A 56,273-nucleotide genomic window follows, 5' to 3' on the forward strand; every position below is an offset into this window, starting at 1 on the left:
GTGAGTTGGGCGAGGAGCAGCACCGCGACGGCCGCGGTCGGCCCGATGAGCCATGCCGGGGCGCCGCCCGCGGCGATCGCGGCGATCACCACGACCGCGAGGACGGCCTCCACGGCGTTCAGCGCCCGGAAGACCAGCCGGCCTATGCCCAGGCCGACGGGAATGGTCACGCCCGGCGCGCGGAACTTCAGCGGGGCCTCCAGGAAGGAGATCGCCAGCACCATCCCGAGCCAGACGAAGGTGACGGCACCGGCGAGGGCGGCGGACGTGGCGTTCATCGGCGTGGGCCTTTCTCCGCCGGAGCCGGCGGGGGGGAGTCGGTTCGGTGGAAGCCGAGGCGGCCGGGCTCGCTCCGGGGTGCGTCAGGCCGCGTCGGCCTCGGCCAAGTGGGCCACGCAGGAGTCCGGTTCGGCGAAGGGTTCCAGTGCGGTGGCCGTCAGCGGGGAGCCCAGCCGGGCCAACGCGCCCTGCATCAGACCGAGATGGAGCGGACAGACCAACCGGCCGTACTCCTCGGCGAGTTCGAGGAAGGGACAGTGCCGCAGGCGGATCCGGCCGGGCGGCCCGCCAGGGCTCTCCTGTCCATCCGGCTCCTCTCCTCCATCCGGCTCCTCTCCTCCATCCGGCTCCTCTTCTTCCGGCCCTTCCTGTCCTTCCGGCCGGGGGGCGAAGCCCAGGTCGTCCAGCAGGGCGACGAGCACGGCCACCGAGCGTTCGGCCGACGGCCGTTCGGACGGGCGCGGCGGGTCCACCAGGTGACCGCCCCAGGCGCGGCCCGTCTCCATCGCCTCCGCGCGCGCCTCGGCGGGGTCGGCGGACGCCCACCGGCTGAGCAGGACGCGGGCGAGCAGCCGGTAGTCACGGGTGCCGCCGCGGTCCATGCCGGGGCGCGCGGTGTAGACCGTACGAGGCCGGCCGGGTCCCGAGGACGGTGCGGTCCGGCATTCGACCAGGCCCTCGGCGGCCAGGGCGTCCAGATGGAACCGGACCGTGTTGGCGTGGACGCCCATCCGCTGCGCCGTCTCCGCGACACCGAGGGGCGAGGGTGCGGCGCGCAGCACGTCCAGCACTTCCCGGCGCCGCGGGCTCTCGCGTGTGCTCACGTGCGGACACCCCTCTCCACCCGTCTCCGACCCCTCTCCACCTGCGCTTATTTTTCACGAATCCTACCTGTGTAAATTGTAGGGTGAGTGGTGGAGCGAAGCTTCGAGGGGTGCAGCAGATGACATCGCCGTCCGCGAGCGGCACCGGGCCGGCCGGTGGTGCGGCGGCCCGTGCGCGCGTGCTGTGCGACGCCCGGGACCTGGCCGGGTCCCCGCCGGTGCCGGACGGGGTGGTGTGGAAGCTGGCCGAGAGCGGCCGGCAGCTCGACGCCAACGTGGTCCGGCTGGCTCCGGGCCGGCGGATCGAGACCCACACGGAGACACAGCTGGACGTGCTGGTCCTGGTCGTCGCCGGTGACGGCGTGCTCGGCCCGGGTCCTTCCGGCACGCCGCAGCCGCTGGCCGAGGGCGCCCTCGTCTGGCTGCCGCACGGCGCCGCGCGCGGCCTCACCGCCGGTCCGGCCGGGCTGACGTACGTGACCGTGCACCGCCGCCGCCCCGGCATGCGGATCGGCACCCGCCCCGATTCCTGACCGGCCCCGCCCGGCGGGCCCGCCCCCTTCCGCGCACCCTCACCGCACCTGTGCAACACCCGCACGACGGGCGCCCGTTGCCCGGCGCCGGACGACCGCTAAGGTGCCCCCGTGAGCACGTTTACCGAAGAGAACGTCCCCGGCCGGTACGGCCCCCACGCCACCACCGAGGCGGACCCGCGCGAGGTCGGCCGGGTGCGCACCGAGTACTCCCCGGCCCACGACGGCGACCCCGACCCGGGCGAGATCGTGTGGACCTGGGTGCCGTTCGAGGAGCACGACGGCCGGGGCAAGGACCGCCCGGTGCTGGTCGTCGCCCGGGAGGCGGCGGGCACCTTCCTCGCCGTGCAGCTGACCAGCAAGCGGCACGACGGCGACCGGGACTACGTGGCGATCGGCAGCGGGCCGTGGGACCGCTCGGACCGGGACTCCTGGGTGGACGTGGACCGGGTGCTGCGGCTGCACGAGGAGGGCATGCGCCGCGAGGCGTGCGCGCTGGACCGGGGGCGGTTCGACCTGGTCCGCCGGCGGCTGCACGAGCGCTACGGCTGGACCTGACCGCCCTGCGGCACCCGCTGCTGCCGGGACTGCGCGAACGCGCGGGCGAACGCCTCCCGCACCGTCGCCCCCGGGGTGCGGTCCAGCACCCCGAACACCACGTGGTCGAAGGTGCGGGCGAACCGGCCGCCGGGGCCGAGCAGCGCCCGGAAGGCGCCCGCGACCTCGGCCGGGTCGTTCTGGAACACTCCGCAGCCCCAGGCACCGAGCACCAGCCGGCGGTAGCCGTGGGCGGCGGCCGTCTCCAGCACCCGCTCGGCACGCACCGCGAGGGCGCCCGGCAGACCGGTGGCGCGCTCGGGTGCCGTACGCCGTACGACGCCCGCGTTGGGGGCGGCGGCGGTCAGGAAGCCCGCGCGAAACGGTTCGGCCAGCAGCCGGCCCCGGTCGTCACGGAAGACCGGGACGGCTGGTGAGTGAATCACCCGGTGCGTGTAGAACGGGTCGCGGTCGGCGCGGTGGTGATCGTAGAAGGAGCGGGCCGTGAGCAGGCAGGTGTACAGCGCCGAGGCGCGGCACAGGGCCTCCTCCTGGGCCTGCGCGCCGTTGAGGTAGCCGCCGCCGGGATTGCGGGCCGAGGCGAAGTTCAGGACCGCGACGGGTGCACCGGCCAGCCGGCGGGCGGCTTCCAGGCTGCTCTCACCGGTGACCTCGAAGACGGTGCCTTCGGCGGCGGCTTCCTCCGTGGCCCGGGCGTCACCCGGTTGCCGTACGGGGACCGGTTCCGGTCCGAACATCCGCGTCCCCGCCCGGGCGGCCTCGATGTCCGCCCCGAGGGACACCTCCCGGCCGTCCGGCGCGCGGTACCGGCCCGCGGCCACGATCCGTTCCGTCTCCGCGGCGATCCCGCGCAGGCGCGCGCTCACGGCGCCACCCCCGTGGACGCCCTGGCGACCGCCTGCGCGGTCTCCCCCGTCGTGCTCATGCACGCATCCTGGGCGATGCTGGTGATGCGCTGCAACGGAGTTTCCCCGCCCCGCGACGGCCCGGGGAACGCGCACGGAAACGGAGATGACCGAACGGGAACGTCCGAGGGGGCACCCTTGTGCGAATCGGCTCGAGGGTCTTGGGTGGAGCGCATGCCTGCCCGGCCATGACCGACCGGGCCGCCGGCATGGTGGAATCTCAGGAGGATCCCGACATGTCCGACTCGAATACCGACGGCGACTGTACCAAGCACCGCACCGCCGTCACCGAGGCCGAGGTGGAGGCCCTGGTCCGGGGCATCTGCTTCAAGACCGGGCCGCCCCGCGCGCTCGGTGTGGAACTGGAGTGGCTGGTTCACGAGCTGCGCGCACCGCAGCTCCCCGTGACACCCGAACGACTTCGAGCGGTGTACGCCGCCCTGCGGGCCGTACCCCTGCACTCGCCGCTCACCGTCGAACCCGGCGGCCAGCTGGAGCTGAGTTCGCTCCCCGCCGCCTCCCTGATGGAGTGCATCCGCAGCGTCCGCGCCGACCTGGACACCGTGCGCGGCGTCCTCGCCGAGGACGGGCTCACCCTCGTCGGCATCGGCCACGATCCCTGGCACACCCCGCGCAGGTTCCTGCACGAACCGCGCTACGACGCCATGGAGACGTGCCTGGACCGCACCGGTCCGGCCGGCCGCCACATGATGTGCGCCTCCGCCTCCGTGCAGGTCTGTGTCGACGCCGGGCAGGAGGAGCCCGGCCCGCTCGGACACGTGCGGCGCTGGTGGCTGGCGCATCACCTGGGCCCGGTCCTGGTGGCCGCTTTCGCCAACTCCCCGCTGATGGGGCAGGAACCGACTGGCTGGCTGTCCACCCGGCAGCTGCTGTGGATGCAGATCGGCGCGGGCCGCGCGGGCGCTCCCCGGCTGGACGGCGGCCCCCGGGCCGCCTGGGCCCGGCACGTGCTGGACTCGCCGGTGATGTGCGTCCGCCGCGAGAGCGGACCGTGGGAGGTGCCCGAAGGGCTCACCTTCCGGGAGTGGACGCGCACCCGCTCACCCCGGCCGCCCACCCGGGCCGACCTCGACTACCACCTGACCACGCTGTTCCCGCCCGTCCGCCCGCGCGGCCACCTGGAGCTGCGCATGATCGACGCGCAGCCGGGCGAGGACGGCTGGATCGTGCCGCTCGCGGTGACGGCGGCGCTGTTCGACGACCCGGAGGCCGCCGAGACGGCGTACCGGACCGTGAAGCCCCTTGCGGAGCGGGCCCTGGACCTGCCGGCCCCGCACAACCCGCTGTGGACCGACGCGGCCCGGCACGGTCTCGCCGACCCGGAGCTGCGCGAGGCGGCCGCCGTGTGTTTCGCGGCGGCGCTGGAGGCGCTGCCCCGGCTCGGGGCCACCGCCGAAGTGACCGGCGCGGTGGCCGCGTTCCGGGACCGCTACGTCGCCCGGGGCCGCTGCCCGGCCGACGACCTGCTGGACCTGCGGCGCGGCCCGGACCCGGCACGGCCCGGCAGTACCGGGGGCACCCCCACCGACCGCCGGAGGAAGGACATCCGCACATGACCGCCCCCGAGAGCGGCGCCTTCGCCGCCGGCACGGCCGAACCGGACACCGAGGCGCTGCGGGAGCGCGCGCTCGCCTCGCTCCTGACCGCCCGTGACCGCACCACGCTGCTGACCACCTGTGTCGAGGACCCGGACCTGACCGCCCAGCACTCCCCGCTGATGTCCCCGCTGGTGTGGGACCTCGCCCACATCGGCAACCAGGAGGAGATGTGGCTGCTGCGGGCGGTCGGCGGCCGGGAGGCGATGCGGCCCGAGATCGACGGCCTCTACGACGCCTTCGAGCACCCGCGCTCCGAGCGCCCCTCGCTGCCGCTGCTGCCGCCCGCCGAGGCGCGCGCGTACGCGGCCGAGGTGCGCGGCCGGGTCATGGACCTGCTGGCAGGCGCCGACTTCCACGGCTCCCGGCTGACCGAGGCCGGCTTCGCCTTCGGAATGATCGCCCAGCACGAACAGCAGCACGACGAAACCATGCTGATCACCCATCAGCTCAGAAGGGGGCCGCGGGCACTGACCGCCCCCGACCCCGAGCCGGCACCGCCGTTCACCGGTCCGGCCGAAGTCCTCGTGCCCGGCGGCCCGTTCACGATGGGCACCTCGTCCGAGCCGTGGGCGCTGGACAACGAACGCCCCGCGCACGTACGGGAGGTGGCGCCGTACTGGATCGACACCACCGCGGTGACGAACGCGGCGTACCAGACGTTCATCGAGGACGGCGGGTACGACACCGAGCGCTGGTGGGCCCCGGACGGCTGGGCGCACATCAGGCAGCACTCGATCACGGCACCGCTGTTCTGGCACCGGGAGGGCGGCCGGTGGCTGCGCCGCCGGTTCGGGGTCACCGAGCCGGTCCCGCCGGACGAACCGGTGCTGCACGTGTGCTGGTACGAGGCCGACGCCTACGCCCGCTGGGCCGGGCGCCGGCTGCCCAGCGAGGCGGAGTGGGAGAAGGCCGCCCGGCACGACCCGGCCACCGGCCGCTCGCGACGCTACCCGTGGGGCGACGCCGACCCGGCGCCCGAGCACGCCAACCTGGGCCAGCGCCACCTCGGCCCGGCACCCGCCGGGAGCCATCCGGCCGGTGAATCCCCGCTCGGTGTACGGCAATTGATCGGGGACGTGTGGGAGTGGACAGCCAGCGACCTGCTGCCGTACCCCGGCTTCCAGGCCTTTCCGTACAAGGAGTACTCGCAGGTGTTCTTCGGCCCCGAGTACAAGGTGCTGCGCGGCGGCTCGTTCGCGGTGGACCCGGTGGCCTGCCGGGGCACCTTCCGCAACTGGGACTACCCGGTCCGGCGGCAGATCTTCTCCGGGTTCCGCACCGCGCGTTCGGAGGCCGCCTGATGTGCCGTCATATCGCGTACGTGGGACCCGAGACGCCACTGGGCCGGATCCTCGTGGAGCCGGCGCACAGCCTGGTGCACCAGTCGTGGGCGCCGCAGCGGCAGGCTTCCGGGACGGTCAACGCCGACGGTTTCGGAGTGGGCTGGTACGCCCCCGACGATCCGGTCCCGGCGCGGTACCGGCGGGCCGGGCCGGTCTGGGCCGACGTGTCCTTCACCGATCTGGGCCGGGTGGTGCGCACGGGCGCCCTGCTCGCCGCCGTGCGGGACGCGACGGCCGCGACCGCGGACGGCGAGGCGGCCGCGGCACCCTTCGCCTCGGGGCACTGGCTGTTCAGCCACAACGGCGCCGTCGCGGGCTGGCCGGACTCGGCGGCCCCGCTGGTGTCCGCGCTGCCCCCGGTCGATCTGCTGACGCTCGAGGCCCGTACCGACTCGGCGTTCGTCTGGGCACTGGTCCTGCACCGGCTGCGCTCGGGCGACGAGCCGGGGCAGGCCCTTGCCGAAGCGGTTCGCCGGCTGGCCGGGGCGGCGCCCGCCTCCCGGCTCAACCTGCTGCTGACGGACGGCGTCACGATCGCCGCCACCACCTGGGGCGACAGCCTCTGGTACCGCACCGAGCCCGGCCACAGCGCGGTCGTCGCCTCCGAGCCGTACGACGACGACCCGCTCTGGCAGGAGGTCCCCGACCGCACCGTGCTCACCGCGAGCCGCGCCGGCGTGCTGCTCGCCCCGCTGGAGGAACCGGCGGCCGCACCATCCAAGGAGCCCTGTACGTGAGCCCCCTTCATGTCACCCGCACCCTCCCCGAGGACACGACGGACGCCGCGCTGCGCGCCGACGTCCTGCACGGCCTCACCGTCCGCCCCAAGTGGCTGCCACCGAAGTGGTTCTACGACGCGCGCGGCAGCGAACTGTTCGAGCGGATCACCGAGTTGCCCGAGTACTACCCCACCCGCGCCGAGCGGGAGATCCTGGCCACCCGGTCCGGCGAGATCGCCGCGGCGAGCGGTGCCCGCACGCTGGTCGAACTCGGCTCGGGCTCCTCGGAGAAGACCCGCTACCTCCTCGACGCGCTCGCGCCCGCGGTGTACGTCCCGGTCGACGTCAGCGAGAGCGCCCTCGTCCAGGCCGGGCAGGCGCTCGTCGAACAGCGCCCGGACCTCGAGGTCCACGCCCTGATCGCCGACTTCACCGCGCCGCTGGACCTGCCCGCCACGCCCGGGCCCCGGCTGGTGGCCTTCCTCGGCGGCACGATCGGCAATCTCCTGCCCGACGAGCGCGCGAAGTTCCTTGCCTCCGTGCGCTCCCTGCTGGCACCGGGCGACGGGCTGCTGCTCGGCACCGACCTGGTCAAGGACGAGCGGGTGCTGGTGCGGGCGTACGACGACGCGGCCGGAGTGACGGCCGCGTTCAACAAGAACGTGCTGGCCGTCGTCGACCGTGAGCTGGGCGCCGACTTCGATCCGGACGCCTTCGACCACGTGGCCCTGTGGGACGCCGAGCGCGAGTGGATCGAGATGCGGCTGCGCTCCCGTGTCGCACAGACCGTGAAGGTGCCCGCGCTGGGCCTCGCCGTGGACTTCGCGGCCGGCGAGGAGCTGCGCACCGAGGTGTCGGCGAAGTTCCGCCGGGACGGAGTGAGCACCGAACTGGCCGATGCCGGACTGGAGCTGACCCACTGGTGGACGGACTCCGAGGACCGGTTCGCGCTCTCGCTGAGCGTGGCCGCATGAGGCTGCGGACGAGTCAGAGACTCGGGGTCAGCTCCTCGGTGATCCGGTGGGAGGCCCAGCGCGCTTCTGTCGCCGGGTCCGCCCCGTTCAGCACCCGGGTCATGTACTGCTTGAGGGGGTTGTCGGCCTCGACGTCGGCCCACTGAGGGGTACTGGGGGTCGCGCGGCCCCGGGCCGCGCCCGCGGCCATGGCGGCGACCCCCTCCTCGCCCGCGACGCTGCCCGCCAGCGTGGTCTTGTTGGGCACGTAGTTCATGGTGCGGGCGAGTTCGGTGTCCCACTTGGCGCCGGTGAGAGCGCCGACGACGGCGGTCGCGGCGTACTGGTCCCGGGTGTTGCCCGGGACGACGAGGTCGGAGCCGCCGGTGAACACGGTGCCGGGCCGTGCGGCGCTCTTCCCGGGCACCGGGAAGAAGCCCAGCTTGCCCCGCAGGTCCGGGTTCTGCCGCACGATCGACTGGGCGAGCCCGGGTACGGCGATGATCTGGGCCACCTGGCCGCCGGCGAACACCTGGGCCTGGGGCGGGTGCTCCTCGTCGGCGCCCGCCGGGCCCCGGCCCAAGGCCTGCAGTTGCCGGTAGAACTCCATGCCGCGCAGCGCGGCCGGGGTCTCCAGGCTGCCCTTCCACTCGTAGTCCTGCTGCACGGCGAGGTCGCCGCCCTCGTCCCAGATGAAGCCGGAGAGTGTGTACCAGTCCTGTCCGGCGAGGTAAATGCCCTGGTTTTCGCCGGTGTTGAGCTTCCCGGTGTCGGCGAGCCACTCCTCGCGGGTCCTCGGCGGGCGGGTGATGCCGGCCGCCTCGAACAGGTCCTTGCGGTAGATGACGACGCGGTTGGCCGCGTACCAGGGGATGCCGTACTGTGCGCTGCCGTCCTTGCCGGGCTCGGCGAGGCCGGGCAGCCAGGCGTCCTTGCCCCAGTCGCGCATCGACTCCAGCGTGAGATCGGCGAGCCGGCCGCCGTCGGCGTACAGCGGCACCTGGGTGTTGCCGACCTCGATGACGTCGGGGCCCTTTCCGGTGCCGTCCTTGAGCGCCGCGCGGACCTTCTCGACGATGCCGGTCCACTGCTGGATGCGGATGTCGAGGCGCAGGTCCTTGTGGGTGCGTTCGAAGTCCTCGGTGAAGCGCTGCAGGAACTCCCCGGAAGCGCTGTCCTTCATCAGCCACACGGTGACGGTCTTGCGCTCGTGCCCGCCCGGGAGCATCCCGCAGGCGCTCACGAGGCAGCCGGTGGCACAGACGAGGGCGAGCAGACGAGGTCTCACGAGGGCTCCTGTTCTGTCTGGCATGGGGTGCGGACAGGTGTGGGGGCCCGACGTGGGGGGGGCCGAGCACGGGCGCTCGTACGGGTGTGCTGGATTTTGGTATGGACCAATGCGGAGGTCAAGGCCTACCAGCGGTAGTCCGGGGACGCCGTGCGGTCGGGGCGGGGATGCGGCACGGTGGAGGGTGGCCTGACACGAGAGGAGCACCCGCATGTCGAATCACACCTACCGGGTCACCGAGATCGTCGGCACCTCGCACGAGGGCGTCGACCAGGCCATCCGCAACGGCATCGCGCGCGCCGACCAGACGCTGCGCAACCTGGACTGGTTCGAGGTGACCCAGGTCCGCGGGCAGATCGAGAACGGGCGGATCGAGCACTACCAGGTGGGCCTGAAGGTCGGCTTCCGCATCGAGGACGGCGACTGACCCGTCCTCGCCCCGGGCGCGGACCTGCCCCGGGAATCCCCGGCCGGGCAGGGCGTTGAACACTGTGTGAGCAGCTCAGTGATCGCCCGGACCCGGTTCTCCGTCCTCGACCGCTCCCGCACCCGCGAGGGGCATCCCCCCGCCGAGGCGCTGCGGGACACCGTCGCGCTGGCCCAGGAGGCGGAGGCGCTCGGCTACCACCGGTTCTGGGTGTCCGAGCACCACGGTGTGCCCGGGGTCGCCGGTTCGGCGCCGACCGTGCTCGCGGCCGCGGTCGCCGCCGCCACCCGCACGATCCGGGTCGGCACCGGCGGGGTGATGCTGCCCAACCACCGGCCCCTCGTCGTCGCCGAGCAGTTCGGCGTCCTGGAGGCCGTGTTCCCCGGGCGGATCGACATGGGACTCGGGCGGTCCGTCGGTTTCACGGACGGGGTGCGCAAGGCCCTCGGCCGGGACAGGGAGGCCGCCGGGGACTTCGCGGCCCAGCTCGGCGAACTGCTCGGCTGGTTCGAGGGCACCTCGCCGACCGGGGTGCACGCCCGTCCCCCGGAGGGCCTGCGGGTGCCGCCGTTCGTGCTGGCCATGGGCGAGGGCGCGCGGATCGCGGCCCGCGCCGGGCTGCCCGTGGTCATCGGGGATCTCCGCGACCGCGAGAAGCTGCTGCGCGGCATCGACCAGTACCGTTCCGGGTTCCGCCCCTCCCCCTGGACGGCCGAGCCGTACGTCGTGATCTCGGGCACCGTCGCGCTCGCCGGCACCGAGGCTCAGGCGCGCCGGCTGCTGGTCCCGGAGGCCTGGTCGATGGCGTACTCCCGCACGCACGGCACCTTCCCGCCGCTCGCCCCCGCCGAGGAGACCGAGGCCCGCACGATGACCGCGAGGGAGCGCGGCTTCTACGACGCCCACCTCGCCGGGCACCTCGCCGGCACCGCGGAGCAGGTCGCGCACGAGCTGGAGACGGTGCTCAAGGAGTCGGGCGCCGACGAGGTCCTGGTCACGACCAGCACGTACGACCGCACGGCCCTGCTCGACTCCTACCGGCGGCTCGCCGCGCTCTTCGCCCCGGGCCGCTGACGTCCCGAGATGCGCAGGCGGCCGGGGCCGGTGAACCTGGGAGGGGAAGCCGCAAGCGACGAGGAGGGCTGCCATGTCCGTGATGGACAAGCTCAAGCAGATGCTCAAGGGCCATGAGGAGCAGGCCGGCAAGGGCATCGACAAGGGGGGCGACATGCTCGACGAGAAGACCCAGGGCAAGTACAGCTCCCAGGTCGACACGGCGCAGGACAAGCTGAAGGAACAGCTCGGAGCCCAGGACCAGGACAAGGACCAGCCTCCGCAGTAGCCGCGCACGGGCGCGGATAGAGTTGCGCCTGAAATGCACCGTCCACACGACCCCTTCGTCCGCGTCCGCGGCGCCCGTGAGCACAACCTCAAGGGTGTCGACGTCGACATCCCGCGGGACGTCCTGGCCGTGTTCACCGGCGTGTCCGGTTCGGGGAAGTCGTCGCTGGCGTTCGGCACGATCTACGCCGAGGCCCAGCGGCGGTACTTCGAGTCGGTGGCGCCGTACGCACGCCGGCTGATCCACCAGGTCGGGGCGCCCAAGGTGGGCGAGATCAGCGGGCTGCCGCCGGCCGTCTCGCTCCAGCAGCGCCGCTCGGCCCCCACCTCGCGCTCCTCGGTGGGCACGGTCACCAACCTCTCCAACTCCCTGCGCATGCTGTTCTCGCGCGCCGGAACGTACCCGCCGGGCGCCGAGCGGCTCGACTCGGACGCGTTCTCACCGAACACGGCGGCCGGTGCCTGTCCCGGGTGCCACGGCCTCGGCCAGGTGCACGAGACGACCGAGGAGCTGCTGGTCCCGGACCCCGCGCTGTCCGTCCGCGACGGAGCGATCGCCGCGTGGCCGGGAGCCTGGCAGGGCAAGAACCTGCGGGACATCCTCGACGCGCTCGGCCACGACGTGGACCGGCCCTGGCGCGACCTGCCCGCCGAGGAGCGGGAGTGGATCCTGTTCACGGACGAGCAGCCGGTCGTCACCGTTCATCCGGTCCGGGACGCGAAGCGGATCCAACGGCCGTACCAGGGCACGTACATGAGCGCGCGGCGCTATGTGCTGAAGACGTTCTCGGACACCAAGTCCCAGACGCTGCGGGCGAGGGCGGAGCGTTTCCTGGCCAGTGCGCCGTGCCCTGAGTGCGGGGGCAGCCGGCTGCGCCCGGAGGCGCTCGCGGTGACCTTCGGCGGGCGCACCATCGCCGAGCTGGCCGCGCTGCCGCTGACCGACCTGGCCGGGCTGCTCGACGGTCACGACGAGACCGCGCGCGTGCTGACCGAGGACCTCAGGGCCAGGATCGCGCCCGTGGCCGAACTCGGCCTCGGCTACCTCAGCCTCGACCGGGCCACCCCCACCCTGTCGGCAGGCGAGCTGCAACGGCTGCGGCTGGCCACGCAGTTGCGCTCGGGGCTGTTCGGTGTGGTGTACGTGCTGGACGAGCCGTCGGCCGGGCTGCACCCGGCGGACACCGAGGCGCTGCTGACCGTGCTGGAGCGGCTGAAGGCCGCCGGCAACTCGGTGTTCGTGGTGGAGCATCATCTGGAGGTGGTGCGCGGCGCCGACTGGCTGGTGGACGTCGGGCCCGGCGCGGGCGAGCACGGCGGACGCGTGCTGTACAGCGGGCCGCCGGCCGAACTGGCGTCGGTCGAGGAGTCGGCCACGGCGGCCTTCCTGTTCGACGAGTCACCCGGCCCGGCGCGCGAAGTCAGGCAGCCGCGCGGCTGGCTGACGGTCGGACCGGTGACCCGGCACAACCTGCGTGCGGTGACGGCCCGGTTCCCGCTCGGCGCGTTCACCGCCGTCACCGGGGTGTCCGGCTCCGGGAAGTCCACACTCATCGGCGAGCTGACGGAGGAACTGGAAGGGGTGGAGCGGCTGGTACGGGTCGACCAGAAGCCGATCGGGCGGACCCCGCGGTCCAACCTGGCCACCTACACCGGCCTGTTCGACGTGGTCCGCAAGGTGTTCGCCGGCACCGAGGAGGCGCGGGCGCGCGGGTACGGCGTCGGACGCTTCTCCTTCAACGTGGCCGAAGGACGCTGCGCGACCTGCCAGGGCGAGGGGTTCGTCAGCGTCGAGCTGCTGTTCCTGCCGAGCACGTACGCGCCCTGCCCCGACTGCGGGGGCGCCCGCTACAACCCCGAGACGCGCCAAGTGGCCTACCGGGGGCGGGACATCGCCGAGGTGCTCGATCTGACCGTGGAGGCGGCGGCGGAGTTCTTCGGGGACGTCCCGGCCGCCGCCCGCAGCCTCGGCACCCTGCTCGACGTGGGCCTCGGCTATCTGCGGCTCGGGCAGCCGGCGACCGAGCTGTCCGGCGGCGAGGCCCAGCGGATCAAGCTGGCGAGCGAGCTGCAGCGCGGGCGGCGCGGCCACACCCTGTACCTGCTGGACGAGCCGACCACCGGGCTGCACCCGGCCGACGTGGAGGTGCTGATGGAGCGGCTGCACGGGCTGGTCGACGCCGGGCACACGGTCGTGGTCGTCGAGCACGACATGACGGTGGTCGCGGGCGCCGACTGGGTCGTCGACCTGGGACCCGGCGGCGGCGACCGGGGCGGGCGCATCGTGGCGTCCGGCCCGCCGCAGCGGGTGGCCCGGTCGGCGGCGAGCGCGACGGCGCCGTATCTGGCACGGGTCATGCCCTGAGCGCCACGCAGGGCTCTCTCTCGTGCCCAATGCATCGATGTGGTAACCGAGTTGGACAGCCGGGGCGGCCGGTGAGTGATCCCTGACGATAATGTGGCCGTGTCCTTTTCACCCGAACGTCCAGCCGGACCAGAACCCGAACTCAGCCTCGACGACGGCACGCCGGTGCGGTTCTTCCTCACGCCCCAGGCGGGCGCGGCGCCCGCCGCGCAGGACGACGACCTCCCCCCGGGCCTGGGCACGGTGGTGCCGGTCGGCGCGGGCGGCCGGGCCGTCGCCAACTTCGCCGCCGGTGCGCTGCGGGGCGCGCTGCGGCCGATCGGCCCGCTCCTCCAGGAGGTCCACGACGCCGCCACGGCGGTGTCCGAGCCGCCGACCGAGCTGAGCGTGACCTTCGGCGTGCAGGTGGGCCAGGACCTGAAGTTCGGGATCGTGGGCGCTGCCGGGCAGGCGCACCTCACCGTCACCGCCAGCTGGAAGCCGGCCGCGGACAGCGGCACGATCCGCGCGGAGTGACGCGTGGGCTGGTTCCGCATCGCGGGGGACGGCGGCGACGATCCGTCCCGGTACGTCGTGACCGTACGGCGGGCCGAGGACGACACAACGGCGGGTGCGGGGCTGGTCCTCGGCCATGACACGGTACTGACCTGCGCGCATGTCGTGAATGCCGCGCTGGGCCGGGACATGTTCCACCCCACATCCCCGGGCCCCCGGAACGTGCCCCTCGAGGTGCGCACGTCCGCCCTCGCCACCCAGCGCACCTTCGCCCGGGTGGCTCACTGGATCCCGCCCCGCAGCCGGGACGGCGGGCGGCTGAGACCGGGGACTCGTGAGTGGCTCGGCGACCTCGCCGTACTGCGGGTCGACATCGCGGCCCCGGGGCTGCCGGGCGGCCCCCGCCAAAGCTCCCTGTCGGTCGGCCAGAAGCTCCACGCCTGGCACGGCAGCAGCCGCGACTCCACCGTCGCCCGGCTCACCGTCGCCGCCCTGCACGGCCCGCACGGCTACGTCGACGGCGCGGCCACCGGGATGGCGATCGGCCCCGGCTACAGCGGTGGCCCGCTGTGGTGCCAGGAGGAGAACGCCGTGGTCGGGCTGGTCGCCGGGCACTTCATGCCGGTGGACGCCGCCGGACATCCGCTCCCGCTCGACTTCCAGAACGTCATCCGGCGCAGCTGGGTCATCCCCTGGCAGGCCGTCGAGGCCGAACTGCAGCCCCTGGGCGTGCTGGAGCGGGCCCGGCCCCTGCCGCCCGACACCGACGAGCACGCCTACGAGCTGCTGGTGGCGGCCATCGAGGACGCGCTCCCCTCCCCCAGCGGGCGGGGCGACTGTGCCCGCCGGCTGGCCCGGCTGTGCGCGGTGGCGCACGACAGCGACGTCCGCCCGCCCTCCGCCGAGGAGTTCGCCGCGTTCCTGCTGACGCATCCCCGCGCGCTGGCGGCGCTGACCGGTCTGCTGCGCCGGGACGACCCGAGGTCCGCCGACCGGCTGCTCACCGCGGGCGCCCTGTCCCGCACCCCGCGGCTGCTGACCCCGTCCGAGTACGCGGATCTGCGCGGGCATCTGCGCGCCCTCGACCCCGCGGTGACCGGACGGTTCCCCGAGGCGGTCCGTGCCGCGTTACCGCACCTGGCGGCCCAGCCGGGCGACGACAGCCCGGACGCGCTGGTCGACCACCTGGAGATCCTGCCGGGCGACGGGCACGCCAGCGGCGACGAGCGCCGGGTGCCCGCGCTGCTGCGGGTGATCGAGTACATCGGCGCCCTCGTCCCCGAGCCCCGGCGGGCCCGGCTGCGGATGTGGTCGGACGCGGTGGCCGTCCGGCTCGGCATCGACCGCTCCGCGCTGGGCGAACGGCGCTACGACGCCCAGGAGTGGGCGCGTTCGGTGCGCGGACGGGCCGCGCGCGTGCGGGTCCTGGTGCAGGTGACGAAGGCCGGGCGGGGCCGGCACCGGCTGCGGATCTGGTGCGACGAGGGTGCCGGGCCCCGCCAGGTGTCCACCGAGAGCGTGCGGACGTACACGGCCTCGGAGGCGGCCCGCGAGGTGCTGCGGGTCCTGGACTCGCTCACTCCCCCGCCCGAGGACGAACGCCCGCCGCTGGTGGAGGTGCTCGTCGACCGCGGCGGTCTCAATCTGCCCGTGGACGAGTGGGCGGTCCGGGATCCGGCCGAGCTGGTGCCCGGTGTGCTCGGCGTGGAGTTCCCGCTGGTCGTGCACTGCCCCGAACTCCTGCGTCGCAACGGGCGGTTCGTCGCCCGCTGGCGCAGCAGATGGAGCCGTCTGGACACCGGCAAGGCGCTCGTCGTCTCCGATCCCGGCGACCGGGACGCGCTCTACTCGCAGCTCGTCAACCAACTCGACACGGTACGCGTCTTCGTGGACGTGCCCCCCGGGCCTCCTCGGGACCGCATCGTGCAGACCTGCCTGGCCCTGGGCATACCTGTGGTGCTGTGGGACCGCGGCGAGGACGGCCCCTCGCACAGCGTCCGGCAGATGGCGGAAGTCGCCACCCGGGAGCTGCCCGACGGCGTCCACAGCTACCGGGCGAGCGCCCAGGCCAATCCGCCCGAGTTCCCCGGCCGTCCGGTCCTCGCCTGGGCCGACGCCGACCGCACCGTCCCGCGTCTGCATCTGTCCGAACCCCAGGAGGGCCCATGACATCCGCCGCCGGCGCCGAGTGGCGCCTGTTCCGGGGCGACGGCGTGCCCCGGGACGTCGCCCTGCCCTCCGCCCCGCCCTGGCGGCGCTTCGCCCCGGCGCGCGCCCCGCGTCCGCAGCTGCCCTACGTGATCGACCCGCGGCACGCCGACATCGTCAACGCGGCGCTGCATCTGCGCCGTCCGCTGCTGGTGACCGGGCCCGCGGGCACCGGCAAGTCGTCGCTCGCCCGGGCCGTCGCGCTCGAGCTGTGCCTCGGCGAGCTGCTGCGCTGGTCCGTCACCAGCCGCTCCACCGTGCCGGACGCGCTGTACGTGTACGACGCCATCGGCCGGCTGCGGGAGACCACGCTCAGCCGGGACCGCGGTGAACGCGAACCCTCCATCGGGCAGTTCATCCGCCTCGGGCCGCTCGGTACGGCGCTGGTGGCGTCGGCCGCGCCGCGCTGTCTGCTCATCGACGAGATGGACAAGGGCGACGTCGACCTGCCCAACGATCTGCTCACCGTGTTCGAGGAGGGCTACTTCGAGGTCAAGGAGCTGGTGCGGCTGCCGGAGGACACCGCCGACGTGGAGGTGCAGACCTCCGACCACCGGGGCACGGTCCGGGTGCACCAAGGGCTCGTGCAGTGCGCCGAGTTCCCGGTCGTGATCATCACCAGCAACGGCGAGCGGGACTTCCCGCCGGCGTTCCTGCGCCGCTGTCTGCGGCTCGAGCTGCCGGTGCCCGACGAGGAGCGGCTGCGCACCATCGTCGTCGCGCACCTGGGCGAGGACGCGCTGCGCGAGGCCGACGATCTGATCGACGCCTTCCTGCGCCGCCGCGCCCTCGGCGAACTCGCCACCGACCAGCTGCTGAACGCCGTGTTCCTGCGCACCGCGGGCGTCGACCTGGATGCGGACGGGCTGCTGGACGCCGTACTGCACCAGCTCACCGGGGCGATGTGACCGTGGCGGGCGGGGGCGGGCGGCTGGCCGAGGCACTGCGGGTGCTGGCGGCCTGCGGGCACGACCTGGACGCCGACCAGGTCCTCGACGTGCTCTGGCTCGCCCGCCGCCTGCCCGCCGGCACCGACGCCCCGCTGCTGCGCGAACCGCCGCCGGTGCCGAGCCGTCTCGCGCCCGGCCCCGACGCCCCTGAGCCCGGCCCGGCCGCCCCGCAGACGCAGGCGCCGGATCCCGACGACTCCGATCTGCCCGACCTCACCGCCCCCGCCCTGTACGCGGCGGCCCGGCGGTCCCCGGTGCCGGAGGTGCGGCTCGCCCCGTCCGCGCCCGAGCCCCGCCGGGCGATGCCGGTGCGGGTGCCGGAGGACAAGGCCCTCGCCGACGAACTGGAACTGAGCCGGGCGCTACGGCCGTTGCGCCGCCGCCTCGACAGCCGATACCGCACGGAGATCGACGAGGAGCGCACCGCCACCCAGCTCGCCGAGACGGGTCTGCCCGACGTGGTGGAACGGCCGGTGCGGGAACGCTGGCTGAACCTGGCGCTGCTCGTCGACGACGGCCTGTCGATGCTGCTGTGGCACCGGCTCGGCGCCGAACTGCGCACTCTGCTGGAGCGGCTGGGGGCCTTCGCGACCACCCGGGTGCTCGGCCTCGACACCCGTTCCGCCCGCGAACCGCGCCTGCACGCACGGCCGTTCAAGCCCGGGAGCGGCGCGCTGCCGCTGAGCACGGTCAACGACCCCTCGGGCCGCACCCTCGTTCTCGTCGTCAGCGACGGCATGGGCGCCGCATGGCGCTCCGGTGCCCTGCACCGGCTGCTGGCCGGGTGGGCGTCCCGGGGACCGGCCGCGGTCCTGCAGACGCTGCCGCCGGACATGTGGGAGGCCTCCGGCATCGCCGCCGAGCGCTGGCAGGCCACCACCCGGCGGATCGGGGGCGCCAACTCGGCCTGGGAGGTGGCCGATCCGGTGCTGCCGCCGGAGCTGTCCGCCTTCGGCGGGGTGCCGGTGCCCGTCCTGGAACCGACGGCCGAGTCGCTGCGGGAGTGGGCACGGCTGCTCGCCTCGCCCGGCACCACCGTGGAGCTGCCCCTGCTGGCCGGCCCCGACCTGTACGGCAGCGTGGCCGACGCCCGGGCTCTGACCAGTGCCCAGCACTTCCGGGACGCGGCCACCCCGGAGGCGTACCGGCTGGCGGCCCATCTCGCGGCGGTCTCCCCGCTGTCGGTGCCGGTGATGCGGCTGGTGCAGTCGGCGGTCCCGTGGCCGGCCACGACCTCGCATCTGGCGGAGGTGTTCCTCGGCGGTCTGGTCCGGCCGCATCCGGCGCCGGTGCCCGGCCCGCTGCCCGCCAAGCACCGGGTGTTCGACTTCGCCGAGGAGTCCAAGTCGGTGCTCCTGGACTCCGTCCCGCAGGCCGAACTGCTGCGCACCAGCCGCCGGATCGGCCGTCATCTGGAGGAACTCGCGGGCAACTCGCCCGACTTCCCGGCCTGGCTGGCCCATCCGGACGGCTCCGCCCATCTGCCGGGCACCCACCAGCCGTTCACCAGTGTCGAGCGCCGGCTGCTCGCCCGGTTCGGGGTGTCCTTCGACCGGATCCCCGGCCTGCCCGCACAGGCGCCGGAGCCGGCCGTCGACGGGGCCGACGGCTGGGCGCCGCTCACCGGCGCGGACCCGGTGCGGCTCGGCCCGTACACCCTGCGCGACCGGCGCCGGGGCCGCCGTACGATCCTGTACCGGGGCACCGACGCGCAGGGCACCGAGGCGGTGCTGCGCACGCCACGGCCCGATCTCCCGGCGGCCAACGCCCAGTTGATCACCATGGAGGCCGAGGCGCTGTCGCGGCTGCAGGGGCAGTACGCGCCCGCCCTGCTCGCCTCCGGCCCGGAGGACTCCCCACCCTGGCTGGCGATGGCGCCGATCGGTGACCGGGAGGACCGGGACGGCCGGCCGCCGCGGCTGTCCGAGGTGTTCGCCCAGTCGCTGCAGGACGGCACCGCCCCGTTCGACCTCGTGCGCGGCCTGCTGGTGTCCTGGCATCTGGCGAACGCGCTCGCCCTGTGTCACGCCGGCGGGCTGGTGCCCGCCGACTTCGGCATGGACAGCGTGTACGTGCTGCGCCGCACCGTGGCGCTCGCCGATCTGTCCGACTACGCCGTCGACGGCCGCTATCTGGGCTCGGGCCCGGCGCCCACCGCCGCGGACAGCATGCGGGCGCTGGGCGCGCTGCTGCAGCTGATCAGCAGCAAGGCGGGCGTGGAGGTGCCGAGTCTGCCGGAGGGCATGCATCTGTGGCAGGGCGACGGCTGGGAGCAGCTGCGGCGGCTGGTGCTGCGCTGCCTCGACGACGACCCGGCCCGCCGCCCCACCGCCAGTGAGGTCGCCGATGCCCTGGCCCGGTACATCGCCATGGCCCGGCTGCGGACCGGCGACGACACGCCGGAACCGGCCCTGCCGCCGGCCGGCCGGCCGGCCGCACCCGTACCGCTGACCCGTCAGGCCGGGTCCCGGGAGACGTCGCGGGCCGTGCAGCTGCCGCTGTCCCGCTTCAGGGCGTCCCGCCCGCAGACCAGGCAACGCCTGGAACGGGTGCGCGTGCCCCTGCAGTTCAGCAGGCGTCTGACGCTGATCAGCGCCCACCACTACAGCGGCCGGGCCACCGCGACGATCGCGCTGGGCTCGCTGCTGGCCGCCGTACGGTCCGAACCCGTCCTCGCCGTCGACGGGGCAGCCACCGAAGGCGCCCTCGCCGACTTCCTGCCCCGGGACCGCAACCGGGCCGTGCCGCGGGATCTGGCCGCCCTGCCGCTCGGCCCGTCGTACGAGCGGATCCGCGACCGCACCACGCGCCTGCCCTCGGGCCTGGAGGTGCTCGCGCACCGCGCGGGGCACTACGGGCCCAACTCCGCGCACGCCCAGGAGTACCTGCGGGTACTGGCCCACACGGCGCCGTACTACTCCTTCGTCCTGACCGACTGGGCGCCGGTGCGCCTGGACCCGACGCTGGAGGTGATCCTCGACCACACGGACCGGCTGATCGTGTGCTGCGGCACCGGCGACTCGTCCCGCGACGCCGCGGTGGACATCCTCGACCAGATCCGGGAGACCGGGCGTCATGAGCTGGCGCACCAGGCAGTCGTCGTCGCCACCCGGACCGACGGCTCCTACCGCCGGGAGCTGCCCCACGACTTCCACTGGCAGCTGCGCATCCAGTCCGACCGGGTGGTGCACGTGCCCTTCGACGCCGCGCTGCAGTCGGCGCACTGGGAGCTGAAGGATCTGCGCGCGGCCACCGCGGAGGCCTTCCTGCGGCTGGCGGAGCTGGTCGTACGCCCCCTCGACTAGGTCGGCTTCTTCGGCGGCTGTCCCGCGGGGACGTGCGATGCCTGCACGGGCCGGCCCGTGACCAGGGCCGTGTGGGTCCAGGCGGGCTCCGCGGCGACCGGCTGGGCGGCATGCGCGAGGGCGCGGCGGTCCGGGTGGGTGCCCGGCGGTATCACCGGCCGTATCTCCACCTCGGCGACCAGGCCCCGGGCGCGGGCCACCCGCCACAGGGAGGCGAGCAGGGTGTCCTCGCCGACGAACGCCGCCGCCGTGCCGGGCCCGCCGTCCTCCTGCCGGTAGCGCAGGCCGACCGGCTGTACGGGCACGCCCGCGTCGAGGGCGGCCTGGAAGACGGCCCGGTGGAAGCGGCCGTGGGCCCGCCCGCACCAGGTGCTGCCCTCGGGGAAGGCGGCCACGGCCGCGCCCGCGCCGAGCGCCTCCGCGATCCGGTCGACCGTCCCGGGCAGGGCGCGCAGCCGGTCGCGCTCGATGAACAGCGCCCCGCCGCGCGCGGCCAGGGGCCCCGCCACCGGCCACTGCCGGATCTCGGTCTTGGCGAGCATGCGGGCGGGGCGTACGGCGGACAGCAGCGGGATGTCCAGCCACGAGACGTGGTTGGCGACCAGCAGCAGTCCGCCGGCCGGAGCGGGGGTGCCGAAGAGGCGGACCCGGACCCCCATGGCCCGCACGATCGCCCGGCACCAGCGCCTGACCCACTCGGCGGGGATCCTCCCGCCGAGCGGGGACAGCGCGATCCCGGCCAGCAGCAGGGCCACCACGGCGGTCAGCCGCAGCACCGCCCGCGGTACGGCCGCCGCGGTGCGGGCCGGCTCCACACAGGCGCCCGGGGTGCAGGGCGCGCTGGGCAGCCAGACGCTCATCAGGCCGGCACGAGGGAGAGGAAGTGCCGCAGATAGCGCGGGTTGACCCGGCGCATCGACAGCAGCACGTACAGGTCGGCGACCCCGAAGTCCACGTCGTGCGCGGGCTCGCCGCACACCCGGGCGCCGAGGCGGAGGTAGCCGCGCAGCAGGGCGGGCAGCTCGCCGGGGACGGCGGGGGCCTCGGCGTTCGGGGTCCACGGCAGCAGCGGCCGTACCCGGAACTCCTCGGGGGCCAGGTGCTTGGCGCGCACCCGCTCCCAGGTGGCGCTCGCGAGGGCCCCGCCGTCGGCGAGCGGCACCGAGCAGCAGCCCGCCAGCCACTCGTGGCCGCGGTCGGTCATGTAGCGGGCGATGCCGGCCCAGATCAGGCTGATGACGGCGCCGTCGCGGTGGTCGGGGTGCACGCAGGAGCGGCCGACCTCGACCAGCGAGGGCCGGATCGCGTCGAGCGCGGTCAGTTCGAACTCGCCCTCGGAGTAGAGCCGGCCGGCGACCGCGGCCCGCTCCGGGGGCAGCAGCCGGTAGGTGCCGACGACCTGGCCGCTCACGGTGTCGCGGACCAGCAGGTGGTCGCAGTGGGCGTCGAAGGCGTCGATGTCGAGGCCCGGCTGCGGGGTGGCCAGCAGGGCCCCCATCTCCCCGGCGAAGACGTCGTGCCGCAGCCGCTGTGCGGCTCGTACGTCGTCCTCGTCGCGGGCGAGGGTGACGGTGTAGCGGACGGGTGCCGCGGGCTGCGGGGGACGGTCGAGGGTGGACACGCCGGTCATGGCTCACTCCTGGTCACGGGCCGGTTCGGCGACGGCGACGGGTTCGGTGCGTACGGCCCGTCGCTCCTGTTCTTCCGATGCCGGTTGGCGTGCGCGTGACCTGTGCCCGGAGCGAGGATGTGGGAATGCTGAACGCCGGGTCCCCGGCGATCACGGGAGTGGGCCCGCCGAGGGCGGGAATCCAGACGGGGCCGGGGATGAGCACCACTCCCGGCCCCGCCCGCCCGCCTCCGTGTCGGCGAACGTCCCTGTCGGCCGCGCTACCGCCGGCCCGCCTTGCGGGTGGCCCGCAGCCACTCCTTGTTCATGCTGGTGATGGACACCAGCGGAATCCCCTTCGGGCAGGCGGTGGCACACTCGCCGGTCAGCGTGCACCCGCCGAAGCCCTCGGTGTCCATCTGCGCCACCATGTCCAGCACCCGCGTCTCCCGCTCGGGCGCGCCCTGGGGCAGCACGTTCAGGTGGTTGACCTTGGCGGAGGTGAACAGCATCGCCGCGCCGTTGGGGCACGCGGCCACGCACGCCCCGCAGCCGATGCACTCCGCGTGCTCGAAGGCGAAGTCGGCGTCGGCCTTGGGCACCGGCGTGGCGTGCGCCTCCGGCGCGGAACCCGTGGGCGCGGTGACGTATCCGCCTGCCTGGATGATCCGGTCGAACGCGGACCGGTCGACGACGAGGTCCTTGACCACCGGGAACGCGGCGGCCCGCCACGGCTCGACGTCGATCGTGTCGCCGTCCTGGAAGGACCGCATGTGCAGCTGGCAGGTGGTGGTGCGCTCGGGGCCGTGCGCGTCGCCGTTGATCACGAGGGAGCAGGCGCCGCAGATGCCCTCGCGGCAGTCGTGGTCGAAGGCGACGGGGTCCTCGCCGGACAGGATGAGCTGTTCGTTGAGGACGTCCAGCATCTCCAGGAAGGACATGTCGGACGAGATGCCGTCCACCTCGTACGTGGACATCGTTCCTTCGGCGTCGGCGTTCTTCTGGCGCCAGACGCGCAGGGTGAGCCTCATGCGTAGCTCCGCTGGGTGGGGTGGACGTACTCGAAGACCAGGTCTTCCTTGTGCAGGGTGGGAGCCGCCCCGGTGCCGGTGAACTCCCAGGCGGCCGCGTAGCCGAACTCCTCGTCCCTGCGGGCCGCTTCGCCGTCGGGGGTCTGGGACTCCTCGCGGAAGTGGCCGCCGCAGGACTCGGCACGGTGCAGCGCGTCGAGGCACATCAGCTCGGCCAGCTCCAGGTAGTCGACGATGCGGTTGGCCTTCTCCAGCGACTGGTTGAACTCCTCGCCGGTGCCGGGCACCTTGATGCGCCGCCAGAACTCCTCGCGGATCTGCGGGATGCGCTCCAGGGCCTTGCGCAGCCCGGAGTCGGTGCGGGCCATGCCGCAGAACTCCCACATCAGTTCGCCGAGTTCGCGGTGGAAGGAGTCCGGGGTGCGGTCGCCGTCCACCGCGAGGAGCAGGGCCAGCCGGTCCTCGGTCTCGGCCAGCACCTCCTGCACGGCGGGGTGTTCGGCGGTCAGCGGCTCCTGGTGCGGGTTGCGGGCCAGGTAGTCGTTGAGGGTGGCCGGCAGCACGAAGTAGCCGTCGGCGAGGCCCTGCATCAGCGCGGAGGCGCCGAGCCGGTTGGCGCCGTGGTCGGAGAAGTTGGCCTCTCCGATCGCGAACAGGCCGGGGACGGTGGTCTGCAGGTCGTAGTCGACCCACAGGCCGCCCATCGTGTAGTGCACGGCCGGGTAGATCCGCATCGGCACCTGGTACGGGTCCTCGTCGGTGATCCGCTGGTACATGTCGAAGAGGTTGCCGTACCTGGCCTCGACCGCCGCCCGGCCCATCCGCCGGATGGCGTCGGCGAAGTCCAGGTACACGCCCTGGCCGCCGGGGCCGACCCCCCTGCCCTCGTCGCAGACGTTCTTCGCGGCCCGGGAGGCGATGTCGCGCGGGACAAGGTTGCCGAAGGACGGGTAGATGCGCTCCAGGTAGTAGTCGCGCTCGTCCTCGGGGATCTGGTCCGGCGGGCGGGTGTCGCCCTTGGCCCGGGGCACCCAGATCCGGCCGTCGTTGCGCAGCGACTCGCTCATCAGTGTCAGCTTGGACTGGTGGTCGCCGGTGCGCGGGATGCAGGTCGGATGGATCTGGGTGAAGCAGGGGTTGGCGAAGTACGCGCCACGCCGGTGCGCCCGCCAGATCGCGGTCGCGTTGGAGTTCATGGCGTTGGTGGAGAGGTAGAAGACGTTTCCGTATCCGCCGGAGGCGAGGACGACGGCGTCGGCGAAGTACGTGTCGATCTTCCCGGTGATCAGGTCGCGGGCCACGATGCCGCGCGCCCGCCCGTCCACGACGACCAGGTCCAGCATCTCGGTGCGCGGATGCATCTCCACGTTCCCGGCGGCGATCTGCCTCGACAGCGCCTGGTAGGCGCCGAGGAGCAGTTGCTGCCCCGTCTGGCCGCGGGCGTAGAACGTACGCGAGACCTGGACACCGCCGAAGGAGCGGGTGTCGAGCAGCCCGCCGTACTCGCGGGCGAAGGGCACGCCCTGGGCCACGCACTGGTCGATGATCTCGACGGAGATCTGCGCGAGGCGGTGGACGTTGGACTCGCGGGCGCGGAAGTCCCCGCCCTTGACGGTGTCGTAGAAGAGCCGGTGGACCGAGTCGCCGTCGTTGCGGTAGTTCTTCGCCGCGTTGATGCCGCCCTGCGCCGCGATGGAGTGGGCGCGGCGCGGGGAGTCCTGGTAGCAGAACTGGACGACGTGGTAGCCCTGTTCGGCGAGCGTGGCACCCGCGGACCCGCCGGCGAGCCCGGTGCCGACGACGATGACCGTGTGCTTGCGCCGGTTGGCGGGGTTGACGAGCTTGGCCTCGAAGCGGCGCTTGTCCCAGCGCTCGTGGACCGGGCCGGACGGGGCCTTGGCGTCGATGACCGGCTCGCCCGTCGCGTAGTTCACGTATTCGGTCATGTCAGTTCACCACTCCGGTCATGACGCCCACGGGTACGGCGATGAAGCCGGCCGTGAGCAGCAGCGCGAGGACGTCGGCGATGGTCTTCAGGGCGCGGTCGCGGGTGCGGCTGCCGACGCCGAGGGTCTGCGCGGCGCTCCAGAAGCCGTGCCGGATGTGCAGGCCGAGCGCGAGCATCGCGACGATGTAGATGACGTTGCTGTACCAGTGGGAGAAGTCGGAGACGACGTTCTGGTACGGGTGGCCGTGCTCGAAGCGGCCGGGGTGCACGGTGCCGGTGGTCAGGTCCAGGACGTGCCAGATCACGAACAGGCCGAGGATGATCCCGCCCCAGCGCATGGTGCGGGTGGCGTAGCTCGCCCGGGGCCTGGAGTGCACGTACTTGGTGGGCCGTGCCTTGATGTCCCGGCGGCTGAGCTGGTACGCGGACGTGGCGTGGGCGACCACGGCGACGACCATGACGATCCGGATGAGCCACAGCGTCCACATGTGGTGCATGAACGGCTCGCCGATGCGGCGCAGCCAGTGGCCGTAGTCGTTGAACTCGCCCGGACCGAAGTAGATCTTCAGGTTGCCGATCATGTGCGCCACCAGGTACGCCAGCATGATCAGGCCGCTGACGGCCATCACGGTCTTCTTGCCGACGGAGGAGTCCCACATCGTGCGTGCCATGGACGGCCGTCGGTCCGTCCGCGTTGCCAGAGCCATGGCACAGAACGCTAGGACCGGGGGACCCGATCGGTCCAAGACATGGTCCAGCTTGTTTCGATAGGGAGAGGCTATCCTGGCTGGATGCAGTTCCAGCAGCTCCAGTACTTCGTGGCCGTGGCCGAGACCCGGCACTTCACCCGGGCCGCCGAGCTGGTGCATGTCGCCCAGCCGTCGTTGTCGCAGCAGATCAAGGCGCTGGAGCGGGAGCTGGGCGCGGATCTGTTCCTGCGCGCCCGGGGCAACATCACGCTGACCGACGCGGGCGAGGCGCTGCTGCCGCTCGCCCGGCGGATCCTGGCCGACGCGGACACGGCCCGGTACGAGGTGCAGGAGCTGGTGCAGCTGCGCCGGGGGCGGGTGCGGCTGGGGGCGACGCCGAGCCTGTGCACGGGCCTGCTGCCGGACGTGCTGCGCGCCTTCCACGACCGCTACCCCGGCATCCGGCTGCTGATCGAGGAGAGCGGCTCGCACGACCTGGTACGGGAGCTGGCGCGGGGCGCTCTGGACCTTGCGTTGATCGTCCTGCCGCTGCCGACGCCCGCGCCCGCGCTGTCGACGGTGGAGCTGTTGCGGGAGGAGCTGGTGGTCGTGTCGTCACCGGAGACACCGGCGCCCGGCCGGGGCAGCCGGTCCGCACGCATCGCCGACCTGGAGGGTGAGCGGCTGGTGATGTTCCGGCACGGCTACGACCTCAGGGAGCTGACTGTCGCTGCATGCCGGGCGGCGGGCTTCGAGCCCGAATTCGCGGTCGAGGGCGGCGAGATGGACGCGGTGCTGGGGTTCGTGCGGGCGGGGCTGGGCGCGGCCGTCGTCCCGCGCATGGTCGCGTCCCGGTCCGGGCGCGGCCTGAGGGTGACCCCGCTGGCCCGGCCCGGACTGCACCGGACGATCGCACTGGCGCACCGCAGTGACGTCGCTCCGCCGCGCGCGGCACGGGAGTTGCAGCGGATGCTGCTGGAGCGCTGAGCGGATCCGCGGCGGAGGCCGCCCCTGCCGCTCAGCCCGTCGCGTCCACCAGCGCAAGCTCGTGCAGGCGCTCCGGCGGGCCCGGGCGGGCGTAGTACCAGCCCTGGGCCGTGTCGCAGCCCAGTATCCGCAACTGCTCGGCCTGGGCGCCGGTTTCCACGCCCTCCACGGTGACCGCGAGGTCCAGGCTGTGGGCGAGGGTGACGATTCCCTCCACGATCTTCAGGTCGACCGGGTCGGCGGGGAACTGCTGCATGCCCTGGGTGAAGGAGCGGTCCAGTTTGAGGATGCTCACCGGCAGGCGGCGCAGGTTGGCGAGGTTGGAGTAGCCGGTGCCGAAGTCGTCCAGGGCGATGTCGACGCCCATCTCGGCGAGCCGGCGCAGCGGTTTGAGCAGATCGTCGTCGGCGCCGATGAGCGCGGACTCGGTGACCTCCAGGCACAGCGCGTCCGGGGTGACGCCGGCCCGCTCCAGGATGTCGACCGTGTCCTGGACCAGGCCCGGGTGGCTGAGCTGGCACGGCGACAGGTTGACGTTGATGCGCAGCGGCCCGGCACTCGTCTCGGCGCCGTAGCGTTCGCGCCAGGCGCGGGCCTGGCGGATGGACTCCTCCAGCACCCAGCGGCCGAGCGGCACGATCAGGCCGGTGTGCTCGGCGAGCGGGATGAAGCGGTCGGGGCCGAGGACCCCGTGCTGCGGGTGCAGCCAGCGCACCAGGGCCTCGGCGCCGCGCACACTGCCGTCGCCGAGGTGGACCAGCGGCTGGTACTCGATGAAGAACTCGCCGCGCTCCAGAGCCGTGGGAAGGGCGGTGGTGAGCCCGTGCCGGGTGATGGCGCGGGCGTCGGCCTCCGGGTCGGCCAGTTCCGAGCGGTTGCCGCCCGCCGACTTCGCCCGGTACATGGTGATGTCCGCGCTGCGCAGGACCTCGGCCGCGGTGCGTTCGCCGGCCGGGCCCTCCACGATGCCGAGGCTGCCGCGCACCATGAGGTCCCGGCCGTCGATGCTGATGGGGGTCACGAGCGCGTTCATGATGCGCTCGGCCAGCTCGTCCACCGTGCGCTCGGTGCCGGGGCCGGTGGTCAGGGCCACGAACTCGTCGCCGCCGAGCCGGGCGACCATCTCGCCGGGCGCGGTCGCGCAGGACTGCAGCCGGTCGGCGACCTCCACCAGCAGCCGGTCGCCGGCCGCATGCCCGAGGCTGTCGTTGACGGTCTTGAAGCCGTCCAGGTCGAGATAGCACAGGCCGAACCGCTGGCCCTCGCCGAGGGCGAGGACCTTCTCCAGGCGCTCGAAGAACAGGGTGCGGTTGGGCAGTCCGGTGAGCGCGTCGTGCGTGGCCTCGTAGCGCAGCCGGAGGTTGAGCAGCCGCCGCTCGGTGGTGTCCTCCATGAGGGCCAGCTGGTACTGCGGTGCGCCGTCGGCGTCGCGCAGCAGGGAGACCGTCAGGTTGGTCCACAGGACCGTGCCGTCGGGGCGGTTGAAGGCCTTCTCGAGGTGGTAGTGCTCGCGCTCGCCGCGGACGAGTTCGTCGTAGAGCCGCCAGGTCTGCGGGGCGTCCTCGGGGTGCACCCAGTCCTGGACCCGGCGGCCGCGCAGGGTCGGCTCCGAGAGGCCGAACATGCGCAGCAGCGCCTCGTTGACCTGCAGGACGTTGCCGTCGAGGTCGGCGATGCCGATCCCTATGGCCGCGCCCTCGAAGACCGCGCGGAAGCGGGCCTCGCTGGCATGCAGCGCCTGGGCGACCACGCCCTGGGCCTGCAGGGCGGCCTGGGCGATGGACTCCTGCTCGGCGAGGGTGCGCTCGCGCAGCGCCTCGGCGTACCCGGCGGCCATCGCGTGCTGGAGCCGCGAGCAGCGCAGCCGCGGCCCGTCCTGGGGGGCCTCGGGGCCGTCCTCGCCGCAGTACAGCACCAGATAGGCGTCGACGCAGTCCAGGGTGCGGGTGAGCGCCTCCGGGTCGGTGCAGTGCGCGCCGACGAGGGCGGCGCCGACCGCCTTCGCGCCGTCCGCGTCGAAGCCGTGCGCCCGCAGCAGCTCGCGCAGCCGGCGCGCCAGCGGCAGGAGCCGCTCCTCGAACTCGGCGCGGGTCAGCGAGGTGGAGGTCACCGGGTAGACCGCACGGCTCCAGATCGTCGCGAACCGGCGCAGTCTGCCCTCCGGCCCGTCCGGCTCCGCGCTCACGCCGCGCGCCCCACGCCGGCGAATCCGGAGAAGGCGAACGGATCCTCGTCCTCCGGCGCCGACTCCGGGCGCCAGTGCGGCATCGGCACCAGTCCGGGTTCCACCATCTCGTACCCCTCGAAGAACCGCGCGATCTCGTCGCGCGAGCGCATGATCAGCGGGTTGCGAATGTCCTTGTACACGCCCACCGCGCCCTCGGCCCGCTCGGCGGGCAGCGGGATTCCCTCGTACGAGGCATGGGTGAGGATCAGCATGCTGCCGGGGGCGAGCGCCTCGCGCAGCTCGGCCAGCGCACCGTAGGGGTCGTCCACGTCTTCCACGAAGTGCAGTATGGCAACGAGCAGGAGGGCCACTGGCCGATTCAGGTCGATCAGCCGCTCCAACTGGGGGCTCTCGAGGATCTCCTGAGGCTTGCGCAAGTCCGCCGCGATCACGTCCGCGTCCTCGTCGCCGGAGAGTACCGCCTGGCTGTGCGCGACGGCGACCGGGTCGTGGTCGACGTAGACCACGCGTGCGCCCGGCGCGGCCGCCCGGGCCACCTCGTGGACGTTGCCGAACGTCGGGATGCCGGAGCCGATGTCGAGGAACTGGGTGAGGCCTTCTTGGGCCGCGAACCGCACGGCCCGGCGCATGAACGCCCGGTTGGCCTGCATGATCTTCGGCAGGCCGGGCATGAACTCCATGGCCTTGCGGGCCGCTTCCCGGTCGACCTCGAAGTTGTGCGAACCGCCCAGGTAGTAGTCGTAGATCCGCGAGACGCTCGGCACCGAGATGTCGATGCTCCGTGGGGCCCAGGCGGGACGCTCCATGTATCTCTCCAAGGCGTGGACGACAGGCCAGGCGATCCGGTGTTCGAGCTGAGGCTACTGATCGCCCGCCAAAGGGGCGACCCGAACCGGAAATTGACCATCCGTTCCCGGTCACTGCCTGTGGCTTGTGCCCATATGACCCCGCTGTGTGACGACCCTGCCGCCGCCTGCGGCTCGCGCCCTTCGCACAACGGTCCGCCCCCTCCGTGCGGTGCGGAGGGGGCGGACCAGCGGTGGCGCTCCGGGCCGGGCGGGCGATCGACCCTGGGGAGGTGATCTACTTGCCCGGCGCGCCGACCGGCTTGCCGTCGGGCGAGACGGCGTACCAGGTGCCGCCCACGCCCTGACCGTTGGTGTCACCGGGGGCGTTGTCCCCGGAGAAGGTGTAGATCGGCCAGCAGTTGACGGTCATCTGCTTCACACCGTCGGGACGGGTGAAGCCCATCAGGCCCTTCTTCTTGACGCCCTGGGTGTCGTCGGGGCTGACGATGCCGACCGCCGGCCACTTCACGAGGCAGGCTCCGGTGCAGTTCGAGACGGACTTGGGCCAGGCCTTGTCCTTCAGGAAGCGGTAGACGGTCCGCCCGTTCTTGTCGACGACGATGTCGCCCAGCTTGGGGTCCTTGCGGACGGACAGGCCGGGCAGGGAGGCCAGGGAGGCCTTCTTGCCGTTGGGGGCGAGCGCGAACCACTTGCCGCCCACGCCCTGGCCGTTGACGTCACCGGCGTTGACGTCCTTGGCGTAGCGGTACGCCGGCCAGCCGCCGATGGTGAGCTGCTTGGTGCCGTCGGCGCGGGTGACCGAGCCGAGCAGCGCCTTGTCGACGCCGGCTCCGGCGGCGGCGTCGCCCGCGGGCACCGGCGGCCAGGTGGTGGCGCAGTCGCCGGCGCAGTTCGACTTGGGCGGGTTGGCGGTGTCCTTGTCGAACCGGTAGAGGGTGAGGCCGGAGCCGTCGGTCAGCACATTGCCCAGGTCGGGGTTGGCGGCCACGGTCAGCTTGCCCGCGGGGGCGGCCGCGGCCGGGGAGGCGGAACTCTGGTTGCCGTCGGCACCGTAGCCGTTCGCGGCGCCCGTGCCGGTGCCCGCGCCGGTGGTCGGGCTGCCCGCGGGAGCCGTGGCCCCGACGTTCTGGGCCGCCGCGGCCGGGGTGGTGCTGTTGTCCTGACCGCACGCCGTCGTCAGCGCCAGCACCGAGGCGGCTGTGGCCACCAGTGAGGCGGTCCGCCAGGAGGTCTTCATCTTCAACTCCCCATTATCGCCTGGATGTTGCAGCGCCTTGCCGAGCCGCCGCACGGCCATGGGTACGCACCGCGGGGGCCCGAGCGTTCAACGCGGCGGGGAATTTCTTCGGGAATTTCTTTCCGGATGCCGTGTCACGCCCCTGCGCCGGGGGCTCACGCGGGCGCACGTTTCACGCCAACCGCACGCTTGGGCGCGTCAAACCATTGATCGTGAGATGTCCTCCCTTCGAAGCAATCCGGGCGCACTACGGCGTTCTTCCGGTTTCCACACCCCATGATCTTCGTCGTGCATGGACCCGAAGTGACCCGACGCGCGCCCGCCGTAAGGGCGTTGGCTCTGTTGACGCTGAGCTGGACCCTGGTGGGCTGCCCGGTCGGCAGCGCGTCGGCCGACGCCTGCGCGTCCGCCTCCACGGGACCGGACGGCACGGTGGCGGTGGCGTGGGCCGGCGACGGCGATCACTGGCCGACGCCCCCGCCCTGCCCGCTGCCGACACCGCCGCCGTGCCCGCCCACCCCCACACCGGCCCCCTCACCGCCGCCGAAGCCGAAGCCGGCGCCGCGTCCGGCACCGAAGCCCGCCCCGAGGCCGAAGCCCGCTCCCAGACCCGATCCGGAGCCGAAGCCACCGCCCCGGCCCGGCCCGCCCGCGCCGGCACCCCGGCCGGTGCCGGCGCCCACGCCCACCCCCACCGCGTCGGCGCCCGGGCCCAAGGTGGCACCGGCGCCCTCGCCGAGGCCGGTGCGCTATCCCGCGTACCACCCGCACCCCGTCCGCCACCCGGCTCCCAGCACCACCACGCCGGTCATCTACGTCCTGCTCATCACCGTCCCCGCGATCGTCGCCGTGGCGGCCCTGCGTCCGCGCTGAGGCGCGTCCGCTCACCCTTGGAGGTATCCGTTGCCGGATTGGCTTGTTCTCGTCCTCGCGATGCTGGGGGCCTGCGCCGTCGTGGTGCTCGTCACCTTCCTGCGCAACAGGCGGGCTCCCGAGGACGAGGACCCCAGCGAGACCCCGGACGTCATCGAGTACATGACGATGTGGATCGGCGTCGTGTACGCCATCGTCCTCGGCCTCGCCATCGCGGGCGTCTGGGAGGCCCGCAGCTCCGCCCAGGACTACGTGCAGAACGAGGCCCAGGCGCTGCACGAGATCTCGGAGCGGGTGAGGGTCTACCCGCCGGACGTGCGTGACCGGATCCGGGCCGATGTCAACACCTATGTCGCCTACGTCGTCGACCACGAGTGGAGGACGATGTCGCACGACGGGCGCGTCACCGACCGCGGTGCCGCGCTGCTGCAGAAGGTCCGCCAGGACGTCACCGACTACCGGCCGAAGAACGACTTCGAGGCGCAGGCCTACCAGCCGCTGCTGGACCAGATGACCGCCGCCGACCAGGCACGCAACGACCGCGCCGACTCCACCGGGGACACCATGCCGTCGGTGGTGTGGTGGGGACTGCTCATCGGGGGCCTGGTCACCGTCGGCATGGTGTTCGCGCTGCAGATCCGGCGCACCAGACGCGAACTGGTCCTGGCCGGCCTGTTCTCGGCGACCATCGCGTTCATGCTGTTCCTCATCTGGGACTTCGACGCCCCCTTCAGCCGGGGCATCGCGGTGACCGCGGAACCGTTCGTGAACCTGTTCCCGGCCGTCACCGGATGATTCGGGACGCGACGGCGTCCTCGTAGATCCGCTTCTCCTTCCTGCGGCGCAGCCAGTACACACCGCTGCCGGTCACCGCCGAGCCGACGAGTCCGGCCCCGATGGCCATGTCGGTGGTCGTGGCCCCGGCGGTCCCGGCCCCGCCGGCACCGGCTTTGACGGCGCCGAGCACGGTGAACGCGGCCGGGCGGGTCAGGGTCCTGCCGTCGCAGTGGACCGTGATCCCGTACCGGCCGGGACGGGCGTCACGGTCGACGGCGACGGATCCCCGCGAGGCGTCGTCGCGGAACGGGACGATCCAGGTGCGGGGAAAGCCCCGGGAGGACACGGCACCGCCGCGGCAGCCGTCCACGGTGACTCTGAGCCGGGCACCGCTCGCGACCACGCTGGGCCTGGCGACGATGTTCCACGGGCCGCTGCCGGCACGACTGCCCCGGTCACCGGCCCGCCCTCCGTTCCTGCCGTCGTCGCCACCGCTGCAGTCGCAGTCGTCGCGGTCGCCGACAGCACGACGGCCGCTCGCGTCGTCGTGACCGCGGATGCCGAAGCCGCCGCCGCTGCCGTCACCGCCCGGGCCGAGGCCCCTGCCGCTGTCGGACACACCGCCGTTGCCCTGGCCCACGCCGTCCGCGACGGCCCGAGGGGCGGCGAACCCGAGCACGGCGACCGCGGCGCACACGGCCGCGAGCACATGTTGGTTTCGCATGTGATCCTCCGCGGGAGGCGCGCCGGGTCCGGTCCCGGTCGATCGGCGAGAAAACGCCTCCCGGGAAGACCCTCGAACCCCGGGAACACGCCCGCATGTCGAGAATCCTCCGTCCTGGTGAGACAACACGCCGGAGGGAAAGCACACAATCTGATATTGCTGCAGGTCACGGACCGTCAGAAAATTCCTGGAAACAGCAACTCGGATGGCGCACCGCACTCGTTGCGGGCCACCCGTTCGCCGCTCGCCGCCGTCGGCCGCGGTGCGCGCGGGACTTAGCGTTTTCCCAAGTGCTGACGCACGCGGCTGCGGCCGCGTCGAGAGGGGATGGCGAATGTCTGCGTCCGGACTGTCCGAGCTTGCCGAGGAGGAGCGGCGGAGGAAGCGCGCCCCGTGGGGTGTGACAGCGCTTGCCCTGCTGACCGGGCTGGCGCTCATCCGCAATGGCTCGGGGCAGTTCGACATCGGTCCGCCGCAGCCCGCCCCGGTGGCGGCCCCGGACAGCCGTACCATCGCGGGCACGTTCGCCGCGCCTTCGGCCCCGCTCGGCTTCTCCGTCCCCGGCCGGGTGCGGATCCCGGCGATCCAGGTGGACGCGCCGGTGACGCCCGTCAGCCTGGACGCGGACGGCTGGATCGGCGCGCCGCCGCCCGAGGAACCCCATCTCGCGGGCTGGTTCACCGGTGCCGTCTCCCCCGGCGAGAAGGGCACGGCCGTCATCGTCGGACACGTCGACAACCGGCGGGGCCCCGCCGTGTTCTACGGACTCGGGGCCCTGAGGAAGGGGAACCGGATCGAGGTCCTGCGCAGGGACAAGAAGACCGCGGTGTTCGAGGTCTACGGCATCGAGGTCTTCTCGAAGGCCCATTTCCCCGGCGACCGGGTGTACGGCTCGAAGGGGACACCGGAATTGCGGGTCATCACCTGCGGCGGCGGATTCTCGAAGCGGAACGGATACGACGGGAATGTCGTGGTCTTCGCCCGCCTGGTCGCGGTGAACTGAAAGCCACCGCGACCGGGCGCAGACCGTCACAGGCGTCTGGGCGGCACCGTCATGTGATACCCGGAGTCGATGAGGTGGGGCAGCCATTCACGGATCGCGCGGACGGTCTGCGAACGGTCGCCCCCGGCGTCGTGGGAGAGCACCACGACACCGGGGGCGGCACCCTGCTCCACCCGGTCGACGATGGTGGAGGTGCCCGGCGTCATCCAGTCGGTGGTGTCCACCGTCCAGGCCATCGGCTCCATGCCCAGCGCGGCGCCCAGCTGGAACGCGGCCCGGTTCCAGGCGCCGTACGGGGCCCGGAACCACTGGGGGCGCTCGCCGTAGGAGGCCTCGATGGCGTCGCTGGTGCTCGCCATCTCGGCGTGGATCTCTTTGCGGTTGAGGGTCGTCAGCAGCGGATGCGTCCAGGTGTGGTTGCCGACGACATGGCCCTCGTCGGCCATGCGGGCCACCAGTTTCTTGTTCTCCACGACGCACTCCCCGCACAGGAAGAACATCGCCCGCACGTTGTACTTGGCCAGGGTGTCCAGGATGTGCGGGGTGTACTCCGGGTTGGGGCCGTCGTCGAAGGTCAGCATCATGTGCCGGCCGCGGCCGGAGATCCGGAGAATCGGCTCGGTGCGCACCTTCAGTCGGCGCGGCGCGGCGCGCGGCGGTGCGTCGCCGGTGAGCGGCTGGAGGCGGAAACCGGAGGACTTGAGGGCCTGGCGGGCCTGCGGGCCGGGAACGGGGGCCGGGGCACGCGGCGCGCTCTCCTCGGCGCCGCCCGCGAGGACGACTCCGGCGCTGCCCGCGGCCCCCAGCGCGGCGGCGCCGGCGAGAAGCATCCGGCGCCGCGTGAGGTACTGATCCTTCTGCATGACTCATCAGTCGCCCCGCAACTCTCCGGCGCACCACAACGACACCGCTGCGGCGGCAGGAAACCACCCGGTCGGATGAGCCTGCCGGAGCCGGGCCTCAGCGGCGCCGCACCAGCGGGAACGGCAGGGTCTCCCGGATCGTCAGCCCGGTGAGGAACATGACGAGCCGGTCGACGCCGAGGCCGAGGCCGCCGGTCGGGGGCATCGCGTACTCGAGTGCCTGCAGGAAGTCCTCGTCCAGCTCCATGGCCTCCGGATCGCCGCCCGCGGCCCGCAGCGACTGCTCGGTCAGCCGTCGGCGCTGTTCGACGGGGTCGGTCAACTCCGAGTAGGCGGTGCCCAGTTCGGTGCCGAAGGCGACGAGGTCCCAGCGCTCGGCGAGCCGCGGGTCGGTGCGGTGCTGCCGGGTCAGCGGGGAGACGCCGGCCGGGAAGTCCTTGTAGAACGTGGGCAGCCGGGTGCGTTCCTCGACGAGCCGTTCGTACATCTCCAGGACGACGTCGCCGGGGGTGTCGTCGGCGGTGTACGGCACCCCGGTGCGGTCGCACAGCCGGTGCAGCCGCAGCAGTTCGGTGCCGGGGGTGATCTCCTCGCCCAGCACTTCGGAGATCGCCCCGTACACGGTCCTGACCGGCCAGGTGCCGGAGATGTCGTACTCCTGCCCGTCCTTGCGGGCGACCGGGGAGCCGAAGACGGCGCTCGCCGCGCCCTGGATCAGCTCGCGGGTGAGGTCGAGCATCACGGTGTAGTCGGCGTGCGCCTGGTAGGCCTCCAGCATCGTGAACTCGGGGTTGTGCTTGTAGGAGACGCCCTCGTTGCGGAAGGTGCGGCCCAGCTCGAAGACCTTCTCCAAGCCGCCGACGCACAGCCTCTTCAGATACAGCTCGGGGGCGATGCGCAGGTACAGGTCGAGGTCGTAGGCGTTGATGTGGGTGGTGAAGGGGCGGGCGTTGGCGCCGCCGTGGATCTGCTGCAGCATCGGCGTCTCGACCTCGACGTAGCCGCGGTCCAGCAGGCCCTGGCGCAGGGCCTGGACGGCGGTGCAGCGGGCCCGGATCACGGCGCGGGCGGCGGGGCTGGTGGCGAGGTCGAGATAGCGGCGGCGGACCTTGGCCTCGGGGTCGGCGAGGCCACGGCGTTTGTCGGGCAGCGGGCGCAGGCATTTGCCGGTGAGCTGCCAGGAGGTGACGAAGACGGTGGGTTCGCCCTTGTCGCTGCGGCCGGTGTGGCCGGTGACGGTGATGTGGTCGCCGATGTCGATGTCGGCGGCGAAGCGGTCGAGGGCGGCGCCGGGTGTGTCCCGGGTGAGGGCGATCTGGTGGTCACCCGACCAGTCGCGCAGTACGGCGAAGACGATGCCGCCGAAGTCGCGGACCAGCATCACCCGGCCGGCCACGGTGACGTCCTGGCCGGGCCGGACGTCGGCGAGGGCGTGGGTGGGGGCGGGGCCGCCGACGGGGTAGGGGTCGGTGCCGGCGGCGCGCAGCCGGTCCAGGGTGCGGCGGCGCACCCGGACCTGGTCGGGCAGGCCCGCCTGCGGGGCCGCGGCCGCGGCCCGGTCCCCCTCGCCGGGGCCGGGCGCCGTGAGCGGGGGCAGCCCCTGGGTGGTGGCGGGCCGCGGTCCGTTCTTCGCGTGCCCCTTGCCCCAGAGTTTGCGCAGCGAGGGAACGGAGACGAAGCCTTCGGCGATGCCGGAGGCGAGCCCGATCCGGGCGAGGGAGGCGGTCTCGCCGTAGCAGATGAAGCGCGGGTACCACTCGGGGTGGTATTTGGCGTTGGAGCGGTACAGGGCCTCCAGCTGCCACCAGCGCGAGAAGAACAGCAGCAGGCGGCGCCAGAGCCTGAGGACGGGTCCGGCGCCGATGCGGGCGCCCTCCTCGAACACGGACCGGAAGACGGCGAAGTTCAGCGAGATCCTGCGCAGGCCCAGCTTGGGGGCGGCGGTGCACAGCTCGGCGACCATGAACTCCATGACCCCGTTGGGGGCGGCGCGGTCGCGGCGCATCAGGTCCAGGGAGATGCCGCTGCGGCCCCAGGGCACGAAGGAGAGCAGGGCGAGGAGCCGGCCGTCCTCGCCGAGGGCCTCCACAAGCAGGCAGTCGCCGTCGGCGGGGTCGCCGAGCCGGTCCAGGGCCATGGAGAAGCCGCGCTCGGTCTCGGTGTCGCGCCAGGCGTCGGCCTTGTCGACGACCTCCTCCATCTCCCGTTCGCCAAGGCTCGAGTGGCGGCGGATGCGGCAGGTGGCGCCGGTGCGGGCGACGCGGTGCACGGCCTGCCGGGTCACCCGCATGTCGCGGCCGTCGAGGTCGAAGGAGGCCACAGGCACGATCGCCTCGTCGCCGAGCTGGAGGGCGCCGAGCCCGGCGCGGGCGTAGGCGCGGGCGCCGTCCTCGGAGGCGCCCATCACGGCGGGCGCCCAGGCGTAGCGGCGGGCCAGGTCCAGCCAGCAGGCGATGGCGTGCGGCCAGGCCTCCATGTCGCCGACGGGGTCGCCGCTGGCCAGGCACACCCCGGCCTCGACGCGGTAGGTGACGGCGGCCTTGCCGCTGGGCGAGAAGACGACGGCCTTGTCCCGGCGGGTGGCGAAGTAGCCGAGGGAGTCCCGCTCGCCGTAGGCCGCGAGGAGGGCGCGGATGCGGGCCTCCTCGTCGTCGTGCAGGGCGGCCTCCAGGCGCTGGGAGCGGAACAGCGTGGCGGCGGCGTTGAGCAGGGCGAGGGCGCCGAGCAGGCCGAGCACGAAGGAGACCTTGCGCGGCGGGCGGCCGGAGAAGCTGCCTTCCGAGATCAGTCCGCCGCACACCCGGTCGGCCGCCCAGGCCAGGTGCTGGCTCGCCGGGAGCGTGCCCGGGAACAGCAGGACCAGCCCCCAGCCCAGCAGGATCGCCACGATGAGCCCGGCGGCCAGCACGCCGAGGGCCCGGCGTACGGCCGCGCGGCGGGAGGCGGCGTAGAACTCCCGGCGGGCCACGACGAGCAGGGCCAGCAGCAGGACGGACACCACCAGGGGCAGCAGCGCCTCGGTGTACATCCCGACGCCCACGGCCAGCGCGTCGGTGAGGACGAGCAGGCCGAGGTAGACGACGACCAGCCACCAGGCGGCCTTCTTGCGGGCGGCGGTGGCTCCGGCCAGCAGGAAGAGGAAGACGGCGTAGGCGAGGTTGGCGCTGATGGGCACGAGGAGCACCTCAAGGGCCTCCGCGACCGGCCGGAACAGGCGCCGCAGGGGTTCGATGAGGGCGAGCAGGGCGCACAGCAGGCCGAGCGCGCCGAAGAAGGTCGCGAACGCCTCGGGCACCCAGCCGAGGCGCCCGCCGGCGGGCGGGCGTGTCGCGGCCGTGGGGTCCCTGCGGGCGGCGGGCTCCGCGCTGGCGGTCATGGTTCCGACTGTAGGAAGCGGCCGGGCGGCTCGCCCGTCGAGAGCCCGGCGCGGGGGCTGCGGATGCCCGTTGTCCTGCCGTGATGGGGCCTCGTGGAACATCGGGAACCGCCGGTTCCGATAGCCTCGGAGCCGTGACGGAACAGCAGGGGCAGCACTCCCACTCGCACGCGCACCGGTTCGAGCGGGGTACGGACGGGCCGAAGGTCATCGTGGTCGGGGTGGACGGCTCCGACTCCTCGCTGCGCGCGGCCGCGTACGCGGGCGGGCTCGCCCGGCGCCAGCACGCGCTGCTGGCCGTGGTGTACGTGCAGCCGGTGCTCGCGGCCGGGGCGGCGCTCGGGGCGCCGGTGGCGGAGACGACCGACGAGATCGCCGAGGACCTGGTCACCTACATCCGGGAGGCGGCCGAGCGGGTCAAGGGGATATTCGAGGTGCGCTGGGAGTTCCACACCTTCCGCGGCGATCCCTACGGCGGGCTGGTGAAGGCCGCCGACGAGCTGAAGGCGGACGCGGTGGTCGTGGGCGCCTCGGAGCAGGCCGGGCACCGGATCATCGGCTCGGTGGCGGTGCGGCTGGTGAAGGCCGGGCGCTGGCCGGTGACGGTCGTCCCGTAGGCGGTCACGGCGGCGGTCGTGGCCCGGCGCGGGGGTTTTGAGCCGTGCGTGGCGTCTTCCGTACCCGACCGGCCTGAGCCATCATGATCCGCCGGCAGCCGTTGCCGTCGGCGAAGAGGTGAGGCTCATGGACAGGATCCGCGCGGGTGAGGGCATTCTCCGCCGCAAACCCATCGAGCACATCGAGGAGACGGAAGTCGGCGAGGGCGCCCGGCTGGAGCGGTCGCTGGGCCTGTGGCAGCTCACGGCGATCGGCGTGGGCGGCATCATCGGCGCCGGCATCTTCACGCTGGCCGGAACGGTGGCCAACGAGAAGGCCGGGCCGGCGGTGCTGGTGTCGTTCCTGATCGCCGGTGTGGCGAGCGCCTGTGCGGCGCTGTCGTACGCCGAGTTCGCCGGGCTGATCCCGAAGGCGGGGTCGGCGTACACGTACGGCTACGCGGTGCTCGGCGAGTTCGCGGGCTGGTTCATCGGCTGGGACCTGTTGCTGGAGTACACCGCGATCGTGGCGGTGGTGGCGATCGGCATCTCCGGGTACTTCGGTTTCCTGGTCGGGGAGATGGGCGCGAACCTGCCGCACTGGATGCTGGGCGCGCCCGGCACCGGGGACGGTCACCGGGTCGATCTGTTCGCGGCGATCCTGTGCCTGCTGATCGCCTGGCTGCTCAACCTGGGCATCCGCAGCGCGGCCCGCTTCGAGACGCTGGTGGTGGCGCTGAAGGTGCTGGTGGTGCTGCTGGTGATCGGGGTGGGTGTGTTCCACATCGACACCGCGAACTACCACCCGTTCTTCCCGTACGGCGTCGGTGGCGCGTTCACCGGCGCGGCCACCGTGTTCTTCGCGGTGTTCGGCTACGACGCGATGTCGACGGCGGCCGAGGAGTCCAAGGACGCGCAGCGGCACATGCCGAAGGCGATCATCTACTCGCTGGCGATCTCCATGGTGCTGTACGTGGCGGCCTGTCTGGTGCTGACGGGCATGCAGGACTACCGGCACATCGACCCGGAGAGCGGCTTCTCGACGGCGTTCAAGTCGGTGGGGCTGAACGCGCTGGCGGACGTGATCGCGGTGGGCGCCATCATCGGAATCCTGACCGTGATGTTCACGTTCATGCTGGGCGTGACCCGGGTGTGGTTCTCGATGTCCCGTGACGGACTGCTGCCCAGGTGGTTCGCCAGGACCCACCCGACCCGCCATGTGCCGACCCGGGTGACCTGGATCGTCGGGGCGGGGTCGGCGGCCATCGCCGGGTTCGTGCCGATCGGCTCGGCGGCCGAGCTCACCAACATCGGCATCCTGCTGGCGTTCGTGGTGGTGTGCACGGCGGTGATCGTGCTGCGCTACCGGCAGCCGGAGTTGCCCCGCACCTTCCGCACCCCGGGGATGCCGGTCGTGCCGGCGCTGGGGGTCGTCTTCTCGATCTGGCTGATCACGTTCCTGCAGTGGCAGACCTGGGTGCGGTTCGCGGTGTGGTTCGTGATCGGGTGCGTGATCTACTTCGGCTACTCCTACCGGCGCTCGGCGCTGGCCGAGCGGCGGCCCGCCGGATGAGCGCCTGCTGATCACTCCCCCATGACCAGCCCGTCCTTGGCGGCGCCGCGGCTGAGCACGACGTCCCGGATGCGGTCGCGCACCGCGCCCAGTTCGGCGCCGTCGCCGATGGCCCGGTTGAGGTCGACCACCCGGCCGGCCTCGAGGTCGAACCACTGCGGGATGAACTCGGCCCTGGTGACCTGCCAGCGGCCGCCCGGCCGCGCGGGCGGGGTGAAGGTGAAGCGGCCGAGGGTGGACTCGTTGCCGCGCGGGTCCCGGACGCCGTGGCCGTCGGCCGGCCCGCCGGGGATCTGGTCGCCCATGCCGTAGATCACCCAGGTGCCGTTGACCTTCTCGTAGGCCTGTGGGACATGGGCGTGGATGCCGAGGATCAGGTCGATGTCGGGGCGGCCGGCGGTGTTCGAGGCGGTGAGCCGGCGGGCGAGGGCGAGCTGCTGCCCGTTCGGTTCGTCCTGCGGTTCGGTGCCCCAGTGCACGGAGACCACGACCACGTCGGCGCCGGCCCGCCGGGCGGCGCGGGCGTCGGCGATCACCCGCTGCTCGTCGACGAGACTGACCGCCCACGGCTCACCGGCCGGCAGCGGCCTGCCGTTGGTGTCGAGGGTGTACGACAGGTGCGCGACCCTGGCCGGCCCGGCCCTGAAGATCATGACCGAGCGGGCCTCGGCCACGCTGCGGGCGGTGCCGTTGTGCCTCAGGCCCGCTTCGTCCATGGCGTCCAGGGTGCGGCGGATGCCGGCGGCGCCGTCGTCCAGGGCGTGGTCGGAGGCGGTGGAGCAGCCGTCGTAGCCGGTCGCGGTGAGGCCCTGGGCGATCTGCGGCGGGGATGTGAAGGCGGGGCGGCGGGAGCGGACGCCGCCCGTGCCGTAGACGGTGTCCATGTGACACAGCGCCAGGTCGGCGCGGGAGACCACGGGTTCCACGTCGGCGAGCATGGAGCGGAAGTCGTAGCCGCTCTCCCCGGCGTCGTAGGCCGCCCGGTCGATGACGGAGGCCTGCGGCAGGACGCCGCCGGAGGCGACGAGGGTGAAGCCGCGGGCGGCGGAGCCGACGGGGGCCGCGCGCCCGGACTCCTGCCGTGCGTGGTTCGTCCAGGCCGCGGTGGCCGCGAGGACGGCCGTGAGGGCCAGGGCCATGTGTTGTCTGCGTCCGAGCATCGATGCACCCCAGATATGTCATATTTACCGATAAGGTAGTGATGGCCCTATGGGTACGAATCTGGCCCGGCGAATAAACGGACCAGGTGCCCTGATTAGCCCGTCCGGTGCCTGCCGGACCGCTCGTCCGACCGTTCGCCGACGCGATCGACCGTCCGTCGCACCACGGCACCCGCCCCCTGTCCCCCGGTCCCGCCCTGCGCTGCCATACGGCCATGACGGCCGCGACCTCACCCGCCCACCGGACGGCGGCACCCGCCCGTGGGACGACGACCGCCGAGCACGAAATGGCCGCGCTCCAGCGCGAGCACGGCGGCCCGCTCTTCGCGCTGCTGCTCCGGCTCTGCGACGGGGACCGGCAGCGCGCCGAGGACCTCGTCCAGGAGACCCTGGTGCGCGCCTGGCAGCACCCCGAGGCGCTGCACGCCGACGGCTTCGACTCGGTGCGGCCCTGGCTGCTGACGGTCGCCCGGCGGCTCGCGATCGACGCCCGGCGAGCCCGGCTGGCCCGGCCGCCCGAGGCCGGCGGCGAGGTCCCCGAGACCGCGCGGGTCAGCGCCGACCACGCCGAACGGGCCGCGGCCACGCTCGATGTGCGCGAGGCTGTGAAGACACTCACGCCGGAGCACCGTGACGTCCTTGTACTCGTGTACTTCCTCGGGGCGAGTGTGGCGGAAGCGGCGCAGACCCTCGGCGTGCCACCCGGTACCGTGAAGTCCCGCGCGTACTACGCGCTGCGCGCGCTGCGCCGGGTCCTGCCCGGTTACGCGGCCGACCTGCACTGAAACCGGAGGCCGGGTCAAACCTCGGCAAAGCGCCTTGCTGTGGCCCCCATTGGGGCAATGGGCTGTCCTCATCCGCGTTCCGGGCGGGGCCGGGGGAGCGACCCCGACGGGGCCCGGGCCACGCGCACGTACCGGAGGAAGGGCAGGAAGGGATGCTGCACAGAGGGCACGAGAGCACGGGCGGCACCGACGGCGGTGAACTGGCCGTCCCCATGGCCTGGTTGTACGCCGAGTACATCGCCGACGAGCTGCTGCGCACCGGCGACCTCATGCCGCCGACGTCCTTCGAGTTCCGGGCCGGGCGGGACGCGCTCGCGCTGACCGTCTTCCTGTCCGACACCGAGGGGGAACTGTCCGGCATCCGGGTGATCTCCCAGCTGGAGAACTGGCTGTCGCTGACCGCCTACGACCAGCCCTGGCAGGAGTGGGTGGGCGCGCGGATGGCCGAGCTGACCGAGCGGGCCGCCGAGAGCGGCACCGGCTCGCCCGACCTGGCCCTCGCGGCACAGGCCTGGCGCTGGCTGGAGGAGACCGAGCTGCTCGCCCCGGACCTGGACGCGGTGCCGGGCGGCGGTGCGGTGCCCGGCGAGGACGACGGGCCGAAGGTGTGGACCCCGGCCTGGCGGCTCGGGCTGCCGCTCGGGCACCTGGCGATCCACCTGTTCTGACCCACGGGCGTCCGGGGCCGCGGACTTTTTCGAAAACCGACCAATCCGCGGGCCGGGCCGCTCCGAATCCCTCGTCCGGGTTTTCATGGGTGGCTTGAGTGATTCGGCTGTCGGCTGCGTACGGGTGGGAGCAAGGAGTAACCCCACCCACACCCATAGGCACGAGGATTCGGCATGAGGTCCCAGGAAAGGCATCGCGACGTCGGCGCCTACGCGCTCGGCGTGCTGAACGAGGCGGACGCCTTCCGCTTCGAGGACCACCTCATGGAGTGCTCTCAGTGCGCGGCACAGGTGACCGAATTCGGGCCCGCAGCACGGCAGTTGCTGCTGTACCGCCGGGCCACGCCGCGCTTCGTGCACCCCATGGCGCAGCCCGGTCCCCGGCTGCTGGAGCGGCTGCTCGGCGAGGTCGCGCGCCGGCAGCGGGTACGCCGCCGCCGCTTGCTGTACGGCCTGGCCGCCTCCGTGGTGCTGGCCGTGGCCGGTCCGGGGCTGGTGGCCTTCACCGGCCATGACGAACCGGCCGCGCACGTCACCGCGGCGACCGATCCGCACACCGGGGTGTGGGCCGAGGTCACCACGGACGGCGAGGACACCGGCAGCCGGCTGCTGCTGCGGGTCAAGGACCGCACCGGCCCCCACATCTGCCGGCTGGTCGTCGTGGGCCGCGACGGCTCCGAGCAGGTCGCGGGCACCTGGACCGAGTCCGGCCCCGACGCCGGCACCTTCACCACGCTCGGCGCCTCCCCGCTGCACCCGGACGAGATCGCCCGCTACGACGTGCGCACCACCGACGGACAGCCCCTGGTCAGCCTGAAGGCGCCGTGACCGCTCACTTCAGCAGCCGGGACAGCCTGCGGTCCGCCAGCGGCTTGCCGCCCGTCTGGCAGGTGGGGCAGTACTGGAGCGAGGAGTCGCTGAAGGAGACCTCGCGGACGGTGTCGCCGCACACCGGGCAGGGCTCGCCGGTACGGCCGTGGACGCGCAGCCCGCTCTTCTTCTCCGCCTTCAGCCGCCCGGCGGCAACTCCCCGGGCGCGTTCGACCGCCTCGGTGAGCGTGCTGCGCAGCGCCTCGTAGAGCTGCCGGGTCTCCTGCGGAGTGAGGGAGGAGGCGAGCTTGAACGGGGACATCTTCGCGGCGTGCAGGATCTCGTCGCTGTAGGCATTGCCGACGCCCGCGATCAGGGACTGGTCGCGCAGGGCACCCTTCAGCTGTCGTCTCTCGCCGTGCAGCAGGGCGGCGAAGCGCTCCTCGTCGAAGCCGTCGGCGAGCGGGTCCGGGCCGAGCCGGGCGATGCCCTCGACCTCGTGCGGGTCGCGGACGAGGTGGACCGCGAGGCGCTTTTGGGTGCCGGCCTCGGTGAGGTCGAAGCCCTCTCCGGTCTCCAGCGCCACGCGCAGCGCGAGCGGGCCCTTGCCCGGCCTGGGCGGGCCGTCGGGCAGCCGGTCCTTCCACTGCAGCCACCCCGCGCGGGCCAGATGGGTCACCAGGTGCAGGCCGCTGTCCGCCTCGAGGTCCAGGAACTTGCCGTACCGGTGCACGGCCGTCACCTCGGCGCCCTCGAGGGCGGTGACCGGCGGGTCGTACGTCTTCAGGACGCTGACGGCGACCGGCAGCACCCGGGCGACCCTGCGGCCCGCCAGGTGCTCGGCGAGGAAGTCCTTCAGCGCTTCCACTTCGGGCAGTTCCGGCATATGTCCACAGTGCCATCCGGGGCCGGGTCAGGTGAGCCCGGGCACCAGGAACTCGCACCACACCGCCTTGCCGCAGCCGCGCGCCTCCACGCCCCAGACGTCGGCGATCCGGTCCACCAGGAGCAGGCCCCGGCCGGAGACGCCGTCCTCCCCCGCCTCGCGGCGGCGCGGCAGGGCGCTGGAGGAGTCCTCGACCTCGATCCGGAGCCGGTGGTCGCTGCCCTCCAGCGCCCGCAGGGTGACGACCGCAGGGCCCTCGGTGTGCAGGAGGACATTGGTGATCAGCTCGCCGGCGACCAGTTCGATCTCGTCGGCCCGCTCGGCGGCGCCCCAGGCGAGGACCGTGGCGCGGATCATGTGCCGGGCCCGGACCAGGGCCTGCGGGTCGCCGGACGCCACATGCTGCTGGAGCCGGCCGGCCGCCCTCGCCGCCCGTGGGGCGTGCCGGCGCAGCAGGAGCAGCGCCACGTCGTCGTCGCCGCCCCGCTCCTCCGCCAGCTGGATCAACCGGTCGGCGAGGTCCCGCACGTCGTCCGGGCCCTCGCCGACGAGCGCCACGAGGCCGCGCATGCCGTCGGCGAGGTCGGCGCCGGGCTGCTCGACCAGGCCGTCGGTGCACAGCAGCAGGGTGTGGCCGGGGTCGAGTTCGAGGGTGGTGACGGGGTACTCCAGCCGGCCGAACTCGGCGGACAGGCCGAGCGGCAGCCCGCCCTCGACCGGGACCTGGCGGCAGGTGCCGTCGCTGTGCCGCACCAGCGGGTCGATGTGACCGGCGCGGACGGCCTGTACGACTCCGGTGGCCAGGTCGGCCTCGGCGTACAGGCAGGTGGCGAAGCGGTCGGTGTCGAGTTCGTGCAGGAAGACGGAGGCGCGGGCCATCACGGTCGCCGGGGTGTGTCCCTCGGCGGCGTAGGCGCGCAGCACGATCCGCAGCTGGCCCATGACGGCCGCCGCGTGGGTGTCGTGGCCCTGGACGTCGCCGATGACCGCGCCGACCCGGCCGCCGGGCAGCGGGATCAGGTCGTACCAGTCGCCGCCGATGTCCCGGCCGAGGGCGCCGCCGGCGGTGGCGGCACGGTAGCGCACGGCGACGTCCGCGCCGCGCACGCTGGGGATGCTGCGCGGCAGCATGGCCTGCTGCAGGCTCTGGGCGAGGTCCTTCTCCTGCTCGTAGAGCATGGCCCGCTGCAGGCTCTGCGCGATGCTGCTGCCGAGCGCGACCAGCACGGCGCGCTCCTCGGCGGAGAAGCCGCGCCGGTCGTCGTAGAGCAGGCCCATCGCGCCGATCGGGCGGGCCTGCGCGATCAGCGGGAGGTAGGCGGCCGAGGTGATGTTCAGGTCGGTGAGGTGCGGCCAGAGGATCGGGAAGCACTCGGCGAACTCCTCGGGGGACTCGATGAACCGCGGCACGAGCGTGCGCACGACCTCGCCCATCGGGTACGGCTCCTCGATCCGGGTGATCCGGGTGCCGGGCACGGATGCGGACATCGGCCCCTCGGCGACGAGCCGGATCCGTCCCGCCTCCACGAGGCCCATCACCAGGCTGGCAGCGCCGAGATGGCGCACCCCGTGGGTGTCCTTGAGGACGTCGATGACGTCGTGGACGGTGCGGGCGTGGGCGAGCGCGGCGGAGACGGCCTGGACGATGCTGGTCTGCTGGCGGAACGCCTCGTCCTGGGCGGCGCGCAGGCCGCGGGCGGTGGTGTCGGCGAGTTCCTGGGTGGCGTCGCGGACGATGCCGATGACCCGGCGCGGGCGGCCGGTGGTGTCGCGGCGGATGTAGCCCTGGGAGTGGGTCCAGCGCAGGGTGCCGTCGCGGCGGCGGATGCGGAAGTAGGCACCGTAGTTCTCACTGCCGTCCTTGATGGCGCGGGCCACCACCGTGTCCAGCCGGGCGGCATCCGGCGGCGGCACTCGCGCGGCCAGGGACCCGGGGCGTCCGTCGAACTCCCCGGGCAGCAGGTCGAACACCGCGCAGGCCTGGGCGTCCATGTGGATCAGGCTCGTGTCCAGGTCCCAGTCGAAGGTGCCCATGCGGTTGAGCGCCAGGATCGGTTCCGGATGAGCGGGCCGGTCCTCCGGGAGTGACAGGGCACTCGCTCCCCGATCAGCCATGGGCCCACCTTGCCAGGATTCGCCGGATTCTTCGACCTGATCGGCCGGCCGATCCGGGAACTGTCCGGGGATCCGGCCCCGCGGGGGCGTGCCACGGCCCGGCCGGGGTGGCCCGAGCGGCTGTGCTCAGCCGCCGGAGGCGTCCGCGAAGCCGCCGGGCGGGCCGGGGTCGTAGCGCGGGCCGGGGCCGGCGGGCGGGCCGGGGCCGTCGGGCGCGTCCAGGGTGAGGCCGAGGGACGGCGGGGCCTGCGGGAGGGCCAGTCCGGCCGCCGGGGTGGGCCGGGCGGTGGGCGCGGGGGTGCGGCCCGGCGTGGCCGGGGCGAAGGGTGTCGCGGTGCCCGGACGCGGGCCGGCCGGCGCCGTGTACGCCGGTGCGGTGCCGGTGAGTACGGTGTTCGCCGGGTCCGGAACGTCCTCGGGCGGGGTGGCCCCGGCGGGCGCGGGGACGGCGCGGTCGTGGCGGACGTCGGGGCCGGTCCGGCGCTCGATCCAAGTGTGTGTGCCGACATCGACGATCGTGATGCTGGTGACGGCCCGGGGCGCCGGGATCACCGCGACCACCAGGCTCGGCCGGTACCCGGACCAGGTGCTGCCGCTGGCGCCGAGGCCGCCGGGGACCGCCGCGGGCGGCCCCAGCGGGTTGCCGCAGGCGCAGCGCACCCGGGGCACGCCCCGGTTGTCCACGAGGACGGCGGTGCCGGCCTGGAGCACGGCCTGATAGGCGGCCGCCCGCCTGTCGTGGTAGGTGTGATCGGTGACCCGGGTGTCGGCGCGCAGCACGACCGGGGTCAGGCCGCGCAGGTAGCCGGGCAGGCCGGTCGCGGAGACGCCGGCGGCGCGGGCGAAGGCGTCACCTCGGGCCCGGTCCGCCGTCAGGTACCCGATCTGCCGCTCCACGTCACAGCCGGAGACGTGCGCGACGCCGCTGTAGAGGCCGGGCGTCCCGCCGGACAGGGCGCGCATCGCGCGCGGCGGGACCACGGCCAGCACGGCGGGCATCGGCGGGCGGGCGGACGCCGCGACGGTCGGGGCGGTGGCGTCCGGGCCCGTGCCGCCGGGGCCGGGGGGCTGCCACACGGCGGCATCGGTGACCGTGGAGTCCGTGAAGGGCTCGGGCCCCTGGGAGGTGGCGGGCTGGAGGTAGATCTCCACGCCCAGCCGGGTCTCCTTGACGCCGGGGCGGGCGCAGCCGGCCAGCAGGAGCGCGACCGAGAGCGCGCAGGCCGTGACGATGGATCCGGGGGGTATCCGCACCGTACACTCCGCATCACTGTGGGTTATTTAACCTCTATTGTCTGCATTGCACCCGTTTGGCTGGCAACTCGGGGGGCGGTCATGATGGAGACGGCCCCCGGCGGTGTGGCCGAGACGAAGGGCGCGCAGCCGTGAACTGGTTCACCGCTCCCGACTACTGGCTGAGCCGGCTGGTCCTCCAGCGGGCTCTGGCCACCGTGTATCTGGTCGCGTTCCTCACGGCGGCCCGGCAGTTCCGCGCGCTGCTGGGCGAGCGGGGCATGCTGCCGATCCCCCGCTTCGTGGCGTGGGCGCCCTTCAAGCGGGCCCCGAGCCTGTTCCAGCTGCACTACTCGGACCGCTTCTTCGCCGGCTGCGCCTGGGCGGGCTGCGCGGTGTCCGCGGCCCTGCTCGCCGGGGCGGACTCGCTGCTGCCGCTGTGGGCCGGGATCCTGCTGTGGCTGGTGCCGTGGGCGCTGTACCTGTCGATCGTCAACGTGGGCCAGACCTGGTACGCGTTCGGCTGGGAGTCGCTGCTGCTGGAGACGGGCTTCCTGGCCGCGTTCCTCGGCAACGACGAGGTGGCGCCGCCGGTCGTGGTGCTGTTCCTGCTGCGCTGGATCCTGTTCCGGGTGGAGTTCGGCGCCGGGCTGATCAAGCTGCGCGGCGACGCCTGCTGGCGCGAGCTGACCTGCCTGTACTACCACCACGAGACACAGCCGATGCCGGGCCCGCTGAGCTGGTTCTTCCACCGTCTGCCGAGACCGCTGCACCGGGTGGAGGTGGCCGCGAACCATGTCACGCAACTGGTCGTGCCCGTGCTGCTGTTCACCCCGCAGCCGGTCGCCTCGGCAGCCGCCGCCCTGATGATGGTCACCCAGCTGTGGCTGGTGCTGTCCGGCAACTTCTCCTGGCTGAACTGGATCACCATGGTGCTGGCCCTGTCGGCGCTGCGGATCCCCGCCTCCGCGCCGTCCTCCGCGGCGCCGGCGCCGCTGTGGTACGAGGTCCTGGTGCTCGCGCTCGCCGCGCTGCTCCTCTGCCTGAGCTACCGCCCGGTGACGAACATGATCTCCCGCGGCCAGGTCATGAACCGCTCCTTCGATCCGCTGCACCTGGTGAACACCTACGGCGCGTTCGGCAGCGTGAGCCGGGTCCGCTACGAGGTGGTGGTCGAGGGCACGCTGGACGACCTGCCGCGCGAGGAATCCGACTGGCGGGAGTACGAGTTCCGGGGCAAGCCCGGGGACATCCGGCACTGGCCGCGCCAGTTCGCGCCGTACCATCTGCGCCTGGACTGGCTGATGTGGTTCGCGGCGCTGTCCCCGGGCTATGCCGGCGAGTGGTTCGGCGCTCTGGTGGAGCGGCTGCTGGACAACGACCGCGACACCCTGCGCCTGCTGCGCCGCTCCCCCTTCCCCGAGGACACCCCGCCGCGCTTCGTCCGGGCCCGCCTCTTCCGCTACCGCTACACGACCTGGCGGGAGCTGCGGGAGACGGGCGCCTGCTGGGAGCGGACGTATGTGCGCGAGTACCTGCCGCCCACGCGGCTGGCCGGGACGGCTCAGAGGCCGTAGACGCGGGTGGCGGTGGTCTCGAGGACGCGGGTCCGTTCGGCGGGACCGATCAACCGGGTTGCCGCACCGAGGACTTCGCCGTACGTGCCGGCCGCCGTGCACACCGGCCAGTCCGAGCCGAACATCAGGCGGTCCGGGCCGAAGGCCTCCAGGGCGGTCTCGGCGTACGGGCGCAGGTCACCGACGGTCCAGGAGGCGGGGTCGGCCTCCGTGACCAGGCCGGAGAGCTTGCAGAACGTGTTGGGCAGCGCGGCGAGGGCGCGCAGGTCGGTGGCCCAGGGTTCGAGGGCGCCGGACGCGATGGGCGGCTTGCCCAGGTGGTCGAGGACGAAGGTGAGCCGGGGGACCGACCGGGCCGCCGCCACGCAGGCCGGGAGCTGGTGGGGCAGGACGACGAGGTCGTGGACGAGTCCCGCGTCCGCGAGCGCGGTCAGGCCCCGGCGGACGTCCGGGCGCAGCAGCCACCGCGGGTCGGGTTCGCCCTGGACCTGGTGCCGGATGCCCTTCAGGTGGGCGCCGCCGGGCAGTCGGCGCAGCCGGGCCAGTTCCCCGGCGATGTCCGGGCGGGTCAGGTCCGTCCAGCCGACGACGCCCGCGATCAGGTCGTGGGCGTCGGCCAGCGCGAGGAGTTCGGGGGTCTCCTCGGGCACCGTGACCGTCTGGACGAGGACGGTGCGGGTGACTCCGCACGCCCTCGCCTCGGGTTCGAGGTCGGCGAGGGTGAAGTCCCGTCTGAGCGGGCTGTGTTCGGGGATCCAGTCCTGGTCCCGCACCGAGAGGTCCCAGACGTGGTGGTGGGCGTCGACGGTCACGGCAGCTCCCAGACGACGGGCAGCCCGGCGTCCGCGCCGGAGCGGGAGTAGTCGTGCACGACGTCGAGCAGCTCGGCCATGCGGGCCTGCCAGGCCACGTTCACCGGCAGTTGCTCCAGCTCGGCGAGGAGACGTGGGTAGTCCTCGCACTCGAGCAGGTGGAACAGGTCTCTCCCGCTGCGCCAGATGGTCCAGGAGGTGGCGCCGGCGGCGCGGATGGCGTCGGTGAGTTCCTTCGGGACCTCGCGGTGGGCGGCCTCGTAGTCGGCGATCCGGTCGGCGCGGACCTTGGTGTGCAGGGCGACTTTCATGACGGGTCCTCGCGTCTCATGACGGGTCCTCGGGTCTCTTCACGGGTCCTCGGGTCTCATGACGGGTCCTCACGGGGCAGCAGTCCGCTCTCGCGCAGCTCCGACCAGAACGCCGCCGGCACCTCGGCCGCGAACTGGTCGGCCGAGTCGTGGACTTCGGCCGCGGACCGGGGTCCGGTCAGCACGCAGGCGACGGCCGGGTGGGCGGCGGGGAAGGCCAGCGCGGCGGCGCGCAGGGTGATGCCGTGCCGTTCGGCGACCGCCCGCATGCGCACCGCGCGCTCCAGCAACTCCGCCGGCGCCCGGGCGTAGTCGTACGTCGACTGCGGCTTCGGGTCGGCCAGCAGGCCCGAGTTGAAGACACCGCCGAGGACGACCGGCACCCCGCACTCGGCGGCGGCCGGCAGCAGATCTGCCGCGGCGCTCTGGTCGAGCAGGGTGTAACGCCCCGCGCACAGGACCACGTCCACGTCGGTGTCGCGGACGAACCGGGTCAGCATCCGCGTCTGGTTCATGCCCGCTCCGATCGCGCCCACCACGCCCTCACCGCGCAGCTTCTCCAGGGCCGGATAGCCCTCGCGGAAGGCCTGTTCGGCATGGTCGTCGGGGTCGTGCAGGTACACGATGTCGACGTGGTCCAGGCCGAGCCGGTCCAGGCTGGCCTCCAGCGAGCGGCGGACGCCGTCGGCGCTGAAGTCCCACACACGCCGGTGCGCGGCGGGTACGGCGAAGCCGTTGGCCAGGTCGTCACCGGTGCCGTCGGCGGGCTCGAGGCGGCGGCCGACCTTGGTGGAGACGGTGTAACGGGTCCGGTCGTACGCCCGCAGGGCCGCGCCGAGCCGGCGTTCGGACAGGCCGAGTCCGTAGTGCGGGGCGGTGTCGAAGTACCGGATGCCGCGCTGCCAGGCGGCCCGGACCGCCTCGCCGGCCTGGTCGTCGTCCAGCGGGGTGAAGAGGTTGCCGATCGAGGCGGCGCCGAAGCCGAGCGGGGTGACCTCGACGCCGCTTGCGCCGAGCCGGCTCACCGGCCCGCCGGGCGCAGCCTGAGGCCCTGCATGCCGCCGTCGACGGCGAGCGCGGTGCCGGTGGTGGCGCCGGACAGGGGACTCGCCAAGTAGGCGATGGCGCCCGCGACTTCGGCGGCCGACACGAGGCGGCCGGTGGGCTGGCGGGCCTTGAGGGCGGCGCGCTCGGCGGCCGGGTCGGGGGCCGCGTCCAGCAGCCGGCCGACCCACGGGGTGTCCGCCGTGCCGGGGTTGACGCAGTTGACGCGGATGCCCTCGCGGACGTGGTCGGCGGCCATGGCGAGGGTCAGGGAGTACACCGCGCCCTTGGTGGCGCTGTACAGGGCGCGTTGCGGGAGTCCGGCGGTGGCCGCGATGGAGCAGGTGTTGACGATCGCCGCGTGCGCGGAGCGGCGCAGGTGCGGGAGGGCGGCGCGGGCGGTGCGCACCATGCCGAGGACATTGACGTCGAAGACGTCTCGCCACTCGGAGTCGTCGTTGTCCTCGACCGTGCCCTGGGCGCCGATTCCGGCGTTGTTGACCAGGACGTCCAGGCCGCCGAGGGCCTCGGCGGCGCGCTCGACCGCCGTACGGACCGAGGCGTCGTCGGTGACGTCGGCGCGGTGGGCGAGGAGCGGTGTGCCGACGCCGGTGATGTCCCGGTCCAGGACGGCGACCTGGGCGCCCCGCGCGGCGAGGAGGTCGGCGGTTGCCCGGCCGATGCCCGAGGCGCCGCCGGTGACCAGGGCCCTGAGCCCCGTGAAGTCGCTCATGCAGCCTGCCCCTTCCGGGTGTCGGGGCCGGCGGCCCAGTAGGTGCCGCCGGGGAAGGTGTACCGCTCGACGGACTCCGGGCGCAGGGCGGCGGAGAATCCGGGTGCGGTGGGTGCCGTGTAGTGGCCGTCGCGGACGACGACCGGGGTGACGAAGTGCTCGTGGAGATGGTCGACGTACTCGATGACCCGGTCCTCGGTGGTGCCGGAGAGGGCCAGGTAGTCGAACATGGACAGGTGCTGGACGAGTTCGCACAGGCCGACCCCGCCGGCGTGCGGGCACACGGGGACGTCGAACTTGGCGGCGAGCAGCAGGACGGCGAGGTTCTCGTTGACGCCGGCGACGCGGGCCGCGTCGATCTGGACGATGTCGAGGGCACCCGCCTGGAGCAGCTGCTTGAACATGATCCGGTTGTGCACGTGTTCGCCGGTGGCGACCTTCACCGGGGCCACCGCGCGGCGGATCGCCGCGTGGCCGAGGACGTCGTCGGGACTGGTGGGCTCCTCGATCCAGTACGGGCCGAACTCGGCGAGGGCCTTGGTCCAGCGGATCGCCTCGTCCACGTTCCAGCGCTGGTTGGCGTCGACGGCGAGCCGGACGTCGGGTCCGATCACGGCACGGGCGACGCGGCAGCGCCGGATGTCGTCGTCGAGGTCGGCGCCGACCTTCAGCTTGATCTGGGTGAAGCCGTCGGCGACGGCCTGCGCGGCGAGCCGGCCGAGCTTGTCGTCGTCGTAGCCGAGCCAGCCCGGGGAGGTGGTGTAGGCGGGGAAGCCACGCTCCAGCAGCCGGGCCCGGCGCGCGTCGGCGCCCTGCCTGCCGCGTCTGAGCAGGTCGAGGGCCTCCTGCGGGGTGAGGGCGTCGGCGATGTACCGGAAGTCGATCTGCGCCACGAGCCACTCGGGGTCGGCGTCGGCGAGCAGCTGCCACAGCGGCTTGCCGGCCCGGCGGGCGGCGAGGTCCCAGACGGCGTTGACGACGGCCCCGATCGCCATGTGCATCACGCCCTTCTCGGGGCCGAGCCAGCGCAGCTGGCTGTCGCCGATCAGGTCCCGGAAGAGCCCGCCCGGGTCGGCGCACAGCTCCGTGACGTCGCGGCCGAGCACATGGTCGCGCAGCGCGTCGACCGCGGCGACCTGGACGTCGTTGCCCCGCCCGATGGTGAAGACGAATCCGTGTCCCTCGATCCCGTCGGCGGCGTCGGTGCGCAGCACGACGTAGGCCGCCGAGTAGTCGGGGTCCGGGTTCATCGCGTCGGAGCCGTCCAGCTCGCGCGAGGTGGGGAAACGGATGTCGCGGGTGTCGACCGCGGTGACGCGGGCGGGGGCCTGGGACACTGAAGTCCTTTCGGTCGGCGGATACTTGACGCTCCATCACATGGGACGTGACCGTCAGTCCTGAGCGCGGCCCGTCGTCACGCGGGCGATCATGAGGGCGACGAGGATGATGCCGCCGTAGATGGCCTGGATCCAGAACGACGGGACCTGGGCGAGGGTGAGCAGGTTCTGTACGACGCCGAGCAGCAGGACGCCGGTCAGGGCGCCGGACATGGTGCCCTTGCCGCCGTCCAGGCTGATGCCGCCGATCACCGCGGCGGCGAACACGGTGAAGATCATGTTCTGGCCCTGGTTGGCGCTGATCGCGCCCACGTACCCGGTCTGCAGCAGGCCGCCGATCGAGGCGAGGACGCCCGCGATCACGTAGACGCCGAGCATGACCCGGTCGACGCGGACGCCGGCGGCGCGGGCGGCGTCCGCGTTGCCGCCGATGGCGTACAGAGCACGGCCGGTGCGGTGGTACTTCAGCAGGAACCCGGTGACGGCGAAGGCGGCCGCGGCGAGCCACACGGACATCGGGACGCTGAGGAAGGTGGTGGTGGCCAGCGAGTAGAAGCTGTCGGGCATGCCGAACAGGGTCCTGCCCTTGGTGGCGCCGACGAGCAGGCCGCGCAGCACGATGAGCATCGCGAGGGTGACGATGAAGGCGTTGAGCCGGAACTTGACGACGAGGATGCCGTTGAAGGCGCCGACGGCCGCGCCGGCCACGGGAATCGTCAGCAGGGCGAGCCCGGCGGGAAGTTCCGTGCCCCAGCCGGACTGGCTCGCGGGCAGCACCAGCAGGGCGCCGACGGCCGGTGCGATGCCGACCACAGACTCCAGGGACAGGTCGAACCTGCCGGTGATCAGTACGAGGGACTCGGCGAGCACCACCATGGCGAGCGCGGCCGAGGCGCCGAGGACCGAGATCAGGTTCCGCTCGGTCAGGAAGGAGTCGTTGACCAGGGCGCCGAGCACCATGAGCAGCAACAGGGCGGGGACGAGGGCGAGTTCGCGGGCCCGGCGCAGCAGGACGGTCCGCGCCGACCGCGCGTCAGGGTTCTTCGGGGGCGCGAGCGGCGGGGCCTCCCGGGTGTCAGCCATGGTCAACTCCTTCGATGGAGGCGATCAGCTCGTGGTCGCGCCAGCCGGCCGGGTGCTCGGCTGCGACACGGCCGTGGAAGAGGACGAGGACGCGGTCGCAGCGGCGCAGGTCGTCGAGTTCGTCGGAGACGACGAGGACGGCGGTGCCGTCGTCGCGGGCGCTGTCCATGTGGGCGAGCAGCGACTCCTTGGACTTCACGTCGACGCCCGCGGTGGGGTTGATCAGCACGAGCAGGCGGGGGTCGGAGGCGAGGGCGCGGGCCATGACGACCTTCTGCGCGTTGCCCCCGGACAGGTCGGACACGGGCTGGTCGGGGCCTTCGGCGTGGATGTCGAGCCGGTCGATCAGCTCGGCGGCGAAGCGGCGCCGCCGGTCGGTGGCGACGAAGCCGAGCCTGCCCAGCTGTTCCAGCACGCTGAGCGTGGCGTTGTCGCCGATGCTCATACCGGTCACCAGTCCCTGTACGTGCCGGTCGCGCGGAACGCAGCCCACCCCGGCCCGCAGTGCGGCCCGTACGTCGCCGAACGGCAGCCGTTCGCCGTCCAGCCGGGCCGTTCCGCCGGTCGGGGTGTGCAGTCCGGCGAAGGACTCGGCGAGTTCGGTCTTGCCGCTGCCGCTGGAGCCGGCGAGTCCGACGACCTCGCCGCGCCGGACGGTGAGGTCGACGCGCTCGTACGCCGGTGAGGTGAGCCCGCGCGCCTCCAGCAGGACGGGCGCGCTCTCGTCGACCGCCCCGCGCCGGACGGCCTGTTCGGTGACGGACTCCCCCGCCATGGCCTCCACCAGGGCAGCCCTGGGCAGGTCGGCGACGGGTGCGGTGGTGATCCAGCGGGCGTCGCGCAGCACGGTGACCGTCTGGCAGACCTCGTACACCTCCTGGAGGTGGTGCGAGATGAACAGGAAGGTGACGCCGGAGTCCTGCAGGGAGCGCATCCGGGTGAAGAGCCGCTCGATCTCCCGGTTGTCGAGCTGGGCGGTGGGTTCGTCCAGCACGATGAACCGGGCGCCGAAGCTCAACGCCCGTGCGATCTCGACCATTTGGCGGTCCTCGACCCTGAGGTCGGCGGTGCGCGCCTCGGGGTCCACGCGCACGTCCCAGGTGCCGAGCAGTTCGGCGGCCGCACGGCGCAGCCGCCGCCAGCTGATGAAGCCGCGGCCGGTGGGCTGCCGGTTGAGGAACAGGTTCTCGGCGACCGTCAGCTCCGGGACGACCGTCGGCTTCTGGTACACGCAGGCGACCCTGCGGCGCCAGGCGTCCCGGTCGGCGAGCGCGGGCGCCGCCCGGCCGTCGAAGCGGACCGTGCCCTCGTCCGGGGACTGGAG

Annotated in this window: 51 protein-coding genes (2 of these 51 cut by a window edge); 24 read left to right on the plus strand and 27 right to left on the minus strand. The window is 73.2% G+C overall.

The features are described 5' to 3' along the window. Positions 1-278 carry the 5' portion of a hypothetical protein gene (locus A6P39_RS07720; protein WP_067043321.1) on the minus strand. The gene continues 151 nt to the left of window position 1, outside the view, so only the first 278 of its 429 coding nucleotides appear in the window; its start codon is at positions 276-278; the stop codon falls past the left edge of the window. 84 nt (positions 279-362) lie between these two features. Then, positions 363-1,103 (minus strand): helix-turn-helix transcriptional regulator, encoded by a 741-nt coding sequence (locus A6P39_RS07725; protein ID WP_067043318.1) that lies wholly within the window; start codon positions 1,101-1,103, stop codon positions 363-365. 119 nt (positions 1,104-1,222) lie between these two features. Here A6P39_RS07725 and A6P39_RS07730 point away from each other — a divergent pair, with 119 nt between their 5' ends. Together A6P39_RS07730 and A6P39_RS07735 are read left to right on the plus strand one after the other, a co-directional pair. After that, the gene (locus A6P39_RS07730; RefSeq protein WP_067043403.1) at positions 1,223-1,636 is read left to right on the plus strand and encodes a hypothetical protein; all 414 of its coding nucleotides are present in this window, start codon (positions 1,223-1,225) and stop codon (positions 1,634-1,636) included. 111 nt (positions 1,637-1,747) lie between these two features. Further along, positions 1,748-2,194: a type II toxin-antitoxin system PemK/MazF family toxin gene (locus A6P39_RS07735; RefSeq protein ID WP_067043314.1), complete on the plus strand. Its 447-nt coding sequence runs from the start codon at positions 1,748-1,750 to the stop codon at positions 2,192-2,194. On the opposite strand, the gene A6P39_RS07740 is transcribed toward A6P39_RS07735, so the two are convergent. Beyond that, complete coding sequence (locus A6P39_RS07740; RefSeq protein WP_067043311.1) at positions 2,179-3,060, minus strand: TIGR02452 family protein; 882 nt, start codon at positions 3,058-3,060, stop codon at positions 2,179-2,181. The two genes, A6P39_RS07735 and A6P39_RS07740, sit on opposite strands and share 16 nt — an antisense overlap. 275 nt (positions 3,061-3,335) lie before the next feature. Between A6P39_RS07740 and egtA the strand changes: the two genes are divergently transcribed. The 4 genes from egtA to egtD are packed head-to-tail and all read left to right on the plus strand — an operon-like array spanning position 3,336 to position 7,754. Beyond that, a complete protein-coding gene (gene egtA, locus A6P39_RS07745; protein ID WP_067043400.1) occupies positions 3,336-4,676 on the plus strand; it encodes an ergothioneine biosynthesis glutamate--cysteine ligase EgtA in 1,341 nt (446 codons plus the stop codon). Next, a complete protein-coding gene (gene egtB, locus A6P39_RS07750) occupies positions 4,673-6,019 on the plus strand; it encodes an ergothioneine biosynthesis protein EgtB (protein WP_067043308.1) in 1,347 nt (448 codons plus the stop codon). The genes egtA and egtB overlap by 4 nt, the downstream gene beginning before the upstream one ends. After that, positions 6,019-6,798 (plus strand): ergothioneine biosynthesis protein EgtC, encoded by a 780-nt coding sequence (gene egtC / locus A6P39_RS07755; protein ID WP_067043305.1) that lies wholly within the window; start codon positions 6,019-6,021, stop codon positions 6,796-6,798. The genes egtB and egtC overlap by 1 nt, the downstream gene beginning before the upstream one ends. Next, positions 6,795-7,754: an L-histidine N(alpha)-methyltransferase gene (gene egtD, locus A6P39_RS07760; RefSeq protein WP_067043302.1), complete on the plus strand. Its 960-nt coding sequence runs from the start codon at positions 6,795-6,797 to the stop codon at positions 7,752-7,754. The genes egtC and egtD overlap by 4 nt, the downstream gene beginning before the upstream one ends. Positions 7,755-7,767: 13 nt before the next feature. Here egtD and A6P39_RS07765 read toward each other — a convergent pair whose 3' ends face one another. Beyond that, the gene (locus A6P39_RS07765) at positions 7,768-9,021 is read right to left on the minus strand and encodes an extracellular solute-binding protein (RefSeq protein WP_067043301.1); all 1,254 of its coding nucleotides are present in this window, start codon (positions 9,019-9,021) and stop codon (positions 7,768-7,770) included. A 211-nt stretch (positions 9,022-9,232) separates the two neighbouring features. Here A6P39_RS07765 and A6P39_RS07770 point away from each other — a divergent pair, with 211 nt between their 5' ends. The 8 genes from A6P39_RS07770 to A6P39_RS07805 all read left to right on the plus strand — a co-directional run bounded on the left by A6P39_RS07770 (position 9,233) and on the right by A6P39_RS07805 (position 20,112). Further along, positions 9,233-9,448, plus strand: a complete 216-nt coding sequence (locus A6P39_RS07770; RefSeq protein WP_067043298.1) for a dodecin — start codon at positions 9,233-9,235, stop codon at positions 9,446-9,448. 66 nt (positions 9,449-9,514) lie between these two features. After that, a complete protein-coding gene (locus A6P39_RS07775; RefSeq protein ID WP_067043295.1) occupies positions 9,515-10,522 on the plus strand; it encodes an LLM class flavin-dependent oxidoreductase in 1,008 nt (335 codons plus the stop codon). A gap of 73 nt (positions 10,523-10,595) precedes the next feature. Further along, positions 10,596-10,790, plus strand: a complete 195-nt coding sequence (locus tag A6P39_RS07780; RefSeq protein ID WP_067043292.1) for an antitoxin — start codon at positions 10,596-10,598, stop codon at positions 10,788-10,790. A 33-nt stretch (positions 10,791-10,823) separates the two neighbouring features. Then, positions 10,824-13,154 carry an ATP-binding cassette domain-containing protein gene (locus tag A6P39_RS07785; RefSeq protein ID WP_067043288.1) on the plus strand — a complete coding sequence of 777 codons (2,331 nt, stop codon included), beginning with the start codon at positions 10,824-10,826 and terminating at the stop codon, positions 13,152-13,154. A 99-nt stretch (positions 13,155-13,253) separates the two neighbouring features. After that, positions 13,254-13,670, plus strand: coding sequence for a CU044_2847 family protein (locus A6P39_RS07790; protein WP_067043397.1), 417 nt, complete (start codon positions 13,254-13,256; stop codon positions 13,668-13,670). A gap of 3 nt (positions 13,671-13,673) precedes the next feature. Next, the gene (locus A6P39_RS07795) at positions 13,674-15,818 is read left to right on the plus strand and encodes a VMAP-C domain-containing protein (RefSeq protein WP_067043285.1); all 2,145 of its coding nucleotides are present in this window, start codon (positions 13,674-13,676) and stop codon (positions 15,816-15,818) included. Next, a complete protein-coding gene (locus A6P39_RS07800; protein WP_067043282.1) occupies positions 15,815-16,765 on the plus strand; it encodes an AAA family ATPase in 951 nt (316 codons plus the stop codon). Before A6P39_RS07795 ends, A6P39_RS07800 begins: the two co-directional genes overlap by 4 nt. 2 nt (positions 16,766-16,767) lie before the next feature. Further along, complete coding sequence (locus tag A6P39_RS07805) at positions 16,768-20,112, plus strand: SAV_2336 N-terminal domain-related protein (protein ID WP_331454104.1); 3,345 nt, start codon at positions 16,768-16,770, stop codon at positions 20,110-20,112. Here A6P39_RS07805 and A6P39_RS07810 read toward each other — a convergent pair. The 5 genes from A6P39_RS07810 to A6P39_RS07830 all read right to left on the minus strand — a co-directional run bounded on the left by A6P39_RS07810 (position 20,109) and on the right by A6P39_RS07830 (position 25,371). After that, positions 20,109-20,972, minus strand: coding sequence for a lysophospholipid acyltransferase family protein (locus A6P39_RS07810; RefSeq protein WP_079133263.1), 864 nt, complete (start codon positions 20,970-20,972; stop codon positions 20,109-20,111). The genes A6P39_RS07805 and A6P39_RS07810 overlap by 4 nt on opposite strands. Then, positions 20,972-21,742: a GNAT family N-acetyltransferase gene (locus A6P39_RS07815; protein WP_067043275.1), complete on the minus strand. Its 771-nt coding sequence runs from the start codon at positions 21,740-21,742 to the stop codon at positions 20,972-20,974. Before A6P39_RS07815 ends, A6P39_RS07810 begins: the two co-directional genes overlap by 1 nt. A gap of 260 nt (positions 21,743-22,002) precedes the next feature. After that, positions 22,003-22,752, minus strand: coding sequence for a succinate dehydrogenase/fumarate reductase iron-sulfur subunit (locus A6P39_RS07820; protein WP_067043272.1), 750 nt, complete (start codon positions 22,750-22,752; stop codon positions 22,003-22,005). Then, on the minus strand, positions 22,749-24,698 hold the full coding sequence (locus A6P39_RS07825; RefSeq protein WP_067043269.1) for a fumarate reductase/succinate dehydrogenase flavoprotein subunit: 1,950 nt from the start codon (positions 24,696-24,698) through the stop codon (positions 22,749-22,751). The genes A6P39_RS07820 and A6P39_RS07825 overlap by 4 nt, the downstream gene beginning before the upstream one ends. Before the next feature lies 1 nt (position 24,699). Further along, entirely contained in the window at positions 24,700-25,371 is a 672-nt protein-coding gene (locus A6P39_RS07830) for a succinate dehydrogenase (protein WP_067043266.1), read from the minus strand. Positions 25,372-25,491: 120 nt separating this feature from the next. Between A6P39_RS07830 and A6P39_RS07835 the strand changes: the two genes are divergently transcribed. Further along, a complete protein-coding gene (locus A6P39_RS07835) occupies positions 25,492-26,376 on the plus strand; it encodes a LysR family transcriptional regulator (RefSeq protein WP_067043263.1) in 885 nt (294 codons plus the stop codon). Positions 26,377-26,407: 31 nt separating this feature from the next. Here A6P39_RS07835 and A6P39_RS07840 read toward each other — a convergent pair whose 3' ends face one another. The 4 genes from A6P39_RS07840 to A6P39_RS07855 all read right to left on the minus strand — a co-directional run bounded on the left by A6P39_RS07840 (position 26,408) and on the right by A6P39_RS07855 (position 31,326). Then, positions 26,408-28,561, minus strand: a complete 2,154-nt coding sequence (locus A6P39_RS07840; RefSeq protein WP_067043260.1) for a putative bifunctional diguanylate cyclase/phosphodiesterase — start codon at positions 28,559-28,561, stop codon at positions 26,408-26,410. Then, positions 28,558-29,370 (minus strand): SAM-dependent methyltransferase, encoded by an 813-nt coding sequence (locus A6P39_RS07845; protein WP_067043258.1) that lies wholly within the window; start codon positions 29,368-29,370, stop codon positions 28,558-28,560. Before A6P39_RS07845 ends, A6P39_RS07840 begins: the two co-directional genes overlap by 4 nt. 277 nt (positions 29,371-29,647) lie before the next feature. Then, entirely contained in the window at positions 29,648-30,610 is a 963-nt protein-coding gene (locus A6P39_RS07850; protein WP_067043254.1) for an SCO0930 family lipoprotein, read from the minus strand. Positions 30,611-31,071: 461 nt separating this feature from the next. Continuing rightward, complete coding sequence (locus A6P39_RS07855) at positions 31,072-31,326, minus strand: hypothetical protein (RefSeq protein ID WP_067043251.1); 255 nt, start codon at positions 31,324-31,326, stop codon at positions 31,072-31,074. Positions 31,327-31,354: 28 nt separating this feature from the next. Here A6P39_RS07855 and A6P39_RS07860 point away from each other — a divergent pair, with 28 nt between their 5' ends. Both A6P39_RS07860 and A6P39_RS07865 read left to right on the plus strand, forming a co-directional pair. Continuing rightward, the gene (locus A6P39_RS07860; RefSeq protein ID WP_267893295.1) at positions 31,355-31,483 is read left to right on the plus strand and encodes a hypothetical protein; all 129 of its coding nucleotides are present in this window, start codon (positions 31,355-31,357) and stop codon (positions 31,481-31,483) included. A 30-nt stretch (positions 31,484-31,513) separates the two neighbouring features. Next, positions 31,514-32,278: a bestrophin-like domain gene (locus A6P39_RS07865; protein WP_079133261.1), complete on the plus strand. Its 765-nt coding sequence runs from the start codon at positions 31,514-31,516 to the stop codon at positions 32,276-32,278. On the opposite strand, the gene A6P39_RS07870 is transcribed toward A6P39_RS07865, so the two are convergent. After that, entirely contained in the window at positions 32,268-32,984 is a 717-nt protein-coding gene (locus A6P39_RS07870; protein WP_107304295.1) for a hypothetical protein, read from the minus strand. The two genes, A6P39_RS07865 and A6P39_RS07870, sit on opposite strands and share 11 nt — an antisense overlap. Positions 32,985-33,318: 334 nt before the next feature. Here A6P39_RS07870 and A6P39_RS07875 point away from each other — a divergent pair, with 334 nt between their 5' ends. Further along, the gene (locus A6P39_RS07875) at positions 33,319-33,987 is read left to right on the plus strand and encodes a class F sortase (RefSeq protein ID WP_067043245.1); all 669 of its coding nucleotides are present in this window, start codon (positions 33,319-33,321) and stop codon (positions 33,985-33,987) included. Positions 33,988-34,013: 26 nt separating this feature from the next. Here A6P39_RS07875 and A6P39_RS07880 read toward each other — a convergent pair whose 3' ends face one another. Both A6P39_RS07880 and lysX read right to left on the minus strand, forming a co-directional pair. Beyond that, a complete protein-coding gene (locus tag A6P39_RS07880; protein ID WP_067043242.1) occupies positions 34,014-34,850 on the minus strand; it encodes a polysaccharide deacetylase family protein in 837 nt (278 codons plus the stop codon). Positions 34,851-34,947: 97 nt separating this feature from the next. Beyond that, on the minus strand, positions 34,948-38,226 hold the full coding sequence (gene lysX, locus A6P39_RS07885) for a bifunctional lysylphosphatidylglycerol synthetase/lysine--tRNA ligase LysX (RefSeq protein WP_067043239.1): 3,279 nt from the start codon (positions 38,224-38,226) through the stop codon (positions 34,948-34,950). Positions 38,227-38,360: 134 nt separating this feature from the next. Between lysX and A6P39_RS07890 the strand changes: the two genes are divergently transcribed. Both A6P39_RS07890 and A6P39_RS07895 read left to right on the plus strand, forming a co-directional pair. Further along, complete coding sequence (locus tag A6P39_RS07890; RefSeq protein WP_067043236.1) at positions 38,361-38,843, plus strand: universal stress protein; 483 nt, start codon at positions 38,361-38,363, stop codon at positions 38,841-38,843. 127 nt (positions 38,844-38,970) lie between these two features. Beyond that, the gene (locus A6P39_RS07895) at positions 38,971-40,395 is read left to right on the plus strand and encodes an amino acid permease (protein ID WP_067043233.1); all 1,425 of its coding nucleotides are present in this window, start codon (positions 38,971-38,973) and stop codon (positions 40,393-40,395) included. A gap of 11 nt (positions 40,396-40,406) precedes the next feature. Here the strand turns inward: A6P39_RS07895 and A6P39_RS07900 are convergent, their stop codons facing one another. Next, positions 40,407-41,555: a CapA family protein gene (locus tag A6P39_RS07900; protein ID WP_067043230.1), complete on the minus strand. Its 1,149-nt coding sequence runs from the start codon at positions 41,553-41,555 to the stop codon at positions 40,407-40,409. Between the two features lie 215 nt (positions 41,556-41,770). Here A6P39_RS07900 and A6P39_RS07905 point away from each other — a divergent pair, with 215 nt between their 5' ends. The 3 genes from A6P39_RS07905 (at position 41,771) to A6P39_RS07915 (ending at position 43,836) form a co-directional block, all read left to right on the plus strand. After that, on the plus strand, positions 41,771-42,340 hold the full coding sequence (locus tag A6P39_RS07905) for a sigma-70 family RNA polymerase sigma factor (RefSeq protein ID WP_067043394.1): 570 nt from the start codon (positions 41,771-41,773) through the stop codon (positions 42,338-42,340). A gap of 152 nt (positions 42,341-42,492) precedes the next feature. Further along, a complete protein-coding gene (locus tag A6P39_RS07910; RefSeq protein WP_067043227.1) occupies positions 42,493-43,008 on the plus strand; it encodes a hypothetical protein in 516 nt (171 codons plus the stop codon). Between the two features lie 174 nt (positions 43,009-43,182). Continuing rightward, positions 43,183-43,836 carry a zf-HC2 domain-containing protein gene (locus A6P39_RS07915; protein WP_067043224.1) on the plus strand — a complete coding sequence of 218 codons (654 nt, stop codon included), beginning with the start codon at positions 43,183-43,185 and terminating at the stop codon, positions 43,834-43,836. A 4-nt stretch (positions 43,837-43,840) separates the two neighbouring features. Here the strand turns inward: A6P39_RS07915 and A6P39_RS07920 are convergent, their stop codons facing one another. From A6P39_RS07920 to A6P39_RS07930, 3 genes are all read right to left on the minus strand, one after another. Next, the gene (locus A6P39_RS07920) at positions 43,841-44,704 is read right to left on the minus strand and encodes an Fpg/Nei family DNA glycosylase (protein WP_067043221.1); all 864 of its coding nucleotides are present in this window, start codon (positions 44,702-44,704) and stop codon (positions 43,841-43,843) included. 27 nt (positions 44,705-44,731) lie between these two features. Then, positions 44,732-46,819, minus strand: a complete 2,088-nt coding sequence (locus A6P39_RS07925) for a SpoIIE family protein phosphatase (RefSeq protein ID WP_067043218.1) — start codon at positions 46,817-46,819, stop codon at positions 44,732-44,734. Positions 46,820-46,945: 126 nt separating this feature from the next. Next, positions 46,946-48,073, minus strand: coding sequence for a DUF6777 domain-containing protein (locus tag A6P39_RS07930; RefSeq protein ID WP_067043215.1), 1,128 nt, complete (start codon positions 48,071-48,073; stop codon positions 46,946-46,948). A gap of 131 nt (positions 48,074-48,204) precedes the next feature. On the opposite strand from A6P39_RS07930, the gene A6P39_RS07935 reads away from it, so the two are divergent. Next, positions 48,205-49,629: a lipase maturation factor family protein gene (locus A6P39_RS07935; protein ID WP_067043211.1), complete on the plus strand. Its 1,425-nt coding sequence runs from the start codon at positions 48,205-48,207 to the stop codon at positions 49,627-49,629. Here the strand turns inward: A6P39_RS07935 and A6P39_RS07940 are convergent. The 7 genes in view from A6P39_RS07940 to A6P39_RS07970 are tightly spaced (at most 56 nt apart) and all read right to left on the minus strand, a layout consistent with a single transcriptional unit that may run on beyond the window. Further along, positions 49,617-50,441 carry an amidohydrolase family protein gene (locus tag A6P39_RS07940; protein ID WP_067043208.1) on the minus strand — a complete coding sequence of 275 codons (825 nt, stop codon included), beginning with the start codon at positions 50,439-50,441 and terminating at the stop codon, positions 49,617-49,619. The two genes, A6P39_RS07935 and A6P39_RS07940, sit on opposite strands and share 13 nt — an antisense overlap. Beyond that, positions 50,438-50,752: an L-rhamnose mutarotase gene (locus tag A6P39_RS07945; RefSeq protein ID WP_067043205.1), complete on the minus strand. Its 315-nt coding sequence runs from the start codon at positions 50,750-50,752 to the stop codon at positions 50,438-50,440. The genes A6P39_RS07940 and A6P39_RS07945 overlap by 4 nt, the downstream gene beginning before the upstream one ends. A gap of 56 nt (positions 50,753-50,808) precedes the next feature. Continuing rightward, positions 50,809-51,777 carry an aldo/keto reductase gene (locus tag A6P39_RS07950; protein ID WP_067043202.1) on the minus strand — a complete coding sequence of 323 codons (969 nt, stop codon included), beginning with the start codon at positions 51,775-51,777 and terminating at the stop codon, positions 50,809-50,811. Next, on the minus strand, positions 51,774-52,529 hold the full coding sequence (locus A6P39_RS07955; protein WP_067043199.1) for an SDR family NAD(P)-dependent oxidoreductase: 756 nt from the start codon (positions 52,527-52,529) through the stop codon (positions 51,774-51,776). The genes A6P39_RS07950 and A6P39_RS07955 overlap by 4 nt, the downstream gene beginning before the upstream one ends. Beyond that, positions 52,526-53,866 carry an L-fuconate dehydratase gene (locus tag A6P39_RS07960; RefSeq protein WP_067043196.1) on the minus strand — a complete coding sequence of 447 codons (1,341 nt, stop codon included), beginning with the start codon at positions 53,864-53,866 and terminating at the stop codon, positions 52,526-52,528. Before A6P39_RS07960 ends, A6P39_RS07955 begins: the two co-directional genes overlap by 4 nt. Before the next feature lie 54 nt (positions 53,867-53,920). Further along, positions 53,921-54,949, minus strand: a complete 1,029-nt coding sequence (locus tag A6P39_RS07965; protein WP_067043193.1) for an ABC transporter permease — start codon at positions 54,947-54,949, stop codon at positions 53,921-53,923. Then, positions 54,942-56,273: the 3' portion of a sugar ABC transporter ATP-binding protein gene (locus tag A6P39_RS07970; RefSeq protein ID WP_067043190.1), read on the minus strand. Its footprint extends 159 nt past the window's final position; only the last 1,332 of its 1,491 coding nucleotides appear in the window; the start codon falls outside the window, past its right edge; the stop codon is at positions 54,942-54,944. Before A6P39_RS07970 ends, A6P39_RS07965 begins: the two co-directional genes overlap by 8 nt.

This window comes from Streptomyces sp. FXJ1.172 (genome assembly GCF_001636945.3).
Lineage (GTDB): Bacteria > Actinomycetota > Actinomycetes > Streptomycetales > Streptomycetaceae > Streptomyces.

Excerpts from the sequence above, each read along its gene's own strand:
- A6P39_RS07730 (WP_067043403.1), top strand. The coding sequence starts at position 1,223 with ATGACATCGCCGTCCGCGAGCGGCACCGGGCCGGCCGGTGGTGCGGCG.
- A6P39_RS07870 (WP_107304295.1), bottom strand. The coding sequence starts at position 32,984 with ATGCGAAACCAACATGTGCTCGCGGCCGTGTGCGCCGCGGTCGCCGTG.
- A6P39_RS07920 (WP_067043221.1), bottom strand. The coding sequence starts at position 44,704 with ATGCCGGAACTGCCCGAAGTGGAAGCGCTGAAGGACTTCCTCGCCGAG.
- A6P39_RS07905 (WP_067043394.1), top strand. The coding sequence starts at position 41,771 with ATGACGGCCGCGACCTCACCCGCCCACCGGACGGCGGCACCCGCCCGT.
- A6P39_RS07815 (WP_067043275.1), bottom strand. The coding sequence starts at position 21,742 with ATGACCGGCGTGTCCACCCTCGACCGTCCCCCGCAGCCCGCGGCACCC.
- A6P39_RS07900 (WP_067043230.1), bottom strand. The coding sequence starts at position 41,555 with ATGCTCGGACGCAGACAACACATGGCCCTGGCCCTCACGGCCGTCCTC.
- A6P39_RS07895 (WP_067043233.1), top strand. The coding sequence starts at position 38,971 with ATGGACAGGATCCGCGCGGGTGAGGGCATTCTCCGCCGCAAACCCATC.
- A6P39_RS07810 (WP_079133263.1), bottom strand. The coding sequence starts at position 20,972 with ATGAGCGTCTGGCTGCCCAGCGCGCCCTGCACCCCGGGCGCCTGTGTG.
- lysX (WP_067043239.1), bottom strand. The coding sequence starts at position 38,226 with ATGACCGCCAGCGCGGAGCCCGCCGCCCGCAGGGACCCCACGGCCGCG.
- A6P39_RS07910 (WP_067043227.1), top strand. The coding sequence starts at position 42,493 with ATGCTGCACAGAGGGCACGAGAGCACGGGCGGCACCGACGGCGGTGAA.
- A6P39_RS07875 (WP_067043245.1), top strand. The coding sequence starts at position 33,319 with ATGTCTGCGTCCGGACTGTCCGAGCTTGCCGAGGAGGAGCGGCGGAGG.
- egtA (WP_067043400.1), top strand. The coding sequence starts at position 3,336 with ATGTCCGACTCGAATACCGACGGCGACTGTACCAAGCACCGCACCGCC.
- A6P39_RS07955 (WP_067043199.1), bottom strand. The coding sequence starts at position 52,529 with ATGAGCGACTTCACGGGGCTCAGGGCCCTGGTCACCGGCGGCGCCTCG.
- A6P39_RS07770 (WP_067043298.1), top strand. The coding sequence starts at position 9,233 with ATGTCGAATCACACCTACCGGGTCACCGAGATCGTCGGCACCTCGCAC.
- A6P39_RS07880 (WP_067043242.1), bottom strand. The coding sequence starts at position 34,850 with ATGCAGAAGGATCAGTACCTCACGCGGCGCCGGATGCTTCTCGCCGGC.
- A6P39_RS07945 (WP_067043205.1), bottom strand. The coding sequence starts at position 50,752 with ATGAAAGTCGCCCTGCACACCAAGGTCCGCGCCGACCGGATCGCCGAC.
- A6P39_RS07915 (WP_067043224.1), top strand. The coding sequence starts at position 43,183 with ATGAGGTCCCAGGAAAGGCATCGCGACGTCGGCGCCTACGCGCTCGGC.
- A6P39_RS07785 (WP_067043288.1), top strand. The coding sequence starts at position 10,824 with ATGCACCGTCCACACGACCCCTTCGTCCGCGTCCGCGGCGCCCGTGAG.
- A6P39_RS07800 (WP_067043282.1), top strand. The coding sequence starts at position 15,815 with ATGACATCCGCCGCCGGCGCCGAGTGGCGCCTGTTCCGGGGCGACGGC.
- A6P39_RS07780 (WP_067043292.1), top strand. The coding sequence starts at position 10,596 with ATGTCCGTGATGGACAAGCTCAAGCAGATGCTCAAGGGCCATGAGGAG.
- A6P39_RS07830 (WP_067043266.1), bottom strand. The coding sequence starts at position 25,371 with ATGGCACGCACGATGTGGGACTCCTCCGTCGGCAAGAAGACCGTGATG.
- A6P39_RS07965 (WP_067043193.1), bottom strand. The coding sequence starts at position 54,949 with ATGGCTGACACCCGGGAGGCCCCGCCGCTCGCGCCCCCGAAGAACCCT.
- egtB (WP_067043308.1), top strand. The coding sequence starts at position 4,673 with ATGACCGCCCCCGAGAGCGGCGCCTTCGCCGCCGGCACGGCCGAACCG.
- A6P39_RS07850 (WP_067043254.1), bottom strand. The coding sequence starts at position 30,610 with ATGAAGACCTCCTGGCGGACCGCCTCACTGGTGGCCACAGCCGCCTCG.
- A6P39_RS07820 (WP_067043272.1), bottom strand. The coding sequence starts at position 22,752 with ATGAGGCTCACCCTGCGCGTCTGGCGCCAGAAGAACGCCGACGCCGAA.
- A6P39_RS07845 (WP_067043258.1), bottom strand. The coding sequence starts at position 29,370 with ATGGAGCGTCCCGCCTGGGCCCCACGGAGCATCGACATCTCGGTGCCG.
- egtC (WP_067043305.1), top strand. The coding sequence starts at position 6,019 with ATGTGCCGTCATATCGCGTACGTGGGACCCGAGACGCCACTGGGCCGG.
- A6P39_RS07925 (WP_067043218.1), bottom strand. The coding sequence starts at position 46,819 with ATGGCTGATCGGGGAGCGAGTGCCCTGTCACTCCCGGAGGACCGGCCC.
- A6P39_RS07825 (WP_067043269.1), bottom strand. The coding sequence starts at position 24,698 with ATGACCGAATACGTGAACTACGCGACGGGCGAGCCGGTCATCGACGCC.
- A6P39_RS07835 (WP_067043263.1), top strand. The coding sequence starts at position 25,492 with ATGCAGTTCCAGCAGCTCCAGTACTTCGTGGCCGTGGCCGAGACCCGG.